This window comes from Streptococcus ovuberis (assembly GCF_012396585.1).
Taxonomy (GTDB): Bacteria; Bacillota; Bacilli; order Lactobacillales; family Streptococcaceae; genus Streptococcus; species Streptococcus ovuberis.
This window is the reverse complement of sequence record NZ_JAAXPR010000005.1, coordinates 115343-163122: the sequence shown is the minus strand read 5'-3', so window position 1 is coordinate 163122 and position 47780 is coordinate 115343. Positions and strand designations below refer to the sequence as shown.

The 47780-nt window shown below is 42.2% G+C and carries 44 protein-coding genes and 2 pseudogenes (1 of these 46 cut by a window edge); 7 read left to right on the top strand and 39 right to left on the bottom strand.

The annotated features are described in order from the left end of the window. Positions 1-715 precede the first annotated feature (715 nt). From HF992_RS04690 to HF992_RS04670, 5 genes are all read right to left on the bottom strand, one after another. Positions 716-856: a bacteriocin gene (locus HF992_RS04690; RefSeq protein WP_246201234.1), complete on the bottom strand. Its 141-nt coding sequence runs from the start codon at positions 854-856 to the stop codon at positions 716-718. Between the two features lie 528 nt (positions 857-1384). Then, the gene (locus HF992_RS04685) at positions 1385-1714 is read right to left on the bottom strand and encodes a CPBP family intramembrane glutamic endopeptidase (RefSeq protein ID WP_168548896.1); all 330 of its coding nucleotides are present in this window, start codon (positions 1712-1714) and stop codon (positions 1385-1387) included. A 753-nt stretch (positions 1715-2467) separates the two neighbouring features. Next, positions 2468-2941 (bottom strand): IS200/IS605 family transposase, encoded by a 474-nt coding sequence (gene tnpA, locus HF992_RS04680; protein WP_168548895.1) that lies wholly within the window; start codon positions 2939-2941, stop codon positions 2468-2470. Between the two features lie 189 nt (positions 2942-3130). Continuing rightward, entirely contained in the window at positions 3131-3421 is a 291-nt protein-coding gene (locus HF992_RS04675) for a bacteriocin immunity family protein (protein ID WP_168548894.1), read from the bottom strand. A gap of 5 nt (positions 3422-3426) precedes the next feature. Further along, a complete protein-coding gene (locus HF992_RS04670; protein ID WP_168548893.1) occupies positions 3427-3675 on the bottom strand; it encodes a garvicin Q family class II bacteriocin in 249 nt (82 codons plus the stop codon). 299 nt (positions 3676-3974) lie between these two features. Between HF992_RS04670 and HF992_RS04665 the strand changes: the two are divergent. Next, positions 3975-4290: pseudogene (locus tag HF992_RS04665) on the top strand (cysteine peptidase family C39 domain-containing protein); the annotation flags it as partial. A 65-nt stretch (positions 4291-4355) separates the two neighbouring features. Here the strand turns inward: HF992_RS04665 and HF992_RS04660 are convergent. From HF992_RS04660 to HF992_RS04630, 6 genes are all read right to left on the bottom strand, one after another. Further along, positions 4356-4772: a hypothetical protein gene (locus tag HF992_RS04660; RefSeq protein WP_168548892.1), complete on the bottom strand. Its 417-nt coding sequence runs from the start codon at positions 4770-4772 to the stop codon at positions 4356-4358. A 209-nt stretch (positions 4773-4981) separates the two neighbouring features. Next, positions 4982-5200, bottom strand: a complete 219-nt coding sequence (locus HF992_RS04655) for a bacteriocin immunity protein (protein WP_246201233.1) — start codon at positions 5198-5200, stop codon at positions 4982-4984. Positions 5201-5943: 743 nt separating this feature from the next. Next, the gene (locus HF992_RS04645; RefSeq protein ID WP_168548891.1) at positions 5944-6225 is read right to left on the bottom strand and encodes a hypothetical protein; all 282 of its coding nucleotides are present in this window, start codon (positions 6223-6225) and stop codon (positions 5944-5946) included. Between the two features lies 1 nt (position 6226). Then, a complete protein-coding gene (locus tag HF992_RS04640) occupies positions 6227-6592 on the bottom strand; it encodes a hypothetical protein (protein ID WP_168548890.1) in 366 nt (121 codons plus the stop codon). 982 nt (positions 6593-7574) lie between these two features. Continuing rightward, positions 7575-7865 carry a hypothetical protein gene (locus tag HF992_RS04635; RefSeq protein ID WP_168548904.1) on the bottom strand — a complete coding sequence of 97 codons (291 nt, stop codon included), beginning with the start codon at positions 7863-7865 and terminating at the stop codon, positions 7575-7577. Positions 7866-7867: 2 nt separating this feature from the next. Next, positions 7868-8074: a Blp family class II bacteriocin gene (locus HF992_RS04630; protein ID WP_168548889.1), complete on the bottom strand. Its 207-nt coding sequence runs from the start codon at positions 8072-8074 to the stop codon at positions 7868-7870. Between the two features lie 300 nt (positions 8075-8374). Between HF992_RS04630 and HF992_RS04625 the strand changes: the two genes are divergently transcribed. The 3 genes from HF992_RS04625 (at position 8375) to HF992_RS04615 (ending at position 12155) form a co-directional block, all read left to right on the top strand. Next, a complete protein-coding gene (locus HF992_RS04625) occupies positions 8375-10528 on the top strand; it encodes a peptide cleavage/export ABC transporter (protein WP_168548888.1) in 2154 nt (717 codons plus the stop codon). A gap of 11 nt (positions 10529-10539) precedes the next feature. Further along, on the top strand, positions 10540-11901 hold the full coding sequence (locus HF992_RS04620) for a bacteriocin secretion accessory protein (RefSeq protein WP_168548887.1): 1362 nt from the start codon (positions 10540-10542) through the stop codon (positions 11899-11901). A 98-nt stretch (positions 11902-11999) separates the two neighbouring features. Then, positions 12000-12155 (top strand): ComC/BlpC family leader-containing pheromone/bacteriocin, encoded by a 156-nt coding sequence (locus HF992_RS04615; RefSeq protein WP_168548886.1) that lies wholly within the window; start codon positions 12000-12002, stop codon positions 12153-12155. Positions 12156-12202: 47 nt separating this feature from the next. Here HF992_RS04615 and HF992_RS04610 read toward each other — a convergent pair whose 3' ends face one another. Genes HF992_RS04610 through HF992_RS12355 form a run of 3 tightly spaced genes read right to left on the bottom strand, consistent with a single transcriptional unit; the run spans position 12203 to position 14631 of the window. Beyond that, positions 12203-13546 (bottom strand): GHKL domain-containing protein, encoded by a 1344-nt coding sequence (locus HF992_RS04610; protein WP_168548885.1) that lies wholly within the window; start codon positions 13544-13546, stop codon positions 12203-12205. A gap of 13 nt (positions 13547-13559) precedes the next feature. Then, a complete protein-coding gene (locus tag HF992_RS04605) occupies positions 13560-14297 on the bottom strand; it encodes a response regulator transcription factor (protein WP_168548884.1) in 738 nt (245 codons plus the stop codon). A 1-nt stretch (position 14298) separates the two neighbouring features. After that, positions 14299-14631 (bottom strand): LytR/AlgR family response regulator transcription factor, encoded by a 333-nt coding sequence (locus HF992_RS12355; RefSeq protein ID WP_425505590.1) that lies wholly within the window; start codon positions 14629-14631, stop codon positions 14299-14301. Positions 14632-14846: 215 nt separating this feature from the next. Here HF992_RS12355 and HF992_RS11950 point away from each other — a divergent pair, with 215 nt between their 5' ends. Beyond that, complete coding sequence (locus HF992_RS11950) at positions 14847-15227, top strand: hypothetical protein (RefSeq protein WP_246201232.1); 381 nt, start codon at positions 14847-14849, stop codon at positions 15225-15227. A 153-nt stretch (positions 15228-15380) separates the two neighbouring features. Here the strand turns inward: HF992_RS11950 and HF992_RS04590 are convergent, their stop codons facing one another. The 5 genes from HF992_RS04590 to HF992_RS04570 all read right to left on the bottom strand — a co-directional run bounded on the left by HF992_RS04590 (position 15381) and on the right by HF992_RS04570 (position 22526). Continuing rightward, positions 15381-16544 (bottom strand): ATP-grasp domain-containing protein, encoded by a 1164-nt coding sequence (locus tag HF992_RS04590; RefSeq protein ID WP_168548882.1) that lies wholly within the window; start codon positions 16542-16544, stop codon positions 15381-15383. A 9-nt stretch (positions 16545-16553) separates the two neighbouring features. After that, a complete protein-coding gene (locus HF992_RS04585) occupies positions 16554-17294 on the bottom strand; it encodes an esterase family protein (RefSeq protein ID WP_168548881.1) in 741 nt (246 codons plus the stop codon). A 996-nt stretch (positions 17295-18290) separates the two neighbouring features. Beyond that, positions 18291-19118, bottom strand: a complete 828-nt coding sequence (locus tag HF992_RS04580) for an alpha/beta hydrolase (protein WP_168548880.1) — start codon at positions 19116-19118, stop codon at positions 18291-18293. A gap of 514 nt (positions 19119-19632) precedes the next feature. After that, on the bottom strand, positions 19633-21072 hold the full coding sequence (locus tag HF992_RS04575; RefSeq protein ID WP_168548879.1) for a 6-phospho-beta-glucosidase: 1440 nt from the start codon (positions 21070-21072) through the stop codon (positions 19633-19635). Between the two features lie 284 nt (positions 21073-21356). Continuing rightward, positions 21357-22526: an MFS transporter gene (locus HF992_RS04570; protein ID WP_168548878.1), complete on the bottom strand. Its 1170-nt coding sequence runs from the start codon at positions 22524-22526 to the stop codon at positions 21357-21359. A 148-nt stretch (positions 22527-22674) separates the two neighbouring features. Here HF992_RS04570 and HF992_RS04565 point away from each other — a divergent pair, with 148 nt between their 5' ends. Together HF992_RS04565 and ypfJ are read left to right on the top strand one after the other, a co-directional pair. Then, the gene (locus tag HF992_RS04565) at positions 22675-23550 is read left to right on the top strand and encodes a MurR/RpiR family transcriptional regulator (RefSeq protein WP_168548877.1); all 876 of its coding nucleotides are present in this window, start codon (positions 22675-22677) and stop codon (positions 23548-23550) included. 72 nt (positions 23551-23622) lie between these two features. After that, positions 23623-24546, top strand: a complete 924-nt coding sequence (gene ypfJ, locus HF992_RS04560; protein WP_168548876.1) for a KPN_02809 family neutral zinc metallopeptidase — start codon at positions 23623-23625, stop codon at positions 24544-24546. 137 nt (positions 24547-24683) lie between these two features. On the opposite strand, the gene HF992_RS11805 is transcribed toward ypfJ, so the two are convergent. The 20 genes and pseudogenes from HF992_RS11805 to HF992_RS04465 all read right to left on the bottom strand — a co-directional run. Further along, on the bottom strand, positions 24684-25097 hold the full coding sequence (locus HF992_RS11805) for a suppressor of fused domain protein (RefSeq protein ID WP_210729402.1): 414 nt from the start codon (positions 25095-25097) through the stop codon (positions 24684-24686). Then, positions 25094-25372: a suppressor of fused domain protein gene (locus HF992_RS11800; protein ID WP_210729401.1), complete on the bottom strand. Its 279-nt coding sequence runs from the start codon at positions 25370-25372 to the stop codon at positions 25094-25096. The genes HF992_RS11805 and HF992_RS11800 overlap by 4 nt, the downstream gene beginning before the upstream one ends. A 158-nt stretch (positions 25373-25530) precedes the next feature. Further along, positions 25531-26319, bottom strand: a complete 789-nt coding sequence (locus HF992_RS04550; protein WP_168548875.1) for a Nif3-like dinuclear metal center hexameric protein — start codon at positions 26317-26319, stop codon at positions 25531-25533. Further along, positions 26309-26989, bottom strand: a complete 681-nt coding sequence (locus HF992_RS04545; protein WP_168548874.1) for a tRNA (adenine(22)-N(1))-methyltransferase — start codon at positions 26987-26989, stop codon at positions 26309-26311. The genes HF992_RS04550 and HF992_RS04545 overlap by 11 nt, the downstream gene beginning before the upstream one ends. 2 nt (positions 26990-26991) lie before the next feature. Next, on the bottom strand, positions 26992-27672 hold the full coding sequence (locus HF992_RS04540; protein ID WP_168548873.1) for a DnaD domain-containing protein: 681 nt from the start codon (positions 27670-27672) through the stop codon (positions 26992-26994). Between the two features lie 9 nt (positions 27673-27681). Next, positions 27682-28626: a homoserine O-acetyltransferase MetA gene (gene metA / locus HF992_RS04535; RefSeq protein ID WP_168548872.1), complete on the bottom strand. Its 945-nt coding sequence runs from the start codon at positions 28624-28626 to the stop codon at positions 27682-27684. Between the two features lie 92 nt (positions 28627-28718). Beyond that, complete coding sequence (locus tag HF992_RS04530) at positions 28719-29417, bottom strand: beta/alpha barrel domain-containing protein (RefSeq protein WP_168548871.1); 699 nt, start codon at positions 29415-29417, stop codon at positions 28719-28721. A gap of 20 nt (positions 29418-29437) precedes the next feature. Then, positions 29438-29950 carry an adenine phosphoribosyltransferase gene (locus tag HF992_RS04525; protein ID WP_168548870.1) on the bottom strand — a complete coding sequence of 171 codons (513 nt, stop codon included), beginning with the start codon at positions 29948-29950 and terminating at the stop codon, positions 29438-29440. A gap of 194 nt (positions 29951-30144) precedes the next feature. Next, on the bottom strand, positions 30145-30519 hold the full coding sequence (locus HF992_RS04520; RefSeq protein WP_168548869.1) for a TIGR02328 family protein: 375 nt from the start codon (positions 30517-30519) through the stop codon (positions 30145-30147). Between the two features lie 16 nt (positions 30520-30535). After that, positions 30536-31153 (bottom strand): HD domain-containing protein, encoded by a 618-nt coding sequence (locus tag HF992_RS04515; protein WP_168548868.1) that lies wholly within the window; start codon positions 31151-31153, stop codon positions 30536-30538. A 224-nt stretch (positions 31154-31377) separates the two neighbouring features. Further along, complete coding sequence (gene recJ, locus HF992_RS04510) at positions 31378-33600, bottom strand: single-stranded-DNA-specific exonuclease RecJ (protein ID WP_168548867.1); 2223 nt, start codon at positions 33598-33600, stop codon at positions 31378-31380. 222 nt (positions 33601-33822) lie between these two features. Next, positions 33823-34164, bottom strand: coding sequence for a hypothetical protein (locus tag HF992_RS04505; RefSeq protein ID WP_168548866.1), 342 nt, complete (start codon positions 34162-34164; stop codon positions 33823-33825). 26 nt (positions 34165-34190) lie between these two features. Beyond that, positions 34191-35468: a DUF1576 domain-containing protein gene (locus HF992_RS04500; protein WP_246201231.1), complete on the bottom strand. Its 1278-nt coding sequence runs from the start codon at positions 35466-35468 to the stop codon at positions 34191-34193. A 172-nt stretch (positions 35469-35640) separates the two neighbouring features. After that, positions 35641-36017 (bottom strand): annotated as a pseudogene (locus HF992_RS04495) (transposase); the annotation flags it as partial. A 206-nt stretch (positions 36018-36223) separates the two neighbouring features. Beyond that, positions 36224-40894, bottom strand: a complete 4671-nt coding sequence (locus tag HF992_RS04490; protein WP_168548865.1) for an MAG6410 family transglutaminase-related lipoprotein — start codon at positions 40892-40894, stop codon at positions 36224-36226. Positions 40895-41063: 169 nt separating this feature from the next. Further along, positions 41064-41735, bottom strand: coding sequence for an amino acid ABC transporter permease (locus HF992_RS04485; protein WP_168548864.1), 672 nt, complete (start codon positions 41733-41735; stop codon positions 41064-41066). A gap of 32 nt (positions 41736-41767) precedes the next feature. Next, a complete protein-coding gene (locus HF992_RS04480) occupies positions 41768-42661 on the bottom strand; it encodes a transporter substrate-binding domain-containing protein (RefSeq protein ID WP_168548863.1) in 894 nt (297 codons plus the stop codon). A gap of 206 nt (positions 42662-42867) precedes the next feature. Continuing rightward, on the bottom strand, positions 42868-44313 hold the full coding sequence (locus HF992_RS04475; protein WP_168548862.1) for an amidase: 1446 nt from the start codon (positions 44311-44313) through the stop codon (positions 42868-42870). A gap of 684 nt (positions 44314-44997) precedes the next feature. Then, on the bottom strand, positions 44998-47616 hold the full coding sequence (alaS, locus tag HF992_RS04470; protein WP_168548861.1) for an alanine--tRNA ligase: 2619 nt from the start codon (positions 47614-47616) through the stop codon (positions 44998-45000). A gap of 14 nt (positions 47617-47630) precedes the next feature. Next, positions 47631-47780 carry the 3' portion of an LURP-one-related/scramblase family protein gene (locus HF992_RS04465; protein WP_168548860.1) on the bottom strand. Its footprint extends 351 nt past the window's final position, so the window shows 150 of its 501 coding nt (coding positions 352-501); its start codon lies beyond the right edge, outside the window — the gene reads right to left on this strand; the stop codon is at positions 47631-47633.

Genomic DNA, 47780 nt, shown 5'->3' with positions numbered 1-47780 from the left:
TTTTCTTAACAATCTCTACGCCATATCGATCCATGAGTCTAACCATATATTTTATATTAGAGATATTAACATCATATAGTTTTCCAATCTTTGTCCATGTCATCCCTTGTTTTTTCAAATGATAAATTGTTAATTTATCTTCATAACTTAATTTCATACAAAAAGCACCCCAATTGTTAGATTTTGTGTCTAACTTTTGGGGTGCAGTTCAGCTTGGAGGTTTTCTCAATTCAGATGTTCAAAAAAATGATAAGAAGCGCTTTCCTATAAAAGAATAGCTTATTTGGCTGATACATTATCAAAAGTGATACAATCACTCAGTTAATAATATTACTCCATAAAAAATATTTACTCATCAAATTTATTATTGCTTAGATTTAGAAAATTATTGGACTAGAATTCATAGCAACTATTCTTATATTTTTCTATTTGAAAGTCCATAAAAGTTCTACCGTTTTTTCTAGCTCCACTTATCCTCGAATTGAAATAAACACATTAATGGAGTCATTAATAGGAAGAAATCTAACCAATTCTGATACTTCATGATATATGATATAATACCAGCTATGACGAATAGATATAAGGCAGTACGATAACCTCTCTTCGGATTTTTGTCAGCTCCAGTGTTAACAACAATGTATACACAACAAAAAGTACATAGAATGAGTTGAATTATAGCATCATTTAACATATAAACTACTCCTTTTATATTAAATTATTTTGGTGGTCTTAATTGATAACTTAAATAGCCACCTACTACAGCTCCACCTAGTGCACAAATAAAATAAGCTTGAGGACCACCAGCAATACAAGTTTGTCCAGCCTGAAATGCTCCTGATAGAGTACCTACAGCCACATCTGCTCCTAATCCGCCTCCAGAAATTACTTAGTTCCTGATCAGTTATAATATTGTATTTCAACATCAATTTCATCTCCTTTTAAGGCCAAATATTATCAGCAATTGCAGTGAAGGCACCCCCAAGTTTAGCGCCAGCCTAAGCACAAGCAGAAGTCATAGCCCATGTAGCTCCACCTGCCGCACACATGCTAACACCAATAGCTGCTCCATAAATACTTCCTTTTCCTACTGCTCCCCAATCAGTTCCCCCTCAACAGTAGCCAGAGCATCAGCATTAAGAACATTGAATTGTTCCATTGTTGTTGTATTCATGATGAATACCTCCTTTATGATATAGATTTATATTTTGTCGGGTTGCAACCCAACACTCTTAGTATAGCACTTCTTCAAAAAATAGTTCTCCCATTTCCTGAACAGTCATCGAAACGTCCTAAACAGTAACATTTTACCGTTTAAGACGATTTAACTACTATTCAAATTCGTTTTGAGGATGAAGCAAGCTTTCAACTGTCTGTTTTTTTCATATTAAGTCAAAATTAAAATGAGATAATTAACAACAGATACAATAACTAGTAGCCCATTATTAAGAAGATGAACAATAATCGAATCAACAATATTATTACGTCGGGCATATGCCAGATAGAAAATAGCCCCTAGTCCGAAATAAACGACAAATTCAACTGGACGCATGATATGTAACAAAGCAAAAATTGATGAACTGACTAATAATTTTAACCATTTCTGTTGCTTTTTAAAGAAATATTGACTAAAGAATCCTCTAAAAACTAGCTCTTCCATGATCGGAGCAAATACACCGATAGCAATGTGAAATATTGCAAAATATAAAAGAAACATCTGAGGGTCCTGCCCCCACAAAATGAGACATAATCATGACCACCCGTCAAACGGGTGGTTTGAACAAGGGCTATAAGCCCACGATACCAGCCAGCGCCTAAAGACGCTGGCTTTCACGTTGTTCAAGCCTAACTGCTTTTGACTCGTCACAAACCTCTCAAAGAGGTGTTGGTATTACTTACCATTATCCCTAAAGGAATTTTTATTACCCACCTCATTTATTCTCACCTTCTTTGTAAGCAGAAGGAGTTATACATTGACTTGAAATATTTTTCGCTCTCATAGAAGCCTCCTTTTACAATATCTTATTATATTTCTATGATTCTTAAAATAGGGATACAGTGCTGAAAAACCCGAATTATCAAGCTTTTTTCTCTGTATCCCTATTATATCTCAAGCCCACTTTGTGTGTGATAAACTATGTGCTTTTTGAGCCCCTCAACTTTTTTATTTTTAGGTTTCGGCAAAAATCATCCACTGGATAATTTTTCTCCTCCTTTCGCTCTACAATAGGCTTGAACACCTTTATTGTATCGCGTTTGGAGTTTTTTGGTATAACCTGCGATGCGCACCCGCATAGCGGGTGGTTTATTGGTCACGCACCTTCGGAGCGTGACGGACTTAAACAAGACCACCAGTGTGAACTGGTGGTTTGTTCTGCGGCTGTAAGCCGATTGTTCCGGCCAGGGCCAAAGGCCCACCGAATCGGTCTCCTCTCGCACCACTTTCTCGGGCTGGTGCTAAAGCACCTCGTTACCTCTTCTTATTGACCTCTCCAGTAAACGGATCAACTGCCTCAAATAAAGTCAGTTGATCTGCCAACTGGTCCTCTCGCAATTGATTTCTGATGTACTCACTGATGGCTTTCTGTTTGCGACCAACTGTGTCAACATAATAACCACGACACCAAAACTTCCTGTTGCCATACTTATATTTTAAGTTGGCATGTTTATCAAAAATCATCAGACTGCTCTTACCTTTCAAATACCCCATAAAACTTGAAACACTTATTTTCGGGGGAATACTCACAAGCATGTGAATGTGGTCCGAGCAAGCATTAGCCTCGTGAATGTGAACGCCTTTGCGGTCGCACAGGTCTCGAATAATCTTACAGATACTAGCTTTATGGCGACCATAAATGATTTGACGACGATATTTGGGAGCGAAAACTAAATGATAGTTACAATTCCATGTTGTATGTGATAGACTTCTATTTTCCTCTCTCATGAGGGCCTCCTTAATGATATGATAAAGTGGTGGGGAAACCAGTTCTATCTTATCTTCTTGTAAGGCATTTTTTAATACCACGCTGAAAGCTCTACGGAACCACTAGCATAGCTAGTGGTTTTCGAAGGACAAAAAGAGCACCAACTAACAAAACTGGTGCCAAAATTTAGTCAAGGTGAAACAACAAAACTATCTAATTACCCCAAGTGAAACAATCCCTCGGGCAATATTTTTTTTCTGTTCGCTATATTTAGAAATTTTTTTATAAAATTCAGCAATTTTGGGACTTAATGTTTTACCTTTAGAAATATTTTCCACTGAAAGTAATCGGATATTTTCTGACAAATCAATGATAATACGTCCTTGATTGGTATCGTCTTTTATTAAATTTTTAAAACGTATAAGAATTAACCGCTCATCGTCGGTAATATCTTTCTCTAAAATTAGATTATAGAGTGACTCTATTAGCAGTTCCTCCATAATCTCTACCCACGATACCCTGGATGGAAGTACCCTCCAGCTAGAGAAGAAACCCAGCCATTAACCATTACATCAACAGTTGCTTCAAAAGGACTTTTAGTTACAATATAGGCCCATTTCCCATCTGGATAGCGACAAGAGTATCCATTAGCTCCTGCCATGACAAATTTACAGTCACCTTTACTTCCCCCTTCAACAGTCGCAAGAGCATCAGCATTAAGAACATTGAATTGTTCCATTGTTGTTGTATTCATGATGAATACCTCCTTTATGATATAGATTTATATTTTGTCGGGTTGCAACCCAACACTCTTAGTATAGCACTTCTTCAAAAAATAGTTCTCCCATTTCCTGAACAGTCATCGAAACGTCCTAAACAGTAACATTTTACCGTTTAAGACGATAATAGAACCGTTCAGGAGTTCTTTTTAACTCCAAGATTTTTCTGTGCTTTGCCATTCAGGACGTTTCGATGACCATTTAAGATTTAGACGTTTTTTTCTTTAAATTTTTGTCATAATAGTCTTGTCACCAACAAGAAAGGATTTGACAAATGACAGCTTACAGACGAACTTTTGTTCCTCAAATCGATGCCAGAGACTGTGGTGTGGCTGCTTTAGCCTCTATTGCCAAGTTTTATGGCTCTGATTATTCCCTAGTCCATTTGAGAGAATTGGCCAAAACCAATAAGGAAGGAACGACCGCTCTTGGTATCGTTAAAGCAGCCAAAGAGATGGGCTTTGAAACCAGAGCCATCCAGGCGGACATGAGCCTATTTGATATGGATGACATTCCCTATCCCTTTATCGTACATGTCAATCAAAGAAGAAAAACTGCAACACTACTATGTGGTCTATCACAACAAAAAAGCTAACGAATGGCGTTAACTTTTCTTTTTGATAAATGTAAATTGATAACATAATGGAATCAATAGTTACTTTTTATAATATTTTAAACCCCAGATAAGTAGAACAAGTAACATAAAGCTAATTATTGAGCATACTAGAGCAATTATTTTTTGAAAATTATCTATCACACTGAAATAACGAAAAATACATATCAAAAGCAAAATGAAGGTTCCAAAAATATAAATGACTTGAATGTTTCTAGGGTTTGAAATAGTATGATTACCTTCATTGCTTACTTTAATATTTTTCATTTCTCTTATAAAGAAAATATTAGTAATAATATTTGCTATAAAGAAAATACAAAAAATTACTTTTGAAATCAACGATAGCTTTAAAAATTCACCAGAAAAAATCATAAATAATATCGCTATAGCAGGTATCTGACCTAACAGCAAACGATATAATTGAAATTTCTGATACCGAGAAATTTTAAGGTTCATCATTCTAATTCCTTCCTTTCATTTCACTCAAGACACGACACTGTATAAAGTGTTGTGCTCCTTATTTTGGACTATACTGTAAAGTGAGAAGACCTGTGTCTTTATTCTTTAGCTCAAATTTCTTTGATACAATTTCAATAACCATACCTTATATTAGATAATTTTCTTAGTTTCGCTATTTTATTAGATTGTTCCTCTGACAAATGAAGACCTTACTCAATTAATACATGAGACATTTCAATATTAAGACGACTAAGAATATATGGAACCGAACCTGCACCATTCTTCAACTCATTGTAATAAGAAATCAGTAAGGAATATAACGAGTCAAGATGATTCTCATCCTTTAAATCTTGGATGAGTAGTTCTAATATGCTAATAGCTTCATCTCTTCTTTCTGTTCCTCCTGAGAACCATTTTAATCTATTCATTATACTGGCCACGATCCCCCAGAATTCCAGCCGGCTTTCCCTCCTGTTAATAAGTTCATTACTGAACTATTTGCTCTAAAAGTAAAAGTCTCTGACAAGTTTACCATCCCTCTTTCTTATTATCATAGTACAAACCATTACCATAAGAGTTTATCTTACCCCCTTCAACTTTAGAAAGACAGCCCCCATTAAGCGTACTAAATTGTTTAATTGATTTCATATTGAATAACTCCTATGTCATTTATTTTATCATGTTGCTACTTGACAACCTCAGTATACCATTTTGTTTATAAAAACTATCTTCATTTCCTGAACAGTCATTTAATTTTCCCAATGGACATGAATTCTAACTAGTTTTTATTCTATTTTAACATTGAGTAATTGTGCTTTTAATGATTTTCATACTTATAAAGTAGCCTTTTTGATAAATACATATTTAGAAAAGTTGCTATCAGTACATAGACAGATCCACCTATTATTGACAAGAAAGCTAATAAATATGAAAAATTATAAAACAAAACAGTTAAAATAAAAGACGATGAAAATATCATAGAAAGAACTTTAACTGTACCTATTTTTAATATTTTAGGGGTAAGTCTATCTAGTATTTTTGAATTGGGAAAATAAAGAATTTTTCTCATAAAACTCCTTTCTGTCCAGAAAAAATGGTATATCCTTTTGCATTTAAAATATGCACTAAATACTTATTTGATACTGTTCTTAAAATTATATAATTATTTTGGCTAGGGAATTGGAAAGGTATTTCCTTCATCTGCTGGCAATAGAGGTATCGTTTGAAGACATAGTACCTCAAAGCACCCCAGATCAATAGATAAAAGGCAATAGTCTAGCAGCAACCACGTTAAAAATATTGAATCCGTGAAAAAGGCACTAAGCTCAAGGATGGTAAATACTGAGATAAAAACATTGGCCATCTTATCTGTGTTCAGACTGTAACCCCCTGAGCATAACTTGTCCCAAGCGTCATTTTCAGGCTGATACACAAAATCTCTGAAATCTTTCATCTTAACTCTTTTCTAAACTGGTTTGTGGAAAAGCTACCAACAAAACATTATTAACCATCAATGAGGCTGTTCCCAAACTGTCCTTTGAAAAAATCAGAACTGCTACTGTAAAAACAATGCCTATTATGGCAAAGATTTTAAACGATAGCAACTGTTGCTTTGGCCAATGATTAGTGAGCTGATGGTGACGTCCAAAGTAATAAACCAATCCAAACAACACCACATGTCCTAGGGTCAATACCCCCATAAGAAGGTGATAGACATCTCTATCGATAAGCCCCCTAAATACCCATGTCAAAAACACAAGAAGACCAATTGCGACGCTGACCCAATGGCTTCTACGCATGTTTGATACTAGTGATTTCATTTTTTTACCTCATTTATATCGTTAATAAGCATAACTAATCAGTCATATTGATTAAAGCCATTCATTAACTTTCAAATTATTTTTTTTGTAAGCTTTTGTTAATAGACACAAGGAATCCAGATGAAAAGTAAAATACTAATACATTGATTAGGTAAAATTTTATCTGGGAAGTTGTTTCACTATTGAATAGCAAAACAATGTAGCGCCCTACAGCTAAAACTGTCTCAATAATATTTTTTCGTAGAAATTCTTTAAAAATTGCCATAACTTCCTGAATGGTAGGACTAGCCATATTATGGCTGTGTTTTTCTTCTCTATACGAATTAACTCTCTCGTAGCCTTAATTGTTGTTAAATTTCATTTTTCTTTCGATAAATGTTATCATCTAAAATAGTCTAAACACTTTGACATAAATTACTAATAATGCTTAGTTAATTAAAGGAAAAACACCTCCTATCAGATGTTCAAAAAAATGATAAGAAGCGCTTCCCTATAAAAGAATAGCTTATTTGGCTGATACATTATCAAAAGTGATACAATCACTTAGTTAATAAATACTACTCCATAAAAAATATTTACTCATCAAATTTATTATTGCTTAGATTTAGAAAATTATTGGACTAGAATTCATAGCAACTATTCTTATATTTTTCTATTTGAAAGTCCATAAAAGTTCTACCGTTTTTTCTAGCTCCACTTATCCTCGAATTGAAATAAACACATTAATGGAGTCATTAATAGGAAGAAATCTAACCAATTCTGATACTTCATGATATATGATATAATACCAGCTATGACGAATAGATATAAGGCAGTACGATAACCTCTCTTCGGATTTATAATTTTTCTCGAAATCCTAAACAGTAACATTGAATTTATGAATGCCTCCTTATGTGATATTATTTTAATGGATTTCTCAAAAATTAACAACAGGATAAAATCATTGAAAGCATGTGACAAATGAAAGAGATTTAATGAACAATTACTTATCTTCAATAGGAAGGTAGTGCTTTCTAAAATAAGATTTTGGAACAACTTTACCATTGGTTAAATCAACATAATCTCCGATATTTCCAAAGGTATATATGCTATAACCGTAGTGTTCACTATTATTAGCCCACCTAGGATATAAGGCTGGCATTAATATACGCAGACGATTGTCAACCCATTGGAAGATATTTTTCTTGAAAGCCATAAAGACCCAATCAGGCATTTCAGAAGAGCGTGAAATCTCCCAAACTTCTACCTCTTTCCTTTTATAGATAGCTTTCATAATCAGCAAGCATTTGGCGTACCACCTGTGCCATAAGGTGAACATGATCTTGGAGTCGGTAATTTTTTCCCATTTAACTGTTCAAGGGTAGGCCCACCATCAAATGCACTAATTGCACCACCTAAGAATAATCCCCAGAAGCCTCCTTCAACAGTAGCGAGAGTTTCTGCATTCAACGTATTAAAGCGTTCCATTGTTTTTGTATTCATGATGAATACCTCCTTTATGATATAGATTTATATTTTGTCGGGTTGCAACCTGGACAAGTCTAGTATAGCACTTCTTCAAAAAATAGTTCTCCCATTTCCTGAACAGTCATCGAAACGTCCTAAACAGTAAAATTTTACCGTTTAAGACGATAATAGAACCGTTCAGGAGTTCTTTTTAACTCCAAGATTTTTCTGTGTTTTGCCATTCAGGACGTTTCGATGACCATTTAAGATTTGGACGTTTTTTTCTTTAATTTTTTGTCATAATAGTCTTGTCACTAACAAGAAAGGATTTGACAAATGACAGCTTACAAACGAACTTTTGTTCCTCAAATCGATGCCAGAGACTGTGGGGTGGCTGCTTTAGCCTCTATTGCCAAGTTTTACGGTTCTGACTATTCCCTAGCTCATTTGAGAGAGTTGGCCAAAACCAATAAGGAGGGAACAACCGCTCTTGGTATCGTTAAAGCAGCCAAAGAGATGGGCTTTGAAACCAGAGCCATTCAGGCTGACATGAGCCTCTTTGATATGGATGACGTTCCCTATCCCTTCATCGCTCACGTCAATAAAGAAGGCAAACTGCAACACTACTATGTGGTCTATCATAACAAAAAAGACCACCTCATCATTGGTGACCCTGACCCTACGGTCAAAGTCACTAAGATGACCAAGGAGCGGTTTGATTCTGAGTGGACAGGTGTCGCTATCTTTCTCGCACCAGAGCCCAGCTATAAACCTCACAAGGATAAAAAGAACGGCCTGATGAGTTTTCTCCCCTTGATTTTCAAGCAACGTTCTCTTATCTTTTATATCGTCTTGGCTAGCCTTTTGGTGACGCTTATCAATATTGGTGGTTCTTACTACCTGCAAGGGATTTTGGATGAATACATCCCTAATCAGATGAAGTCAACCTTAGGTATTATCTCCATCGGTCTCATCATCACCTACATCCTCCAGCAGATGATGAGTTTCTCACGGGATTACCTCTTGACCGTACTCAGCCAGCGGCTAAGTATTGATGTGATTCTTTCCTATATCCGTCATATCTTTGAATTACCGATGTCCTTCTTTGCAACAAGAAGAACCGGTGAAGTTATCTCACGTTTTACAGATGCTAATTCAATCATTGATGCTCTGGCTTCGACCATTTTGTCACTTTTCCTTGATGTTTCCATCTTAACCATCGTTGGTGGTGTACTTTTAGTACAAAATACCAACCTTTTCCTTCTCTCTCTGATTTCAGTTCCCATTTACATCATCATTATTTTTACTTTTATGAAACCATTTGAGAAGATGAATAACGATGTGATGCAGAGCAATTCCATGGTCAGCTCTGCCATTATCGAAGACATCAACGGCATTGAAACCATCAAATCCTTGACCAGCGAAGAAAGCCGCTACCAGAAGATTGATAGCGAATTCGTAGATTACCTGGACAAATCCTTCAAACTCAGTAAATACTCTATCCTTCAAACCACCCTTAAACAGGGGGCTCAGCTCATTCTAAATATTGTCATCTTGTGGTTTGGGGCTCAGCTAGTCATGAACGGACACATTTCTGTTGGACAACTGATTACCTTCAACACCCTTCTATCTTATTTTACCAATCCTTTAGAAAATATTATCAACCTCCAAACCAAACTCCAGTCTGCCAAGGTCGCCAACAATCGTCTGAATGAAGTCTACTTAGTTGAATCTGAATTCAGAAACAGTCAGACCTTAACGGATTCACAGTTCCTAGCTGGTGATATTCGTCTTGAAGATCTTTCCTATAAGTACGGTTTCGGGCGAGATACCCTATCGGATATCAATCTGACCATCAAACAGGGCGATAAGGTCAGTCTAGTGGGGATTAGCGGCTCAGGAAAAACAACCTTAGCCAAGATGATTGTCAACTTTTTTGAACCTTATAAGGGACGAATAACCATTAACAACAATGACCTTAAACTGGTTGATAAAAAGACGTTACGACAGCACATCAACTACCTCCCCCAACAAGCTTATATTTTTAGTGGCTCGATCTTAGAAAACCTAACTTTGGGAGCTAATCAAATGATTAGCCAAGAAGATATTATCAGGGCTTGTGAGATAGCAGAAATTCGCCAAGATATCGAACAAATGCCCATGGGTTATCAAACAGAATTGTCCGATGGGGCAGGCTTATCAGGTGGGCAAAAACAACGGATTGCTTTGGCTAGGGCTCTCCTTACTAAAGCTCCTGTTCTTATTCTTGATGAAGCCACTAGCGGCCTTGATGTGCTAACAGAGAAAAAGGTCATTGATAATTTAATGGCCATGACAAACAAGACCATTATCTTTGTCGCACACCGCCTCAGTATTTCTGAGCGAACCAACCAAGTTATCGTTCTTGACCAAGGGAAGATCATTGAGACTGGTTCACATCACGAATTGATGACCAAACAAGGTTTCTACCATCATCTATTTAGCAAGTAAGGAGACTAAGCATGAACCCTAATTTGTTCAAAAGTGCTGAATTTTACCAGCGGCGCTACCATAATTTTGCGACACTCTTAATTGTCCCCTTGATATTATTAGTCGGTTTTCTTATAACCTTCTCCCTTTTTGCCAAAAAGGAGGTTACCGTTACATCAAGAGGTGAGATTACTCCGACGACAATCATCGCTTCCATCCAATCCACCAGCAATAACCCTATCACAATAAATAATCTAGCCAATAATCAGCTGGTTAAAAAGGATGAGCTCATCATCCAGTACGCTGAAACTATGGAAAGCTCTCAAAAGCAAGCCCTAGAAACCCAGTTAGCCACTCTAAATAGACAGAAAACTGGACTCGAAATCCTCAAAGCAAGTCTGTCTCAGGGAACAAATCTCTTTACAGAGGAAGATGAATTTGGCTATATCAATACTTTTAACAACTTTATCACCCAATCGCAGGACATCGAACTAGGGATTTCCAAAATCAATGCCGAGGTAAGTAACCAAGCCGCCCTAACAGGTAATACCATTGCTGCAATTGACAGCCAAATCAATCACCTCTACCACCAGATTTCAGAATACGAGGAACTTCGCCAAGCTATTACCAATAAAAGTTTGAGTTTGTCATCTGGAAACCCACACCAAGCCACCTTAAACAATTTCTTAGCCCAATCCCAGCAAGACTCCCAGACAGGATTAACTGATCAATACCTTTCTCAAATCAACCAAAGCATCTCAGGGCTAGAATCATCCATAGCTAGTCTGAATATCCAACGAGCTGGAACTGGTTCTGTTGCGACCTATGATAACAGTTTTGGAACAAAGGTTGAGGTCCTAAGAACACAGTTTTTACAAACGGCCTCTCAACAGCTGACCACACTTGAAACACAAATCACAGAGCTAACGGCACAGCTAGAGCAAGCCTCCGTCCGACTAGAGAACAATACAATTATAGCCCCAGACACAGGTGTCATTCATCTCAATAGTGAATTCGAAGGTAAGTCACTGATTCCAAATGGTAGTGAAATCGCTCAAATTTACCCCGATCTCCATCATACCCAAGAAGCCCTCATCACTTACTATGTGACCTCAGAGCATGTCGCCTTACTCAAGGAAAAACAAGAAGCACGGCTGAGCTTGGCAAAGGTTGGTAATCAGAACATAACTATTATCGGAAAGATTCAGTCTATCGATAAAACTGCTACTAAAACCGAAGGAGGGAATCTTTTCAAAGTTACCGCATTAGCTCAATTATCCGACAAGAATAGTGACGTCATCCAGTACGGTCTCCAGGGTCGAGTCACGAGTGTCATTGCTAAGAAGACTTACTTTGATTACTATAAGGATAAAATTTTATCCAACCATGATTAACCATTTAGGAAAGTTAAATGACTGTTCAGGATTTGAATGTCAAAAATCTCCATATTTTGCGTACAATAAATTAAAACTTATATAAAGGAGGTCCTCATATGACCAAGCAAACAAAATCACTCACGCATTTCTCAGAACTAAGCTCTTCAGAACTCCACCGCATCTCTGGCGGAGACTGGTGGAGCGATTGGATGAAACTTTTTCCTAGGCCAAAACAAGCCATAGACAGCAATAATAAACATAAACTGGGCTAACATCAAAAAATCTGGACCGAGGGATTAAATCCCATGGTCCAACTTTTTTATTTCGATGACAAGTCAATTTCTAGGGATTGACAAAACAGATAAGATACACTAGTCGTGTTCAATGATACGTGTGGATACCGCTCTAGAATTTTCATGACATTATATAAACCAATACCTCTGCCCTCACCTTTGGAACTATAACCAAAGGCATAAAGTTTTGAAAGGTCAACTCTTTCTTCCTTGGTGGTATTTTCGATAATAAACATCTGCTTATTATTGACCGTCAAAAAAGCTATCCTTACCTTTGGTATGGCGGCGTCTATGGCAGCGTCTATGGCGTTGTCACATAATATCGATACGATGGTGATAAAATCTACCAGCTCCACTCCTTGTGGCTTAATCACTTCTGGCACCTCCAAGCTAACTGATACATTGTTATCATTAGCCTGTAAGAACTTGGAGGCCAGTAGACTTTTCAAGGCGGAGTTATCAATATTGACCAAGCGTCCGATATCATATTTACTGGCTCGAAATTGTTTACTTGAATCTTTTAATACTGTTTGGTAAATGTCTCTTATTTGCTCAATGTCATTATCTTCAATAGCCAAGCGTAATGTGGTCATCAGATTAGCGTAATCATGCCTAAAACCTTTCACTTCACGATAAAGATCCTCAACTTGATTACTATAATCTTCCAAGCTTTTGAGCTGCAAGGCTTGTTGAAAGTCAAGCTGTTCTTGTAGCTTTTTTCGCAAATGGAAATCAAGTTGTTTGATGATTCCCATGAAAATCACAAGATAGAGTACGAGGATCAATTGACGATAAGCCATGGTCGGTAATCCTATTTCATGTTCTAAATAAGTTAAGGTTTGCATCAAGAGGTAGTAGGCAACCATTACCCAGTTAGCCAGATAGAGGATTCGTTTATCTTCAGCTACAAGATTGTCCGTTCTTAACTTGACAAAGTCATACTTTAGCCATTTCAAAAAGAAAAGAACAGCCGATATAGACAAGATATTAACGAGAACAAAGGTTGGTGTGTCTTCTATCACTCCTGGAGACTGACCCAATAAAGGTAAAATAAAATAGGTCACCATGCGATAAAAGAGATTTTCTAAGGCAAAGGGAAGCAAGCCATAGAAAATCAATAGGGTTTTAGGCAGCGGTCTTAAAAACACAATAGCTAATAATAGGCCATACAACGGTTCAACAAAATAAGAAAAAAATTGATTTGAAAATAACTGATTTAAGGTCGCGAAAAGGGCTGAAACGGGTACTCTGAGCAGAATGACCAAGAGGATTGAACGGATGGAATACTTTAGGCGGTTAATACTAAAAAAGAGAATGATAATCGAAACAAATGAAACCAGCACCTCGACAATATACTCAATAACTGACATACCATCTCCTTAATCAATGCAACCTATCAACAGCGTCCAAGATTGATTCCAGTTTTTGCCTCGAGATAAAACAAGAAGAGCCATTAGGAAAATATACCTGCTTTTCATATCTATCCACTTTAACAACATTTCTTGGATTTATTGCAAATGAACGATGGCATTGTAAAAGTCGTTTATCTTGTTTCAAAATATCAGACAAACTGGCTGTAAATTCCATTCGGTCTGTTTTGGTATAAAGGATAACACGATGAGGACGTGGAGAAGTCTCAATATAGTACACTTCATTGAATGGGTATTGTACTTGAGCATGTTTTGACTTGAAATAAAATGAATCATCCGATACTGCATTATGCTTCTTACCATGAACATGACATAAAGCCGCGTCTATCCGCGATTCAAATTCAGTAGCTCCAAGCTCTTTATCAATGTAATCTAGGGCAGATACCTGATATCTGAAAGATAGGGGCATAAACTCAGAGTGAGTTGTCACAAAAACAATGCTAGCATAAGGATCAAACTCTCTAATTTGCTGAGCGACTTGAAGGCCTTTCAGCTCTTCTTCCCTAATTTCAATATCTAAAAAGAATAGCTGGTGCACTCCTTTTTCTTCGATTAGCTGAAGTAACTGATCCGGTTTTCCTGAAATTTCAAATTTTTTCGGAACTATTTGATGCTTCTCTAAAAGCTTAGTAATAATCTTCTCGATTCTCGTTTGTTGTTGAAAATCATCTTCTAACACAAAGATATTCATTCTAAATTTCTCCTCTGTTAGTCCACTGAAGCAGTATATCCTGATAACGACGTCTGGAAAAAGTAATGTGATACTCTCCTTTTTCTCCGAGAAAAATAAGCTTCTTCCGAGAATTTATAGCCTTAATTTTTGAACAATTAACCAGACTAGACCGATGACATCTCACAAAATAGTCCGGATACATTTCCTCTATGTTTTGTAGCTTTTGTAACCACTCATGGGTCTCTGTCTCAGTCACAATTTGAATATAATGTGGCTTGGATGGATGTGATCTGATATATAGGATATCTGACAGCAACACTTTCTTTGTTTCAGCTTTGACTTTGATAATCATAAAGTTCATAGGTATATCCTCCTATGAACACTATAGCATAGGAGCAACATCATATTCCCTTCAAATCCCAAATGGTCATCCAAACGTCTTGAATGGTAATATTTTACCATTTAGGAAAGTTAAATGACTGTTCAGGAAATGAAACTCACTAAATCAACAATAACTGATATAATTAAATTCCTAAATAATCGAAAAAGAACGGATACAGGGATACTATGATTAACATCTTGCCTTATTCCCCATTAAGTATTTTTAGCGCAATCATCATTAAAGGTTACTTAATCAGTCATCAGATTTATTCAAAAATCAAACTATCTTTCTCTTATTATCCTTATAATTCCTATACTCCTACCACCTATTTTATCATAAAATCGAAATATTTAACATCCGACCAGATGAACGGTTACTTACGAGATATACGAACTTATTCAGAACTAGCAACTATCATTATTATTGGCCAAAATATCGATTATGAAGAGCTCTTTAAAAATCATTATCGGGTATTTGGCGTGATTGATATCACTGAGAATAAATCGTTAACCTTTCTCCGCAATCAGATTCACTTTTACTTGGATGGTCTCTATAAAAAACAGTGAGACTGATACTCAAAGAAAATCAATCTAGCTTAGGAAACGAAGCTGATGATAGAACTGGAGTTCATCGAAGCAAGTTTACAACGGCTATCTTTGATTTTCAAAGAGTATGGGCAAGACAGCCTCTCTAGCTGTTTTCCCCCAGTCTCCTTCTTTCTATTGATTTTCTGTCACAAAGGAATAAATCTCATCAATCAATTCTGTCTCGTCAAATACAAAGAAATAATTGACATCACCCAGCAATTCCGAGAAGGCACCTTTTAAATCCTTCTGGTCAATCAGGTACTGACCATACTTGGCCTTGATCTCCTCATCGCTGTAGCGGTAACTGGTCTGATGGCGTCGCGACACCACAAAGGAATACTGGGAGAAGTCTCGCTCAGGAAAGGTCTCGCCAGCTATCATGGCAGCATAATCGTGGAAGAGGTTAATCCGATGACCATGGTTATATACATCAACGGTGTAACCACCTGCAGCGCGGTTATTGTACTCGATCGCCACATAGGAACCATCTTCGTAGCGGAAAAACTCGATATGGAAGAAGCGCTCCTTCATACCAAAGGCCTTGACCGCTGCCCGACCGTAATCTCTTAGGACAGGATCAATCTCTTTCTCAGCATAGTAGCCCATATCCAGCTGATGTTGAACCATGTCAAAGGGGGTGTTGTTATAGGTCAAGCTAGTCTCGTAAATGATGTTACCGTCGCGATCAACTAGGCCGTCATAAGTGCAGACAACCGCCTTGTCCACGAAAGCTTCCAGAAAATACGGTGTCTCCCCATCCCAGGCTTCCTTGAAAGCCTCGACAGAAGCTTCATCCGTCAACTTAAAGACACCCGAAGCTCCGACACCACTATCTGGCTTGGCAATCAAGGGGAGGCCTATTTTTTTGACGATTTTTTCAACATCCTTCAACTCTTCTGCCACCTTGCCAGGCACAACAGGGATTCCTGCCTTTTTGAAGTACTTCTTCATCTTAGACTTGAACTTGGTCTTTTTCAAATGCTTGTAGCCCATGCCAAACACATTAAACTGCTCCCGCAAGGCTGCATCGTGCTCTAGCCAATGCTCATTCTGGGACTCGATCCGATCAAAGGGGCCATGCTTGTAAAAGAGGAAGGCCGCTGCTCTCTTAACTTCATCTAGATTTTCCAGATCTTCCACTCGGAAATATTCTGTCAAAGCTGCTTGTAGATCTGCTCCTAGTTGTTCATAGGGTTCTTGACCAATGGCTAAAACCGTGATGCCTTTCTTGGCTAATTCAATAGAAAATTGTTGAAAATTTTCAGGATAATAAGGCGAAAGGACTAAATAATTCATAAAAACCTCCTAAAATCCTAGTGCTGTCAGAAAATAAGGCATTTGCACGCGCCACCATTCCCAGTCGTGGGCAACATCTGTCCCCCATTCATCAAACCAAGCAGGAAGCTGCTTCTGGGCAAAGGCCTCCTTCAACTGATAGTAAGACGGCAAGCCATCCTGCTCCCAGGCACCAAGCCCTGTACAGACAACAATATCCGCTCGGCGGTAGCGGTCAATAAACCAGCCGTCGTTTTGCTGCCAAATATAGTCCGCCGGAGAATTGTAATAGACTGCCAAATCATCTCCAAAATCACCCCCGAAGAAACGAGCGTCATAGACACCAGACAGAGCAATGACCTTGCTGAAAACATCTGGGTGCTGGAGGAAGAAATTCAGCGCATGGTAAGCTCCCATAGAACAGCCCGTGGTCATCATGGAATCAAACCATCCCGTCTTATGCTTGATGAAAGGGATAGCTTCTAAGATCACATAGCGATCATAGGCCTGATGGGCCAAGGCACGATCGTGAACGGGCTTATGATTTGCCAACCAGCTCTCACTATCGATAGAACTCAGGGTAAAAAACTGGATGTTGCCTGCCTCAATAAAGGACTGACAAGCCTCAATCATACCAAAATCAGCATACTCATTGTGACTACCACCAGATGACGGAAAAACGACAACTGGCATCCCTGCATGGCCATATCGGTTTAAAACCATTTCCCGTCCCAACTGACCGGACCAGTGACTTAACGCTTCAAAGTGCATAGGAAATCCTCATTCATTCTTATAGTAATATAGGTCTACTGTTATTTTACCATAAAATTCTGAAAATTACAGAAAAAGATCTCTGTAACTGTTTTCTGCACCGATTCTCAGCGCTGTTTGATAAGCCTTGGCAAAACTGCTGCTTGCCAAAGGAGAAGCCGACTCCTCCGCAAGACTGCTCTCCATCAGGCAAGCATTGCATCGATGATTGGAGCATACGTCTCTCAACTGCTTCTGCCTGAGGCTGGACAAAAAGTCAGCTCTATCGGAACCATGGTAGAAAAAACAGCTTGACGCAGTGGTTGGGAGCTTGGACAGCCTGGGGTTAGGCTGTCCAAGCTTGTCCCCTAGAAATTGGAGAGAAACAATGCTGACTTTGCCAGTTTTAGCGTTTCTCCTGTGTAGTTCCAAAGGTCCGGGGGACATTTGGAAGTTGGAAATAAAGCTGACAACGTCAGTGTCAAAAGGAACTTTAGTACCAAGTAACCACTACTGATTGGTAGTTTTGTCCGCTTTTTAGGCTTCAAAGCTGACCTAATCAACTGTGCGGAGGTAGGAATAAAACTGTCCAGTGGACAGTTTCAGGTCTGAACCTTGAAATAAAAAAGCGAAGACGAACGCTTTTTCGTTTGTTGGAGTTCTTTCCCGCTCCCTGTTTAACTCATCTCATAGTTTTCTTGCACCACTATAAATGGCTATTCTAATGCTCTACCGATGAGGAACCGAGGATTCCTTTGGATTGATTGTGGCGTCTCCATTTTGTCGCTGATGGATCTCCTGTGAAGCCATGAATGATTCAGCCTAGTCCCATCAGCTGCCTGACTGATCCAGCTAGTTTTTTTCTTTTTTAGCCCTTTAAGCTGAGCCAACAATTATCCTGAAACTTTGGCCGTTTTTCTAGTACTTCAGTAGCTTCTACATTGATAGGTTGCTGGAGAGAATCTTGTAAAAAAAGCGTGATACGTCTGGTTTTCCCCAAGAGGTATCACACTTGTTTTATTCCCATTCCTCGCTTAAGAAGCGCAGGCACTCTGGCAGATAACTGGCCCAGACATGCTCATGGTGGATAGCACCGACAACGACATTCAGTTTGATATGCTCTAGGGGCAAGCCTGCCTCTAGGAGCTGACGGTAGTATAGCAGGGATTCATCAATATAGAGTTGCTTGATATTGCCCTGAGTCAAGGTCGCATCCGTATCATCGCCCTCATCGGTCCCAACTTGAATGTAAACCCTCTGATCAGGAGCCAGACGATGACGCTTAATAAATCGGTCAAACTCCGCTCGATTAAGCCAATTAGCTGATGAAAAGACACCCAGGCTACCGATTTGCTCCTGGTAAACAACCCCCATGAACTGGGTAATATTGCCTCCAAGGGAAGACCCTACCATGGCAGTGTGTTTCCGGTCTGCCTTGGTCCGATACTGCTTATCGATAAAGGGCTTGACTACTTCCATGACAAATTCTGCATATTCAAGTCCCTTCCCCCCCATATCCTGGTCCTCTGGTGAAATCACATTGGAAAAGCGCCAAGGGGCATATTCGTTCAAACGAGAGATATGATTATCAATGCCGACAACAATCATCCGTGGAATATCTGGATTGCGCTTGAGAGTCGGAATGACCTTCCAAGAATAGCCCGTAAAAGCTTCCTTACTGTAAAAAACATTTTGACCGTCATGCATGTAAACCACAGGGTATCGGCGCTCAGTGTCCGCATGGTAATCCTTAGGCAAAAGCACACGAATACGGCGCTTTTCTCCCAGATAGGGAACATCTAGAAAGTGGGTTTCCATGTCCAGGTAAAAGTAGTGCTTGTTCATCCAGTGCCTCCCTGTCTCATCTCTTAAGTGCTATTACGAATCCTGATCTGACTGTCTCAAAAGAGGCTCCACCTCAAGGATTAAATCTGCTTTCCTAGATTATACACTAAATATAGGCCCTTGCAAACTAAAATTTTCTCTCCTTATCAAAGGCAAGATCCACACATCGTTTTATCGCCACTCCTGCTTCCTGCTCATGCCGAAACGACAATCAACATTTGAGTTAATGGGTGATCATTGGACAACTCTTTTTAAGTAATCGGCCAACCCAAAAGTCATCGACAAGAGCATTGTGCTCAGATTTGGCGTTTAAACAAGTAGCCAATACATGATCGGCTGTTCTAAACATCACACACCTTTTTCGAAAATCTCCATCACCCTAAAGGGGATTTTTTCTGGAAAAAGGGGGTATCCAATTAGTGTGTTATAGCCTTAGCCGTGAAGGCTATAGCCAACATTAGATGACACAAAAGATCTAATCGTCAGGATAGTCACTACTCCTTACGCGTTGGCATTAGCCTAAATTAGCGCCATTGCTGGCTGTGACTTGCTTGTACCAGTCATAAGAATCTTTCTTAGAGCGCTCAAGTGTGCCATTGCCTTCATTGTCACGATCAACATAGATGAAGCCGTAGCGCTTTTTCATCTCGCCAGTCGTAAAGGACACACAGTCGATACAGCCCCAAGGCGTGTAGCCCCACAGCTCTACGCCATCTTCATTGATGGCTTTTTCCATTTCCTGAATATGGCTGCGCAGGTAGTCGATGCGGTACTGGTCATGGACAGAGCCATCTGCTTCTTTGACATCGATAGCCCCAAAGCCGTTTTCTACGATAAAGAGTGGCTTTTCATAGCGCTCATAAAAGGCGTTAAGGGAATAGCGAAGTCCCACAGGATCAATCGCCCAGCCCCAGTCCGAAGCCTTGATGAAGGGGTTGACGACACTGTATGGATTAGAGGCTTCAATAGCATCTGATACATCGCTCTGTTCTTTTTGCGAATCAACGACATTACTCATATAGTAGCTAAAGCCAATATAGTCGACAGTGCCTTCTGCCAAAACCACCTTATCCTCCTCAGTGATTGGAATCTTGAAGCCCTTGCGTTCAAACATTTTGAGGCTATAAGCTGGGTAGTGGCCACGGACCTGAACATCACAGAAGAACCAGCGATCGTGCATGGCTTGATTGGCTAAAAGGATATCCTCTGGACGGCAAGAATAAGGGTAGATAGGCACCATGGCAATCATGTTTCCAATCTTAAAGTCAGGGTTAATCGCCTTACCAATCTTAACCGCACGAGCAGATGCTACCAAAGTGTGGTGGCCACAGATATACATCGCTTCTTCAGGATTATCATAGTCTCCAAAATGAGCACCAGAGTTTGTCCAACCAAAGATGTCATTGTGGTAGTTCATCTGGTTGTTAATTTCATTGAAGGTCATCCAATACTTGACCTTATCCTTGTAGCGCTTGAAGACAACTTCCGCAAACTTGACAAATTGGTCCACCGTATCACGACTCATGAATCCACCATTTTTCTTGGCTAATTCGTACGGCATCTCAAAGTGAGAAAGAGTGATAACAGGCTCAATACCGTATTTCAAGAGTTCATCAAAGACATCATCGTAGAATTGAAGCCCCTCTTCGTTTGGCTCTGTTTCAAAGCCTGTCGGGAAAATCCGTGACCAGGCAATCGAAGTCCGGAAACACTTAAAACCTAAATCCGCAAACATAGCAATATCTTCCTTGTAGCGATGGTAAAAATCAATCCCCACATGGTTTGGATAATAATTACCCTCTACTACACCGTCTGTAATCACCCGAGGCACACCATGAGCACCAGCGGTCATCACATCCGCCACGCTGAGACCTTTAGAGGTTTCAAGCACACCACCTTCAAATTGGTGGGCAGCTAGGGCACCGCCCCAGAGGAAATTTTTTGGAAACGACATAATAAAAACTCCTTTATAATAGACTTGACCTCTTAACTATACCATACTCCAAGTCAAAAGAAACACCCTCGCCCTAGTTTGGACAAAGGTTTCACTCATTTGGATCCGTAGAGGCTATTTATTGAAACGCTGTTCTAACCCTTTTAAAGGCCACTTAGTAGCAAATCACCCTGTATCCCCCAAAGGGACAATGAGATATTAGAGCTAATGCAGTTTCCATTTTATATAAATAATGGGGGGGAGACTGATGTAGAAACAATCTTTGATAGAGTGCTATCCATCTGTTAGCTAAACAGGCGCTTTTCCTGACCACTAGGAAGCTGCAAAAATGGTAGAAGAGTTAAAACTAAGAGGCCTAGACCAGCCAAAGCAAGACACATAAGACTGTAGGAACCATGATCCAGCAATTGACCAACTAAATACTGGGTAAGAATGGATCCTAGACTTCTAGCCACTTGGACAAAGGAAAGAGCTGTAATCAGAAAGCGCTGATCAACGAGAGAAGCCACTATCTTCATATTAGTCATAATAAAGAGCATACCGCTTGTATGTTTGGCTAGCAAAGTCATTCCTATCTTGGCAGTCAGACCAAAATTCAACCCATAAACCGTAAATTGCACGATAACTAGAACCAGGACGACGGTAAACAACTGACGGCTGGTCATCTGATCCATAAATTTGTAAGAAAAAAGAGTCAAGGGAGATTCACAGAGAACAGAGATAGCCACAACTGTTGTTGCCAAATTGACCGATAGCCCAGAATCTTCCAGCATAGCTGGAGTATAGGTATGGCCAGCCATCATGACTCCTGAGACAATCATGGCTAAAACCAGGTAAAAGAGATACGTCTTATTCTGGAAAAGCGCTAGTCGAACTGGCTCAAGTGGCTTGATCTCAGCCGTTTGAGTCAGACGATCATCTTGGGTCCCCTCTGTTCCCCAAATGCCAACGAGAGCTAGGAGCATACTGGCCATAAAGGCTGCAAAAATCGCCTGTGGCGCAATATAATCATAAATTAGACCAGCTACCTGATTCCCTAAAGCAAAACCAAAGGTGCCCCAAATTCGGATTTTCCCATAACCATAAGGACCAGTGGTTGCCATTTTTTCCATAACAGGAACACTCCCATTAACTAAAAGCAGAATCCAACTGTAAGCTAGAGCAATGGCCACTAGATTTTGATTGGTCAAAAGGACAAGTCCTCCTGGTAAACTAGTTAAAAGCAAAAAACCGGTTATCTTTTTCGCACCAAAACGATCATTGAGCCAACCGATCAAGGGCTGGCTAACCATTGAAGCAACAAAGGAAAACGACACTACTAAGGAAACCTGACTCGCTTTATAGCCTAAATCCAAAAGATAGACTGAAATCAAAGCAGAAAACAAAGCCCAGGCCAAGTAGTAAAAGAGGTACATCATCAGATATGCTAGGTAGCTACCCTTAAAAGTTTTCATATATCACCATCTCTTTGCATTTATTCCTTCGTTATGATACCATGATTAGTGATAAATGCCTATCCTAATTGATGATTTGGGAACAAGGTTCTCAAAAATGAGCGTGATACTTTGAACGATGGGATGAGAGAGGATAGAAAGGAGCTTTATGCTGATCACAGAGAAATTAGAGACCTGCCACTTTTCCCCTAGCGAGCAAGTAATCGTTGATTTTATACTCAAAGCCGGTCACCAACTACAATACCTCACAACCACACAAATCGCAGAGAAGACCTTCTCGTCTAAATCCACTTTAGTCCGCGTTGCCCAAAAACTGCATTTTTCAGGCTGGAAAGAGTTTAAAAAAGCCTATTTAGCCGAACTCAATTACTTGGATAAAACCTTGACCTATACAGATGCTAACTATCCTTTTACCAAGCACGATAGTTTTCCACGCATCGCCAACAAATTAGCCAAACTAAAGCAAGAAGTCATCACAGAAACCTTGGATCTGCTAGAGCCTAGTTCTCTTGATCAAGCTGTTCAGCTCTTAGCTCAAGCCCAGACCATCCACATCTTTGCTGCTAGCAACAATCTGCTCTTATCCCGAGAATTTGCCCTCCAGATGTCTCGCATTCAAAAAGATGTCCGAATCCATGATTTACATGGAGAGGTTAATTTTGGGGCTTACCTAGCTCATCCAAAGAGTTGCGCACTGATGATCAGCTATTCTGGAGAATCCAAGATAATGCTTCAAACCGCCGAAATTCTCTCATCACGTCAGATCCCTCTTCTCCTCTTAACCAGCCTCGGTGATAATCAGACAACCAGATATGCCGACGTTATCCTTCGTTTATCCACTCGTGAGAAGCTCTATTCAAAAATCAGTACCTTCGCTACAGATGAATCGATTCTCTTTCTTCTGGATATTCTCTACGCCTGCCTTTTTTCACTGGATTACGATACTCACCTAAATCTAAGAAAGGAAACCTCTCAAATTGTCGAAGCAGAGCGCGGTGCTTCTTCACATATTCTTCAAGAATAAGGAGACAAAGCTTTCATATTTGACCTTTTTAGAGTATAATAGATGAAAAGATTAATAAAAAATAGGTGATTTATGAAAATTGATGACTTAAAAGAAAGTCAACGTGTAGAGGACCGTCGTGGCAGCGGTTATTCTTCCAGAAGACAAGGAGGTGGCCTAACTGGCTCTGGGCTAGGAGGAAACCTGCTTCTTCAACTCCTTTTTTCATCAGGCAAAGGCAAGTGGCTTATCCTCCTTTTGCTCTTATTTGGCTTGATGGGGGGCGGATCAGGTTTTGGAGATTTTCTCGGTTTTGACACCAACGGTGGCTACTCTCAATCTTACCAAAACCAAACTGAAAGTACTACATCTACTATGACCGATAAAGAAGGAGTCTTTCTTAGCAAGGTCTTCCAAAGTACTGAAGATTTCTGGACAAAAGAATTTTCAAAAGAAGGGTTGAAATATAACCCACCTGTCTTAGTTATCTATGAAGGTCAGACAAGTACCGCATGCGGACTCGGATCGGCAGGCTCTGGTCCTTTCTATTGCCCTGGCGATCGCAAGGTTTACATTGACCTCTCCTTTTACCGCGAATTAACGACCAAATACAAGGCGTCTGGTGACTTTGCCATGGCCTATGTCATCGCTCATGAAGTGGGTCACCACGTTCAAACCGAGCTCGGCATCATGTCTGACTTCAATAAGGCTCGTCAAAAACTCTCCGAAAAAGAAGCCAATGCCTTAACAGTCCGCTTGGAGCTCCAAGCAGATTACTATGCTGGTGCCTGGTCAAAATATGTCGATGGCCAAGGCCTTCTAGAGGTTGGAGACATTGACGAAGCGATGACCGCTGCCCATGCTGTCGGAGATGACACCCTCCAGAAGGAGGCCTATGGAAGAGTTGTACCAGATAGCTTTACCCACGGCACTTCCGCCCAACGCCAAAAATGGTTCCACCGCGGTTATCAATACGGTGACCTAGCACATGGCGACACCTTCTCAGGAGATATCTAACCTTCTTTTCTAGCTGAGTCCTCACTTAGAATTCAATAGACCATTATAGCAATAACCCTCCTATGGCTAAAAGCCATAGGAGGGTTAACGCATCTTGCACAAGTCTTATATCTCCAAAGAGTTACTGTCGTATCCACCTAGTCCACATAGTCTTTTTCACGTTTCAAATCAAGGAGCAACATGGAATTGGCTTCCCTCATCTTGTCCACCAATTCTTTAACGCGGTATGTTTTTGGATTTTCCCATAACCAGTCCAATTCCTTCCGGGTCACCCCCACCATTTGTAAACATTGTACACTCCCGTGAGGGCTGTCAATTGTCTCCAATCGGACATCCGGAACAAAGGCAAGCCCAACGAGTTTTATATCTGTTTCCATACGAATAGGGGAATTGGCTGGGAAAAAATGATAAGGTTCGAACCACTTGCCAGATTCAAAAACATAACGTGCCAGATTTTGCATCAAGTTCATGGCCCAATAAGGGGCATGCTCTACTCTTGTACCATCTTGCCGCTCCGCTTGGCCATCCTCCTTATAAGGCAGAATTCTCATCGCCAACTCCCCCACTTGCTAAATTCACTGTCTGCAGCTTTGGGTTCAAAATAGAGTTCACTCATCTCATAACTGATGATATGGCGATGAAATTCCTGTTCTGCATTGTCATAAACGCTAAAACCATCTATGGGGTCTTTGCCTCCCATCATGTATTTAATCAGTGTGCCATAGTGACGCTCACTGCCTTTAGCATAGTACTTCCTCAACTCCACATCAATCGCTCCCCAACCTGGCGTATCATCCGAAGAGAAGGTTGCTAGATACTGCTTCACCTTGTCAGAAAAACCTGCTCTGACGTCTTCAAGTACCGAGGATTGATTAGGCTCCTCTTTGATGACCGTCGATTCGTTTGCTGGATTATTCTTCTTTTTTACACCAAATCATTTGGCCAAAAATCCCATACCTGCTCTCCCAAGTCAAGTCCATGTTGCTACAAATGCCAAAACGGATTAGTTGATTCTTGCGCCTCCACCACTTTCAGTTCCCAGTTATTTTCAGTTATCCACTGATTGAGAAGCTCTGCGATTTTACTGACAAAGAGAATTTCGATGTGATGCCCAGGATCAATAGCTAAAAGGCCATCTGTCAGCATCTCCTGGGCAGTATGGTAGTAGATGTCGCCTGTGATGTAAACATCAGCTCCCTTCTTCAGAGCATCCTTGTAGAAGGACTGACCAGAACCACCGCAGATAGCAACGCGGGAAATGGGCGGATTGGCACGATTATAGCTGACCAGACGGACGCTGTCTAACTGGAAGGTCTCTTTAACCTTCCTCGCCAAGTCTTCAAAGCTGGTCGTTGCGATATTCCCCACACGACCGATCCCCTGACCATCCGCCGTTTCCGATAGAACGTCCACATCGGACAAACCTAGCAAGTCACAGAACCAATCGTTTAATCCCCCTTCAACCACATCGATGTTAGTGTGACTAACATAGACAGCGATATCGTGTTTAACTAAATCAAGCACCATCTGGTTTTGCGGAGTAGCCATAAGATGTTTTAGCGGACGAAAGATTGGCGCGTGCTTGACAATGATTAGCTCTGCCCCCTGCTCAACAGCCTCGCAGACTGTCTGCTCCCTCAAATCCAAAGCTACTAAGACCTTAGTAATGTCCTTGTCCAACGTACCGATTTGCAGTCCGACAACGTCCCCCTCTAAGGATAAATCCTGTGGGCAAAAGGCCTCATAACGCTCAATTAACTGGCTAGCTTTCATGTAATATCTCCTTAATAGCATGAATGTTTTGGGCAATGGCAGAGCGGGTTTCCGCGTGGCGATCAGGGATACCAGCTAAAGCCTGCTCCAATTGTTTGAGTTCGTTCTCCCATTTATTCAAAAAGACTGGCGATTTTGCTTGACGCAGGAAGGGACCAAAGCGCAAATCTAAGTCAGACAAGGCTTGTTGTCCTTTTTCTGCCACTATGATTTCATAAATCTTGCCCTGCTCCTCCAAAATCTCCTCAGCCAAAATAGCATAACCAGATTGACTCAGCCAGCCGCGGAGCTCGTCCTCACGGTTATTGGGCTGGAGCACTAGACGATTCACCTTGGCTAACTTCTTTCCACCCTTGTCCAAAATTGAGGCAATCAAACGGCCCCCCATACCACAGATAGTGATAGTATCAATAGCATCTATCGCTTCAAAAGCTGCCAGCCCGTCAGCCAGACGAACTTCTATTTGGCTAGCAAAAGAGGACTTTTGAACATTACTGAGGGCAGACCGATAGGGGCCTTCCACGACCTCGCCAGCAATGGCGTAATGGATGGTCCCTTGCTCCAGTAAGTAGAGAGGCAGATAAGCGTGATCTGAGCCTACATCTAAAAGCCTTGCCCCTTTCGGGACAAAGCTTGCGACTTGTCTTAAACGTTTTGATAATTTTTCCATACTTAATCCTTAAAAAGACCCAAGGCTGCTTGATAGTCCGCCAAGTCAGCTAATCCCTGAGGCTGCATTTGTACCTCTCGCTCGGCCTGACGAGCCTCAACTTGAGCAAGGGTCGTAATGCCTTCTCGTCTCCAGTTTCTCAGAATCGCCTGAATGTATTTCCAATTGGCCTTGCCATTGAACACTGCCTCTTTAAGAGCCTCTCTAATCAGTTCAGGCGCCACATTCTCTTGGAGACTCTTTTCTAAGTCTTCAATCTCAAATGGGCTTAAGAAGCGTCCTAGCTCCCGCTCAAAGTCAGCCACTAATGCCTTTGCAGCATTTGAAAATGATGGCTCAGTATCACTTGAATCCGAAGCGTCAGCTAACAGAGTATCCAGCTTATCCAGGGCCGGGAGTGCATCAAAAATCATTTCAATTTCACCAGCTAGCTCAATTGTTTTGAATTCTAGCAATCCAGCTGACTGCAAATCCGAAATAGCTTGATTCACTTCTGCCACAGTCAGTCCAGTCGCCTGAGCAATAGTACTCGGAGCCAATTCCTCCAACTGTGAGGTGTTTTGGTAAAAGAAAAATTGCCAGACTAAAAAATCGTCTCTTGAGGAAAAAAGGTCCTTAAAATGGAAAAGTAAGGCAGCAGGTAAAACCACATTGCCAGACTTAAAATGTTTTGAATAACTCATTATCATTCCTTACAAGCTTGCTGATAGGAGAGGGTCCGATTGGATCAGTTGCCAATCATATGGGGTTTCCTGATAGACAGCGTAGTTGATCCAATTGCTAAAAAAGAGAGCCGCAGCCAGATTCCAACGCAGGCGAGGTTGGGTCGTCGGATCATTATCATCAAAGTAATTATGTGGAAGCCGAGGATTAAGTCCAGCCTCGAGATCACGGCTATATTCCTTAGCTAAAGTGTCCCGATCATATTCCAAATGGCCAAAACTATACACTTCCCGAAGATCCTTACTGGCTAAAATCGATAGCCCTACCTCCTCACCAGCGGCCAAAACCTCTAAATTATCCAAATCAGCGATGGCTTCTGGCAAAATGGTGGTATGACGAGAATGTGGCGCCAAGAAAACATCATCAAATCCACGCATGAGAGGATTGTTGGGGGTGAGGGTCTCTTGTCTGAAAATCCCTGATAGTTTTTGCTCCAGACGGGTCTTATCTACCCCATAACGTGAGTAAAGACCTGCCTGCGCTCCCCAACAAATGTGAAGAGTCGAATGGACATGACTCTTGGACCAAGCTATCACCTGATTCAACTCCTCCCAGTAATTAACCGCCTCAAACGGCAGATTTTCAACCGGAGCACCTGTGATGATCAGACCATCGTAATAGCGATGCTTGATTTGCTCAAAGCTCTTATAGAAGGTAGCCAAGTGATCCGCACCAGTATTTTTAGACGTGTGCGACACCATTTGTAAAAATTCCACATTAAGCTGCAAAGGAGTATTAGCCAAGAGACGAAGGAGCTGGGTCTCTGTCACGATCTTAGTTGGCATCAGATTAACAATCAAAACATCCAAAGGTCGAATATCTTGGTGGTTTGCCCGCTTATCGTCCATCACAAAAATATTCTCGGATTTTAAAACATCAACAGCTGGTAAATCTTGATGGATCTTAATCGGCATAAAACGCTCCTTCGACTCATTTTTCTTTCATTATACGGCAGAGCAACCTGATTTGCAAACACCTATTTTTTAGAAGTTGTTATAGATTTTAACTATACTTCTTTTAAATTTTCTTTTTCTTGTTTGCGGTATTTTTCCATCTTGGCCTTGAAAAGCTCTCCATTGCTTGGTGGAGTATAGGTGACCGCATTGGCACCAGCAGCGATGACGGCTCTGATGGTTTCCTCATTTGGACCACCTGTTGCCATAATCGGAACGTCTGGAAATCGCTGGCGAACTTTTTGCACAATTTCAACAGTTCGACTCCCACCCGAAACATTGAGAATATCAACACCAGCTTCCAAGCGTGACTTAATATCTGAATGCTCTGAAACGACTGTGTAAATAATCGGAATGTCAATCATCTCGTTCATCTTAGTGATGGTTTCGACATTGGTCGGGCCATTCGTCACCACTGCTAGCGCTCCTTCAGACTCTGAAAAGAGGCTCATATTGGCAGAGCGTGTCCCTGTCGTCAAACCACCACCAACCCCTGCCAAAACCGGAATGGTCGCTACCGACATGATGCTCTTTGCAATCGCTGGACTAGGGGTGAAGGGATAAACCGCCAAGACAGCATCCGCATTGGTATTGGCGATGATGGCCACATCTGTTGTAAAAATCACGGCACGAATAAGACGCCCATAAATTTTAATCCCTGAACACTCCCAAATCGCTTTAGGCATTTTGACAATGTCCTGGCGCAAATCAGACATTACTTTAGGCGCTTTTTGCACTTGTCCTTCTTCCATATTCGTCCTCTTTCAGGTTTTTAATAATGCATCAAAACCTTGTAATCATAATCACCGATCGCTTCACGACCCTTCAGGTCATCCAACTCGATGAGGAAGGCACAACCGGCTACGATACCGCCTAATCGCTCAATCATTTCAATCGTTGCCTTAACCGTCCCACCAGTTGCCAAGAGGTCATCAACAATCAAGACGCGTTGACCAGGCTGGATAGCATCTGCATGCATGGTCAAAGTATCCACACCGTACTCTTTTTCATAGTCTGCTGAAATCACTTCTCGCGGCAATTTTCCTGGCTTACGAACAGGTGCAAATCCGACACCTAACTCAAAAGCTACCGGACAACCCACGATAAAGCCGCGCGCTTCAGGTCCCACAATCATGTCAATCTTCTTATCTGTTGCATATTGCACAATCTCACGCACCGCATAGCTGTATGCATTCCCATCAGCCATCAAAGGGCTAATATCACGGAAAACAATCCCTTCTTGAGGGTAATCATCAATGCGAGCAATATAATCTTTTAAGTTCATTTAAGTTCTCTCTTTAAAAATAGTTTTTACAGTCTATTATAGCATATTCTCATCCGTTAGGGGAAATAAATTCCTCTCATCACAAGGGATATATGAAACTAAGAGACTTGGTCTAACTGATAGACTAGACAAGTAAAGCGGTTAATCTTTTCGATTCCAATCTCTGATAAAAGTACCTGTTTAGTGAGCCTTGCTTATCTTAACCCTTCTAATAAAATTCCCTTATTCTGTAAATTATCCAAGCATTCTTTGAAATAAGACTCCCCATGTTCGGGGTAAATAGGACTGGTGAGCGGGACTGGATTGATCTCTTGATAGGGGGGTGCTGTCTTCCCTCGGTAGCTTGGGTTAAACCAGGACTGAGCAGGTTGGTAACCCCGCTTAACCATTTCCTCCATGATGAGGACATGATATTGGTAGAGCTTATAGGGCGAATGTTCAAAGACATAGTTAACCGTGGCATGGGGTTTGCCCCAGCCTCTCCCACGTAGGGCAGCACATTCGCGGTGTTGCCCCAACAACTGCTGGCGAGGCAATTTTGTAATCAAATCTTGGTGCCAAAGGCGCATGGGTGTTCTCCTCTTATTAACGCTGGCCTGACCACTCGGCATAAAACTGCTCAAGATAGCTTTCCATAAAATGGTGCCTTTGCTCCGCTAATCTTTTACCATAGTTGGTATTCATTAAGCCTTTTAGCGTTAGCAATTTATCATAAAAATGCTGAACAGCTGTCTCCTCATCGCTATCAGGGTGGTAAATCAAGCGGCCTGTATGTCCCGAATAGGCCATGGTTCTTGCGATACCGATAGCACCCAAGGCATCTAGACGATCCGCATCTTGGACGACTTGCCCCTCAAGACTAGGGACCGCTTTACCTTCTTTCTGACTAGTGAAGGACATCGTTTCAATAATCTCTAAAATGTGGTCCTTGTCCTCTTTGGCCAGAGGCTGATTGTTTAGCCAGGCTTCTACCTTTTCAAGTCCAGCTATTAAACTATCATTGAATTTCCTGTCCGCCACATCGTGGAGCAGCGCAGCCATTTCACAAATAAAGTGATTGGCACCTTCTTCCCCAGCAATTGTCAAGGCCGTCCTTCTGACACGCTCAATGTGCCACCAGTCATGACCGCTACTGTCCTTTTGACACAGTTGACGGACATGGTTTTCTGTAACTTGGATGGTCTCTTTTTGGGTCCTGTCCATTCTGGTTCCTTCTCATTCCTTCAATCATTTTTCTTGTTAACGAGGGACTACAACTGCCAACTATTTCGTCTTTTGGAGAACAGATCCATCTTGCCGAGTTGATAGCGATAGCGGTCAAACAAAGCATGATCCAACTGTCCTGCTTCAAGCGCCGCCTTTACAGCACATTTAGGCTCTGTCTCGTGTTGGCAGTTGCTAACAAGTCTACTGCACCTTGAATCAGCTCACTTTTCGTCAGAATCATCCTCTTTCTCCTTCAACACCGCATACATCTCCTCTGGCGTCCCCAATGCCATCAACTCCTGAAACTTGACCGTTTCGACCAAGTCTTGATAGATCTTGCTGTCGGTAATGGGCCTTTTCTCAGCTGCTTTATTAACCGTCATAACCCCATCTGTGATCGTCACAAAGCCTAATTCTTCGAAGATTTGAATCATCTTGACCAAAAGAATCTGATCGATTTTGAGAAAATGGCTGAGCGCCTTCAGCTTGTAACGAACGTCAAACTCTGGAAACTGGTAGATAGTCTTGTAGAGCTTGGCATATTGGTCACGTGTCCCATAGCCAGACAGGTAATAAGGAGTTTTAATGGTATTCTTGAAATAGATGGCCTCAAAGGTTTTGCCAGCAAAGAGGGACTGTAAATCCGCCAACTGATCAGGCAACTGGTCAATAGCAACAACGGAATTGATGGTGTCCGCTGTCAAGATTGGTACACCTGCTGGCAGAGCAAGATTTTTAGACCTGAGATCATAGAGTTGAACGCCATTCACTCGGACATCGACCATCATCAATTGCAGACTGGTGTTCCCGTTCCACTGATTGACCGACAGGGTCACTGCAAACTCTAAATCCTTAAGTTGACTCAGCTCTCGCACATAAGCACCATAGCCAAAGGCTACTAAATCCATCTCCGTCTGGCCTTGTTGCAGACGAAGTTTTAGGTGGGCATTGTCTTGCCCCATGGCTCTGGCATTGACCACTTTGGCCTGACGCAGGTAAAAGACCGGCTGCTTATGCTCCATGCCAAAGGGAGCTAATTTGTCAAGGGACTTAATCGTATCAAGGCTTAGCTGGTCCAGAACTAACTCTTCGTCAAGGAGCAACTGGGATTTCTGAGATAGATCTATCTCTTGTTCACGGATGTAGGTCGCAAGAAGGTCTGCTAGAGCGTCTAACTGCTCTACAGGTAGAGTCATGCCAGCCGCTCCGCTATGACCGCCAAAGGCGGTAAAAATCGACTGATGAGGGGACAGGGCTTCAAAGAGGTTAACCGCTTCTGTTGAACGCGCCGACCCCTTGGCAGATCCATTCTGGATGCTTAGCACAATAATCGGCTGATGCAACTCCTCTAAGAGCCGGCCGGCAACGATACCTAGAACGCCTGGATTCCAGCCTTCCTTAGCCAAAACTTGAGCAGGGCGCTTCATATCCACCATAGCCTTGGCTTCTTCGTAGATGGATTGGACAATTGTCTTGCGCTCCGTATTTTTTTCCTCAATGAGCTGCGCAATCTGGCTAGCTAAATCATCGTCAAAGCCAGTCAGGAGGTCAATCGCTGGATTGGGGTCGTCTAAGCGTCCAAGCGCATTGAGACGAGGCGCTAACTGAAAACCGACGGTCTCTTCTGTCAGGCTAGTAGGATCAATACCTGCTAACTGGAACAATTCTTGCAAGCCCATTCTTTGAGTACGTTTGAGGACTTCCAAACCAAATTTGACCATCGCGCGGTTCTCACCCGTCAAAGGAACCATGTCTGCGATTGTCCCGATTGCCACCAAATCCAGAAGGTCTACATTGATCTCTTCTAAAAGGGCACAGGCCAATTTAAAAGCCACCCCGCAGCCTGCTAAATGCTTGAAAGGATAGTCGGTCTCAGGGTGTTCTGGATGGACAATAGCAAAAGCTTCTGGTAGCTCTGCTGGTAAGCTATGGTGATCGGTCACAATGACATCAACCCCTTGCGCCTGTGCATAGGCAATCGCTTCATGCCCAGCTACGCCATTATCCACCGTTACAATCAGGCTAACTCCCTGTTGATCAATAAAATACTTGTAGACACTCTGATTAGGTCCATACCCATCTGTAAAACGGTTGGGGAGATAGACCTCGCACTCAGCTCCAAGCTCCTCCAGGGTTTCCTTAAGAATGGAGGCACTAGTCATGCCATCGGCATCGTAATCACCATAAATCAAGATAGGCTCTGCAGTCTCAATCGCTGTTCGAATACGGGCCACAGCCTTTTCCATATCATGCAACAAATAAGGATCGTGCAAGTCTTCCAAAGCAGGATTTAAAAATGCTGCTAAAGCAGCCTCATCCGTCACGCCCCTAGTATAGAGTAACTGAGCGGTTAAGCTGTCTAACCCCTCCTTTTTGGCTAATTTCAAAAAAGCCTGGTCCGGCTGCTGATCCTTGATAATCCACTCATACTTTGATGAAATCATTCTAATCTCTTTTCTGCTCGTAGTCCTACTATTGTATCAAAATCAAACAGATTTTCCTACCCAGACCTAGGAAAATCACGATATAGACCAGAGAGCTCTGAATGCTTATCGTTTCCTAGTTCTAAAGTCTTCATGCTCTAACCCTGACCAGTAGCAATATCACCTCTACTTGATGGGCTAAATAGCACAAAAAAGCTAGCCTAAACAGCCAACTTTTCGTTTCTAACCAATCTTACGTCTCACTTTGAGCGTTAAAAGCCCCTCTTCATGCTCAATACAAGCCTCATCAACCGCCTTACCAAGAAGCGTGTAATCGTGATCTGTGCCATGACCGCCAAGAAGCGCATTGTAGTACTCATCAATCTCTACTTCACGGTCTATGCTCAAATCTCTAAGCAAATGTTCAAAATGACTGGGAACATCCTCAGAAGGCGTACGAATAGATAGTTCGAATTTCTCTCTATCCAGATTGAAAGAGACATCAAACTGATAATATTTATGTTCCAAAAAATAGCCGATCAACTCCTTCATTATCCGAGTCGCCTTGCTTTTTTCATTAATCATGACTAACCCCTCACTTGGTTCTTCTGTTATTCTATCGAAGATGCCTTACGCCAATTAAAATTCTCCAATACGGGAATCATAAATGCTGCAACAAATCCGCTGGAAAAGCCATTGTTATAAAGGCTCAATCCTAAATGAAGATCGATGACACTCTGGGCCACATTGAATTGTAAAAACCCAGCAATCATCCCCACTAGTATACCATAATATCCTGCGATAGGGGCTAAAGATGTGCCAAATAACAAGGATAAGGCAAAACCTATACTGGCAAAAGACTTGTCGGAAAAATATGCTGCTAAAATAATCCCTGCTGCAATCGGAAGCGTATTCCGTAAATGTTTCCCAAATCCTGCAAAACCAATGACCGACAAGAGCCCGCCTGCAGTTGGACCATTCAAACGGATCCCCAACACTAGCAAAAGACTCAAGTACACCATCCCAAGGAGCCCCATGTTAAAGAAGGTCGTCCTGCGTCCGTATTTGATTACAAAGTCGTCTGGCAAACGTCCTACACGACGATTAAGCTTGATAAACTTGGTCTTAAAATCCTGATCATCTAAACCAACAGTTGCCAAGATTAGCATGAGCAAACAGATAGAGATTAAATAAACTAAGATATAGTTGTGAGCAGTCGTACTCACCAATTGTGCGCTAGGAATTTCCAAGCCAAAATAACGCAGGCAAGCATAGCTAAAGAGACCGATCACACCTCCTGTAAACCCTATATTGTAAAGGGTATACCCTTGGTGAAATTTCAAAAAATCTTCTGCCAGAGGTGGCGTGATAAACCCTAGCCCGATGCCAAAAATAAATCCAGTTAACACAGAGAGTAGACCACCACTGGCAAACATCAGGTAGGAGACCGTTGGTGCTGTACACGTTGCAAATAAACTGACCGAGGTATACAGCTTAAACGACTGACCAGATTTTCTGGCATAAAGGATAACCCCAAGAATAATGGGAAGGATATTTAACAGATGCGTCCCAAAAAGTGAATGACCCGCAAAAATACCGATTGCTGCTAGTTGAAAACCCGTCAAATGGGTCAAGTTATTCCTGACATTCAAGTAATAAGCAACCCCAAAATGCAGTGCTAGATTGACAAAAGTGGCCGAAGGACCAGCTACTTCAAAAAAATCATGAATCAGATATGTTTGGTGGGTAAGCAAATGCCAATAATCTTTCCACCAAGTTGTCTTAGCAGGCGTAAAAAGCGCAAAAACAAAGGTCGCAATCGCCAACAAAAGCAAGTAATCTTTTTCCCAATCTAACCGTAATCCTCTTTTTAGTGATCTCTTTATCATGCACAAGTGCCTCCATTTAAGACCTATCTTTTATACTACAGTACCCTAATTTTACTGAGTTTGCAAGGATTTTTAATGTCTTTTTTAATCGCTTTCACCTATAAAGAACGCATGCAGTTTATACCCGTCTTTAAAACTATACTATGAGAACGTCGAAATAGCGCCGATGCGTTTAAGGGGAATAACGTATTGTCAAGAAAGAGGCTGGGCAAAAACTAGCTTCAAAATAGAACCACACTGTGATTTCTGTCTTGAAAACAATCAAGAAGTAAGAATCATAGTGTGGTTTTTGATTTTTAGCAGCCAAATTCTTAGCCAATTTTGTGCGATTCATGCTCATGAAAAGGAAGGCAATCTCTGTCTGAACCGCTTGGTGACGTCGAACGTGAACCCTGCGTACGCCAAAAGAACTCTTCAATCGGCCAAAAACGGGTTCGACATCGATTTTCCATTTGCGTAGATACGAGGGCCTGCTTCGCCATGCAATGCGTCCTTGATAAGGCCCTTAAAGTCATTCCAAGTCGAATTGTAATGGATGGCTTTCCAGTTGTTTTGGGATTATGATAATTATAAACCATGACATAGGAAAACGGGCATCTCCAACTGCGAAATGCCCGTTTTTTCTATTCTGAAACTAGTTTTGCTCAGCCTCTTTCTGGTTTGAACGTTTCTAATCAAGCTTAACCTCAGTCACATCGATTGAAGTCACTAAATCCATAGAATCACTCTTAATGTTTAATCACTTTAAAAAGTATCTATTCCTTTTTATTGCCTCTTCTCAGATAAGCTATGATAAAGAGTAAAACACCTGCCAAGATAGTTGGTATAATAAACCCAGCCGTTGACCCTTGCCCATTTCTAGTTTTCTTTTGGGAAAGGTTTTCGACTCTCTGAGAAACTCCTTGGGTAGATTGGGGTGTTTTCTCAGGTAATTTTTCTATCTGCTCGGTCTTCTTATCTGTCCCTTCCAGATTTTTATCACTTGTCTTGAGTGTCACCTCTTTTGGCTTATCCTCGGCCAAAGCTTGGGGAACAGCCGATTGCTGGCTTGTTATGACTGGCGCCACCAATAAAACTTGAGGCTCTTTTTGCTCACTTTCTGCTGTCAGTCGACTTTCAACATTAGACAGACTCTTCGCGTTAATGGAGCTTTCTAAGCGATCTATTACTCTATCGCCCTGGCGAGTAAGATTCTCATTTTGAACTTCTTGCAATCCGTTGTCTATTTCAGCTAGTTTCATGGGAGTATGCTTACGATTGACCTTCACTTTGGAGGCTGCAGTTTGGTTTCTCTGTGCTTTCTCCTCTTTGGCTTTGCGTTCGACTTCGGCTTGTTGCGCCTTTTCTTCTTGCTTGCGTTTGGCTTCTTCTTGACGAGCTTTTTCTTCAGCAAGTGCACGGTCGCGTTGGGCTTGCTCTTCTTGCGCTTTGAGCTCAGCTTCACGTTGAGCTTCAGCCTGCTTCGCAATTTCTTCTTGCTCACGCTTCACTTGTTCTTGACGCGCTTTTTCTTCAGCAAGTGCACGCTCGCGTTTTACTTGCTCTTCTTGCGCTTTGCGCTTAGCTTCGGCTTGACGTTGGGCTTCAGCTTTGCGGTCAGCCTCGGCTTGACGTTCAGCTTCACGTTGAGCGCGCTCTTCTTGGGCTTTGCGTGCGGCTTCAGCTTTGCGTTCTGCTTCAGCTTGACGTTCAGCTTCAGCTTGGCGTTCGGCTTCGGCTTGACGTTCAGCTTCGCGTTTGGCTTGTTCCTCTTGAGTTTTGCGTTCGGCTTCAGCTTGGCGTTCGGCCTCGGCTTTACGCTCAGCTTCAGCTTGGCGTTCGGCCTCAGCTTTGCGTTCGGCTTCAGCTTTGCGTTCGGCTTCGGCTTTGCGTTCGGCCTCGGCTTTGCGTTCGGCTTCGGCTTTGCGCTCGGCCTCGGCTTTGCGTTCGGCTTCAGCTTGGCGTTCGGCTTCAGCTTGGCGTTGGGCTTCCACTTGTTTCGCCTTTTCTTCTTGCTCACGCTTCACTTGTTCTTGACGCGCTTTTTCTTCAGCAACTTTGAAGTACTTTTCCCAGTCTTCCGTACCTTGAGATAAGGTGTTGATGAATCCGATATGGGAACCAACACCTTTTTGGTGATAGCTAGTTAATTTGAGCTTACCTTCATGTTCCTCAACCCGATAGCGCCGGAGTCCTACCTGGCTATTTGGGTTTCTTAGCACAGGCTCACCACCATCATCCGAGTCTGAAACATAGATGGCGACGACTTTCCCATCTTTATCGAAATCTGCTCCCCATGCAGTTACGATATGGCCAGTAGCTTCAGGGTTAGGATAATAAGCAACACCTATGGCTTTTCCTTGCTCTAAAGCTGTTTTGATGCTCTCGCTAAATTGACTATGACTATAGATGCTTTCGTAATGTGTCAGCGGTTTTCCTCCAAAAACCTTTCTGAAGAAATTGATTCGGCTTGTTAATTCATGACTCGGTATAGTAGGGTTCTGCATACTAGAGCTTTGATTGTAGCCGATTCCATTTATGTATAGGTCCAATATTTTATTTGTCCATACAGAACTGTGCGGAAAGGCTTGTTTTACAATGTCAAAGAATTGGCTTTGGTCACTGTATCCTTTCTCACCTTTGTAGACCTCGCGAGCTTTCCGAAAATCAAAATTTGTATTTTTAACAGTATATGTGCCGTTGTCTTTATTTTCATTCAAATAGCGATCAATGTAGGCTTTGTTTCGGTCAACCCACCAGTGTAACATATTCGTTGCCACGGCACCGGCACAAAGATCGCCATCATCATGACCGTTCTTATTGATGTCATACCATCCTTGACCAGCAGAATGCTTAGTGACAAAATATTCTGCGTCTGTTTCTGTAACCTTAACAAACTCATGGTCTTCAACATTGACACCCTTTACCCATTGTGTTTTTGCTACTTTTTCATCTTTTTTTGCTTCAGCAAACTCATGGGCGCGTTTCTGAGCTTCCGCTGTTTGTTGAGGAGTAGATCCTTCATTTTTCAATTGTTGTTCAAGAGTAAGGGGTTTTTCTGTATGAATAACTTCCTCTGTTTTAACAACCTCGGTTACTTGAGGAATTACAGGCTCTTTGGTTGTTTGTTGCTCAGGCTCGACTTGACGTTTTCTGCGTATTTTCTTCTGCTCTTTTTTCTGCTGTTTTTCTTCAGCTTGACGCTTCATTTCCTGAGCCTTGGCTTGTTGTTTGGCAATATTTTCCCCAGTTGCGTCTAACCCTTCCGTTACAGTAACGGTTTTAATGTTAGAAGCTAAATATTCACCAGTAGCCTTAGTGCGGATTTCATAGTCACCTTTGACAAGATTAGTCAAAGTATTGCCAGTGCTGGTAATCCAATCATTATCTCCTTTACGGCGATACTCTGTTTGTCTATCAATGCCGACAATCTGATTCCCCACTGCCTTAGCCACATCTGGGTCGCTTACTTTTTTAACTTCTAAATGCTGAATCGGTGAAGCAAATGCTGAAGTTGTTTCTGGTGTACGTACGTAAAGATTAGCGATAGCGATGTTATTTAATTCGACACGTTCCTTCTCAATACGTATCCATTTGTTTGGACCAATACGATACTCCATACCAGGTTTGACATTTGAAAGATAGCCAGTATTTTCTCCAGTAGCGGTGAATATAGCCTCTGGTTGTTCATGGCGTTTTGATTGGATATTAATTTTCTGTGTAGGTTTATCAAATTGATACCCATATTTTGTTAACTTTATCTCTATCTGGGAATCCGCCATTGATTTTGGACTATCAAATGTTAATTTGTATTCATCATTGCTAATTTTAACAACATCTGTCAGTCTAGCATCTTTGACTATAATGTTTCCTGCATCAAGTTCTAATGCTTGGTTTAATTTTACTGTGACTGTAGACAATCTTTCGTTTTCTTGAGGTGCTACTGAAACGATACTATCAACAGAGACTTTCTTCTTATTCAGCTCTTCATTTGTCGGATAGACTCTTGCTTGGATACGATAAAAATTATAGGCGCCATAGCGAGTAATATGGGTTTGGAATAGCCCATGGCGCAAAAGATCAGCTAGTTTATCATGAACCTTGCTTTGAGAAATGCTATTTGGAGTCATTACTTTGAAAACATGAGGCTTGATGTTAGCAGTTGTTTCATGATACTGCCTTGCTAAAACAGTTGCAACCTCTGTTTCAGTTTTTGCTAAAATCCCCTCTTCCTCAAAACCATAGTACCGATAACGTTCACCCATATCATTTTCATCAAAGGCTTTGAAATATTTTCGCTTGGATCTGGGAGTCAATTCAAAATCTTTATCGTGAATCAAAAAGTGCTCATATTGATGGTAGCCTCTATCAGTATGCGCCAAATCATCCCAAGTAGCGTCCACATGATACCATTTGCCATCAAGTTCAATCATGTTCCACAAATGATTCTGACTACCAACGATTCCTCCTTGCTTTGTATGGCAGGGAATCCCCATCTTGTCCATCATTAGTTTAAACGCTTTTCCATAGCCAGCACAAACGGTTCTACGTTCAATCAAGGCAGAGTAGGCACTTTGGTCTTCGCCTGGTCTGTCAACATATTGAACGTTATTAACTAGCCAATCATGAGCGGCTTTGGCCTTTTCAACATCTGATAAATGTTTGAAATCTTTGATGATTTCGTCTGCTTTGGCATTAGCCTCCCTATCTTGCTGAATGGCTTTCATCTCCTCGGTTCCTGGTAATTTGACCAAGGCACGGTACAGATGTTTATTGTGTTCAGCCCAAAGCTCAACGGTCTGAGATTTTGTATGTGTGTTTAATGAAGTAAGTGTCCCATCTTTCTCAAGGCGAAGAAGATTCGTATTGTCTTCGCCTATGATGGTTGTCTTCTCAGGGCCATAGACTTCTGTTTTTGGATAGTTAACCCGCACATACCAGTTTATTTCGGATGGCTTTTCTTTATTTTCAGTGCGGGATACTAGGTCTAACTTTACACTCTTCTCATATTCAAGCGTTACGTCTTTTTGTGAAAGTTCGTATTGCTCATCTTCGTAATAGTTCGGAGCAGGAATTTCTAAAATAGCTTTTTTAACCTCTTCAGGAGAGGCCTCAGTTACTTTGGGAGTTTCTTCAGCTGTCATCACATCATCAGCCGCAAGAGGCTCTTCAGAAACTTCTTCGTCTACTACCACTGGGTTCGTTTTGGACGCTTCAATAGGCTGATCAATCTCTTCACTAGCCACTGTTTGGCCAAGGCCATCTTGATCTACTGTCGCATTTGAATGTGAGATAAGGGCGACTGTTTCAGGAGCGTTTTCTGCCGCCTGAACACTCTGCATACTTCCAGCTAAAAAGAAAAAACCAATCAGAACGGAACCGACACAGGCACTCGTTTTTCTAATGGCATAGCGTCTCTGAGGGTCTGCTTTTTGATAAAAATTCATTGAATACTCCTAACCTGATTCTATATTTTTTTGGAATCAATATACCTTACCCATTATAACTTTTTTGAGTAAATAGCATGTCATCTCAATCTATTTTTTATCTGTTTTTTCACCATCAAAAAACAGACGGATTATATCCATCTGTTTTTCGATCTCCATAAGATAAGGCTTAAGCGCTATAGGCAAGTTTCTTTTCCAACTGAGCCTGACCAATTGCATAGAGCGTACAAATCACCCAATAAACCAAGGCCACCAAAATATAAACGGTCATATAGTCTAACTTAGCACCACCGACCTGCTTGGCCATGTTAAAGATTTCAGGAACAGTGATCATAGCCGTCACTGACGTCGTCTTGACCATATCCAGTAGAACATTGCTTAATGGAGGAATAGCGATTCGAATGGCTTGGGGAATAATGATGGCACGATAAATCGTTGGCGTCTTAATCCCTAACGCTCTAGCGGCTTCCCATTGACCAGAGTCAACCGCTGAAAGCGACGAGCGAATAATCTCCGCAATATAGGCACTGGACATCATGGTAAAAGCTACGATAGACGCCGTAATCGCATCCAATTCGACCCCGACAAAGGGAAGGCCATAGTAAATCAAAAAAAGTAGAACCATCAGTGGTGTTCCCCTCATCAGGGAAATATGGATATTGACCAACCACCTAATTGGCGCGATTTTTGACATCTTCATCAAAGCGATAAAGAAGCCTACCATGGTCCCCAAAAGAAAGCCTACCAAAGAAAGAGCTAAGGTATAAGGTAATCCCTGCAATATTTTTGGCAAGGCTTCTGGAACTAAAGAGAGATCAAAAATGGCTTCCCATTTAATCATTTCCTTCTCCTTTTGAGGCTAAAAAGCCCGGGTTAATCTTTAATATCTGAAACATCAACAACTGGCAGGTCTTCTGCTCCTTCAGCTGGTTGAGTCAAGTCTTGACCTGCATAGTATTTTTCAGAAATGGCCTTTAGTGTGCCATCAGCCAGCATTTCTTCCAGCACCTTGTCCAGCTCTTTTTTCAGACTGTCATCACCTTTAGCCATTACAATCCCTGATTTGTTTGGATTGTATTTCGCATCACCCATTTTCACTTTGATGTCAGGGAATTTAGACGTAATAAATTTAACCGCAATAACCTGTGTGAAATAGTCGTTTGGAATAAAGTCTGTCCGCCCTGTCGACACATCACGAAGGTAAACATCATTGGTCACATTGTCATAGATAACTGGCTCAGCTCCCAATTTTTTAGCAATTTTCATAAACTGCGTACCTGCGCCGCCACCAGCTTTCTTACCTTTCCAGTCACTGAGGTCAGCGGCACCAATTCCAGAAGAACCATCTTCACGTACGATCATCCCGCTGTAAGAATATTTGTAAGGGATTGAAAAATTGTATTTTTCTTCTCTCTCTGGTGTAATGTCAAAGTTATTAACGGCAATGTCAACCTTACCACTATCAACCGATGCAAAGGCTTCTGCCACACCGATTTCTTGGTATTCAATTTCAAGGTTTAAACGCTTGCCGACTTCATTAAGCATATCAATTTCATAGCCAATAAGCTCATCTTGATCGTTGTGATAGCTCGTTGGGAAAAGGGTTCCTGGTGTTGCTACTTTCAAGACACCAGCTTCTTGGACTTGTTCCCAAGCCGTCGGTTCAGCTGTAGCAGAACTGCTTGAGGTATCCTTGGCGGTAGTTGAACAACCTACCAAAACGGCAGCACTGAGAGCTGCTAATGAAGTCAATAATTTCTTTTTCATTTGGATGGTCTCCCTGTTTTTTATTTATTGGCTACCACTTCCCCAGAAACAGCAAGCCAACCGTTTTAATATATCATATCCCCACCTAATTCTCAACTGTTCTGCTTAACTTTTTTCACAATCTTTTGGATTCAAAACCCCAAAAAAACTTGTATTACAAAGAAAATTTAGCTGTTGTTTGCAAAAATGTCTTTAATTTCACAAACTCAAATCATATCTGCTCCCTCAAACAAATCTGCGACCTGAAGCAATAACTCTTCTCTGCCTTTAGCTGCCAAGAACTGAATACCGATTGGAAGGCCGGCCTCATTACGGTAAGTCGGTAGGGAAATGGCTGGCTGACCTGTCAAATTGGCTGGTATGGTAAACGGCGTCCAAGCCAGACTATCCGCAAACATCTCCCAAATCAAGTCTTGTTGTTGCTCCATTGGAAATTCTCCCATGGCCAGCAAGGATTCTTGTAAGTTGTCTGAAAGCGTAAACTGGCCATGCTTAGGGGCAACTCCAGCGGTAGTAGGCGTCAAAAGGAGGTCATAATTCTCATGAAAAGCAGCGAATTGCGCGGTATACTGATCCCAACGGTTCAAGGTTTGACTATACTGTTTAGCTGGTATGGTCTGGCCACTTTTATAGATTCCCCAAGTCATCAGCTCCATATCATCAGGTGTCATCGGACGCTGCAAGCTCTGTTCAATCGTGTCAAACATGGCTGCTGTTTCCACGCTGTTCATAACATAGTAGTCTTTAATCAAATCTGTATGGTCTATCGGATAATCGGTTAACTCGATTAAATCATGTCCCATTTGAGAAAGAAAGGAGACAGCCCCTTCCACCGCAGCAACAGCCTCTCTGGACACCGTTTGCCCAATAGGTGACAAGGCTGAATACGCAATTTTAAGTGGCCTTTGCCATTTCCTTTCAAAAAGGGTCTCCTGCGACAAGGTCGGTAAAACAAAAGGACTTTCCATCTGGCAGGTTTGTGTGTAATAAAGCAATCGGCGCGTATCCCTGACAGATTTGGTCAAAGCAAAATGCACCGAAGCCCCTTGCCAACCTCGATAGGAGCCTGGCCCTACAGGAATTCTTCCACGGCTGGTTTTTAAGCCAATCAAGCCATTAAAAGAAGCCGGAATTCGTATAGAGCCTCCACCATCACTGGCCCCTGCCAGTGGTACCATGCCGCTGGAAACGGCTGCTGCCGCTCCACCACTTGATCCACCTGCATTGCGACTGAGATCCATCGGTAAATGTACAGGTCCGTGAAGGCTACTATCACTGATATTTTTAACCCCAAATTCTGGCGTATTGGTCCGCCCGAGAATGATAAAGCCCAATGCTTCAAACCGCTGGACTAAATAATCCGTCTGCTGGGCACGGTAGCTCGCAAATAAGCGTGAACCAGATGTTGAAGGCTGACCAGCCTGATTTTGACCTAAATCCTTGAGTAAGATTGGAACCCCTGCAAATGGTTGCTCCTTAGAAAAAGCTTGTTGTGAGCGCTTGATTGCCTCTTCATATTGCTTGTTAACAACAGCGTTAATGGCTGGATTGAGCGCTTCGATCTTAGCAATCGCTTCTTCTACCAACTCCTTAGCTGAAACTTCTTTATGACGAACGGCCGTCGCCATAGCCGTAGCATCTTGATACATCAAAACTCCTTTCCAAAAATACCAAAATAGAGTGCAGGGAAAACGAAAATAGGCCAAACTCTTAAGAAAGTGACTAGGCTCTGCTTTTCGTATCATCTAAAACCTGTCTTCAACGCACCTTGCCACTTGTCAACCATCCGTTATTAATTGTTCCCAGCTATACAGCCAGTATAGCTGCAAAAATCCACCTAGAAAAGAAGTAAAAAAGTGGCCATTGGCCAAATCATCTTTAGGAATACAGGTGCTAACAATCGAACATGCGCTGCAAGTTAATGCATTACTTTTGCTTCTCAAAGCCCTGTACTGCTCTTGCTTTCTCTGCTCTGAGCAACGGGGCTTTTCCTATAGGAATAAACCCAATCTATTTCCTGACCTTTATCCAACACACTCTAGCACATTTCTATTTATCTGGTTCTAGTATAGCACAGCCCATTAAAAATTCCCTTGAAAACCCACGATAAACACAGCATCTCTTTTTCTCACTTTTCTCCCTAAACGCCAAGACCTACCCGAAACAGTTATCGCTCCTGTCAATATCGTCATTGGCCGTGCTTACGTCGATAGATTCTCCTCTTAGAATTTCCAGAGGGCATCTCCAATCCCAATGACATAAAAAAGATGCCTGGATTGTTCCTTTTCCTTGAGCAATCTCAGCCATCTTTTCCTCATCATTCAAGCGCTAGTTTCTTAAAGATTCTCGCTAACAGCTGCCAGTAAGTCTGCGATCTTGCTAGCATCAGCTCCTCCTGCCATGGCCATGTCTGGCTTGCCGCCACCACGACCGTTGATGATTGGAGCAAGCGCCTTGACTAGATTTCCAGCGTGGGCGTTTGCTGACTTGCTAGCGACAAGGAGGTTGACCTTGTCACCGATAGCCGCCACCAGAACCAAGACATCTGAGTAGTCTGCCTGCTTCCAATTATCCGCAAAGGTGCGAAGAGCCCCTGCATCAGCAACATCAACTTGACTAGCAATGTAGCGAAGACCGTTTGCTTCCTTGACATCCTTAAAGAGGTCGCCAGCCGCTGCTGCTGCAGCTTTTTCTTTCAGACTGGCATTTTCTTTTTGCAACTCACGGAGGTCGGCTTGCAGGCTAGCAACCTTATTTGGCACCTCTTTGAGTTGCGGAGCTTTCAAGGTTGCCGCAATGGTCTTAAGAGCGTCCTCTTGTTCACGGTAAGCTAAGAAGGCTTCACGACCTGTCACCGCTAGGAGACGACGAGTGCCAGAGCCGATTCCCTCTTCTTTGACAATCTTGAAGAGGCCGATTTCAGCGGTATTGCTCACATGGGTTCCCCCACAAAGCTCAATGGAATAGTCGCCAATGGTCACGACACGCACAACCTTGCCGTACTTTTCTCCAAAGAGAGCCATGGCTCCCATGCCTTTTGCCGTCTCCACATCCGTTTCAACAGTCACAACAGGAAGGGCCTCCCAAATTTTCTCATTGACCTGCTCCTCAATGCGGCGGAGCTCTTCTGCGGTTACCGCCTCAAAGTGGGTAAAGTCAAAGCGAAGGAAACCTGCTTCATTGAGGGAGCCTGCTTGGGTCGCATGCTCACCGATGATGTCGTGGAGGGCTGCATGGAGCAAGTGCGTCGCCGTGTGGTTTTTCTCCACTGCCTGACGGCGTGCCTTGTCAATCTCCAGCACATAGCTTGTGCCGACAGATAGGCTAGCCAAGACTTCTACGGTATGGAGCGGCTGTCCATTCGGTGCCTTTTGGACATCAATGACCTTCGCTACCGTGTCGCCCTTGTCATTTTTAATCACACCGTGGTCAGCCACCTGACCACCCATCTCCGCATAAAACGGCGTTTGCTCAAAGAGCAACAGAGCTTGTCCTTCAGAGATAGCTTCTGTCCGCTCATTGTCAGCGATGATGACAGAGAGCGGGCTCGTCAAGCTGGTCTCTCCGTAGACAAAGGTGGATGGCTCAACCAGCGCAGCCAACGTCTCGTTTTGCATGCCCATAGAGCCACCTTTTACCACGCTAGCACGAGCGCGGTCTTGTTGCTCTTTCATGGCTGCCTTGAAGCCCTCGTGGTCAATGGCAAAGCCAGCATCCTCTGCCAATTCTTCGGTCAACTCGACAGGGAAACCATAGGTATCATAGAGTTTGAAAATGTCCTGACCAGATACGGTAGTCTCACCAGCTTCTTTCAAGGCTGCTAAGAGCTCATCCAAGTGGACAGACCCTGCATCAATGGTACGGGCAAAGGTCTCTTCTTCTCGCTTGACAATTTTCTCGATGAAGTCACGTTTTTCAAGGATTTCTGGGTAGTAGCTCTTCATGATCTCGCCCACTGTCACGACCAGCTCGTAAAGGAAGGGCTTCTCAATGCCGAGACGGCGACCGTGCATGACCGCACGACGGAGGAGGCGACGAAGAACGTAACCACGCCCTTCGTTGCCAGGCAGAGCCCCATCACCGATGGCAAAACTGAGAGCACGGATATGGTCGGCGATAACCTTGAAGCTCATGTTGTCGCCATCTGGGTCATAGGTCTTACCAGACATGGCGGCCACTCGCTCGATAATCGGCAGAAAGAGGTCGGTCTCAAAGTTGGTCTTAGCCCCTTGGAAAATAGAGACCAGACGCTCCAGACCAGCTCCCGTATCGATGTTTTTATTTGGCAGTTCCTTGTACTCGCTGCGTGGAACCGCAGGGTCAGCGTTGAACTGGGACAGCACCACATTCCAAATCTCGATGTAACGGTCGTTTTCGATGTCCTCTTCCAGCAGGCGGATCCCGATGTTTTCTGGGTCAAAGTCTATTCCACGGTCAAAGAAAATCTCTGTGTCTGGTCCTGATGGTCCAGCACCGATTTCCCAGAAATTATCCTCCAGCGGAATCAGGTGGCTAGGGTCAACCCCCAGCTCAATCCAGCGATTGTAAGAATCCGTATCTGCAGGATAATAAGTCATGTAGAGCTTGTCCAAAGGCATAGCAAACCAGTCTGGGCTGGTCAAGAGCTCAAAAGCAAAAGCAATGGCCTCATCACGGAAATAATCCCCGATAGAAAAGTTGCCCAACATCTCAAACATGGTGTGGTGACGCGCGGTCTTACCGACATTTTCAATGTCATTGGTACGGATGGATTTTTGAGCATTGGTAATCCGTGGATTTTCAGGAATCACCGTCCCGTCAAAATATTTTTTCAAGGTTGCCACCCCAGAATTGATCCAGAGCAGGGTTGGGTCGTTGACCGGCACCAAGTTGGCTGATGGCTCAACGCTGTGGCATTTTGAGGCAAAGAAGTCCAGCCACATTTGGCGTACTTCAGCTGATGTCATGTATCTCATTATCAATATCTCCTTTAATTGGCGGCTGAGCTAGCGCTAGCTGCCGCTTCTGTTTCCTTAACGTAGTCAATGGCAATGACAAGGGCAATTGCCAAATCGCTGTAGGCTTCCTCATGAACCGTCACTTGATAGGTCGAGGTGAGACGAAACCATTCTTGATTGAT

Bases quoted from the DNA above. Each gene is read 5' to 3' on its own strand.
- HF992_RS04685 (WP_168548896.1), bottom strand. From the start codon at position 1,714: ATGTTTCTTTTATATTTTGCAATATTTCACATTGCTATCGGTGTATTT.
- tnpA (WP_168548895.1), bottom strand. From the start codon at position 2,941: ATGAGAGAGGAAAATAGAAGTCTATCACATACAACATGGAATTGTAAC.
- HF992_RS04675 (WP_168548894.1), bottom strand. From the start codon at position 3,421: ATGGAGGAACTGCTAATAGAGTCACTCTATAATCTAATTTTAGAGAAA.
- HF992_RS04670 (WP_168548893.1), bottom strand. From the start codon at position 3,675: ATGAATACAACAACAATGGAACAATTCAATGTTCTTAATGCTGATGCT.
- HF992_RS04660 (WP_168548892.1), bottom strand. From the start codon at position 4,772: ATGATGAACCTTAAAATTTCTCGGTATCAGAAATTTCAATTATATCGT.
- HF992_RS04655 (WP_246201233.1), bottom strand. From the start codon at position 5,200: ATGAATAGATTAAAATGGTTCTCAGGAGGAACAGAAAGAAGAGATGAA.
- HF992_RS04645 (WP_168548891.1), bottom strand. From the start codon at position 6,225: ATGAAAGATTTCAGAGATTTTGTGTATCAGCCTGAAAATGACGCTTGG.
- HF992_RS04640 (WP_168548890.1), bottom strand. From the start codon at position 6,592: ATGAAATCACTAGTATCAAACATGCGTAGAAGCCATTGGGTCAGCGTC.
- HF992_RS04635 (WP_168548904.1), bottom strand. From the start codon at position 7,865: ATGAAAGCTATCTATAAAAGGAAAGAGGTAGAAGTTTGGGAGATTTCA.
- HF992_RS04630 (WP_168548889.1), bottom strand. From the start codon at position 8,074: ATGAATACAAAAACAATGGAACGCTTTAATACGTTGAATGCAGAAACT.
- HF992_RS04625 (WP_168548888.1), top strand. From the start codon at position 8,375: ATGACAGCTTACAAACGAACTTTTGTTCCTCAAATCGATGCCAGAGAC.
- HF992_RS04620 (WP_168548887.1), top strand. From the start codon at position 10,540: ATGAACCCTAATTTGTTCAAAAGTGCTGAATTTTACCAGCGGCGCTAC.
- HF992_RS04615 (WP_168548886.1), top strand. From the start codon at position 12,000: ATGACCAAGCAAACAAAATCACTCACGCATTTCTCAGAACTAAGCTCT.
- HF992_RS04610 (WP_168548885.1), bottom strand. From the start codon at position 13,546: ATGTCAGTTATTGAGTATATTGTCGAGGTGCTGGTTTCATTTGTTTCG.
- HF992_RS04605 (WP_168548884.1), bottom strand. From the start codon at position 14,297: ATGAATATCTTTGTGTTAGAAGATGATTTTCAACAACAAACGAGAATC.
- HF992_RS12355 (WP_425505590.1), bottom strand. From the start codon at position 14,631: ATGATTATCAAAGTCAAAGCTGAAACAAAGAAAGTGTTGCTGTCAGAT.
- HF992_RS11950 (WP_246201232.1), top strand. From the start codon at position 14,847: ATGATTAACATCTTGCCTTATTCCCCATTAAGTATTTTTAGCGCAATC.
- HF992_RS04590 (WP_168548882.1), bottom strand. From the start codon at position 16,544: ATGAATTATTTAGTCCTTTCGCCTTATTATCCTGAAAATTTTCAACAA.
- HF992_RS04585 (WP_168548881.1), bottom strand. From the start codon at position 17,294: ATGCACTTTGAAGCGTTAAGTCACTGGTCCGGTCAGTTGGGACGGGAA.
- HF992_RS04580 (WP_168548880.1), bottom strand. From the start codon at position 19,118: ATGAACAAGCACTACTTTTACCTGGACATGGAAACCCACTTTCTAGAT.
- HF992_RS04575 (WP_168548879.1), bottom strand. From the start codon at position 21,072: ATGTCGTTTCCAAAAAATTTCCTCTGGGGCGGTGCCCTAGCTGCCCAC.
- HF992_RS04570 (WP_168548878.1), bottom strand. From the start codon at position 22,526: ATGAAAACTTTTAAGGGTAGCTACCTAGCATATCTGATGATGTACCTC.
- HF992_RS04565 (WP_168548877.1), top strand. From the start codon at position 22,675: ATGCTGATCACAGAGAAATTAGAGACCTGCCACTTTTCCCCTAGCGAG.
- ypfJ (WP_168548876.1), top strand. From the start codon at position 23,623: ATGAAAATTGATGACTTAAAAGAAAGTCAACGTGTAGAGGACCGTCGT.
- HF992_RS11805 (WP_210729402.1), bottom strand. From the start codon at position 25,097: ATGAGAATTCTGCCTTATAAGGAGGATGGCCAAGCGGAGCGGCAAGAT.
- HF992_RS04550 (WP_168548875.1), bottom strand. From the start codon at position 26,319: ATGAAAGCTAGCCAGTTAATTGAGCGTTATGAGGCCTTTTGCCCACAG.
- HF992_RS04545 (WP_168548874.1), bottom strand. From the start codon at position 26,989: ATGGAAAAATTATCAAAACGTTTAAGACAAGTCGCAAGCTTTGTCCCG.
- HF992_RS04540 (WP_168548873.1), bottom strand. From the start codon at position 27,672: ATGAGTTATTCAAAACATTTTAAGTCTGGCAATGTGGTTTTACCTGCT.
- metA (WP_168548872.1), bottom strand. From the start codon at position 28,626: ATGCCGATTAAGATCCATCAAGATTTACCAGCTGTTGATGTTTTAAAA.
- HF992_RS04530 (WP_168548871.1), bottom strand. From the start codon at position 29,417: ATGGAAGAAGGACAAGTGCAAAAAGCGCCTAAAGTAATGTCTGATTTG.
- HF992_RS04525 (WP_168548870.1), bottom strand. From the start codon at position 29,950: ATGAACTTAAAAGATTATATTGCTCGCATTGATGATTACCCTCAAGAA.
- HF992_RS04520 (WP_168548869.1), bottom strand. From the start codon at position 30,519: ATGCGCCTTTGGCACCAAGATTTGATTACAAAATTGCCTCGCCAGCAG.
- HF992_RS04515 (WP_168548868.1), bottom strand. From the start codon at position 31,153: ATGGACAGGACCCAAAAAGAGACCATCCAAGTTACAGAAAACCATGTC.
- recJ (WP_168548867.1), bottom strand. From the start codon at position 33,600: ATGATTTCATCAAAGTATGAGTGGATTATCAAGGATCAGCAGCCGGAC.
- HF992_RS04505 (WP_168548866.1), bottom strand. From the start codon at position 34,164: ATGATTAATGAAAAAAGCAAGGCGACTCGGATAATGAAGGAGTTGATC.
- HF992_RS04500 (WP_246201231.1), bottom strand. From the start codon at position 35,468: ATGATAAAGAGATCACTAAAAAGAGGATTACGGTTAGATTGGGAAAAA.
- HF992_RS04490 (WP_168548865.1), bottom strand. From the start codon at position 40,894: ATGAATTTTTATCAAAAAGCAGACCCTCAGAGACGCTATGCCATTAGA.
- HF992_RS04485 (WP_168548864.1), bottom strand. From the start codon at position 41,735: ATGATTAAATGGGAAGCCATTTTTGATCTCTCTTTAGTTCCAGAAGCC.
- HF992_RS04480 (WP_168548863.1), bottom strand. From the start codon at position 42,661: ATGAAAAAGAAATTATTGACTTCATTAGCAGCTCTCAGTGCTGCCGTT.
- alaS (WP_168548861.1), bottom strand. From the start codon at position 47,616: ATGAGATACATGACATCAGCTGAAGTACGCCAAATGTGGCTGGACTTC.